Here is a 57671-nt window from a genome sequence, read left to right as displayed (position 1 = left end):
AGTCCGATCAGGTAGGCCTGCAACGGAATGACAAAGAGGTGAAACAGAAAATATGGCCACAACAGCTGCAAGTATGACGAGGCCTTGGAATATTCGTAAAAGATGTTCGTCAACGGTACGGCAAAATGGTGGAACACCATGACAACCGGGATTCCATAAAGGAATGTGAGTCCCATCACCTGCTGAAGCAGCTTTTGCAGCTTTGGATAATCACCATTTTCATGTGCCGCTGAAACGGTTGGAATCAAGACAATCAAAAGGGAGTGCGCAATAAATCCAGGAAAAAATCCGATTGTCAGGGCTACACCTGCCAACAGTCCGAACTCCTCGAGGGCAATCGTTTCACTGAGTCCCGCCTTTAGCAGCGCCACTTTTATCAAAAATGGCTGTATCGCACTGGTAACTGCATGAAATATCCTCATTCCTGTCGTAGGGATGGATACTTCCAGCAGGCTTTTGCGTACCGACCTGGCATCAAGGCTGGCACTCGGTTGCATCTTCAATTCACGGAACTGCAGTATGTACATGTACATTAGATAGACGCAGACAATCAACTCTGTGAACACCAGGGTGCCGATGGCAATGAGTATCGCAAGCTCCATCGAAAAATGGAAAAAATGATAGACGAGAACAAGCAACACCAGTTGAACCGCCTTTCTCAAAAAGTTTGAGATCGCGATTTTCCCCATATGATGTAGTCCCATAAAGTAGCCCCGCGCAATGGACGAAAACGAGATGATCGGAATCATGAATAGGATCATCCATCTGACCAACGGGTGATACTGGTCGAATACCGAAATGAAAGGAAGAATGACCGCTGCCAGGCAGATGACACTGATCATAAATCCGAATGTCAGCCTCATGGCATGCGATAGCATACTCTTATGGTATTTCTCCTCTTTTGCCGCTACAAATTTGGATATGGAAATCGGCAGCTCCAGGCTCGCAATGACCACCACCAGAAAAATGACAGGCAGTACGGACATATAGAGACCCATGCCCACTTCCCCAAGCTGTTTGGCCAATACCATATTCACGACAAACTCCAGGCTTTCCCCCAAGAAAGCGGCAATGGCAAGCAACAGCACAGCTTTGAAAAACTTATTCATGAACGTTCTCCTCTCTTCATGGAAAAAGGCTTATCCGATGTGACCCATTCTCCATCATATGAGACAAGTTCAAAAATATTGCTACCGGGTGTCAGAGGAATTGCAGAAAATCGATATCGCTATGCGGTTTTTCTTTTAATATGGACTCCCTTAGATGGTGTATCGTATATTCCTGCCACTCCTCTAACGCGTTCAGATTCCATTTCTCCATAAACAATGCATAGAGAAACAGCTCTCTTATTTTCAAAAAAATAGGAATCTGAAGAAGAATATCCTTGTCGACACTATGCTCTTTTTTATATCCAGCCATAAAAGCCCTCATGAAATCTTCTCCAAAGCTCACTGCATCCGGATTGGCGGACGTTCCCTGCCAATAGGCATGATAAAAGCTCACCGCGATGTCATACGCATACCAATGATAGGCGCAGTCATCATAGTCAAAAAGGATGATGTCCTCTCCATCGTAGAAAAAATTCCCTTGATGAAGATCGTTATGGATGAGGCCGTATGTCGTCTCCTTCTTTTCAAAGCCTTGCAGCTTTCTTAGAAGCCTCTTGTATACAGCGCTCATTTCTTTTGATTCCAGACTCTTCCCTAATCCTAGCAGATCGGGATTATCACTGGTCCATGCAGGACGATTTGCTAATTCCAGAGGCTCCTTTGAACTAAGTCGGTGCAGCTTGCCAATCAGCCTTCCCCATTTTTCAAATAAGGTTTCGTTCCAAACAGACATATTGTACACGTCTACCTGTTTCCCCTTGGCCTTTTGGAAGGCAATTATATGATTCTTTTGCGAACTCTCCACGTAGGATTGGTGCACATTTCTGATAGGAGCAGCTACCTTAACGTTATTTTCTTTTAAAAAAAGCAACCACTGCACCTCATCCTCTATTTGCTCCTTTGTTCTCCTGCCAGCATCCGAAACCCTCAATATGTAAGCAGCTTCTCCTTTTTCAAATTGGTAAACTAGATTCTGATACCCCCCGGATAGAAGGTTCAAATCTCCTTGTGCCTCGTACAATTCCATCCATTTATCCACTTTTCTCATTCCTGTTCCTACAAATGTTTTTAATCTCAGTTTAGAACATCCCAATGGTTATGTCTCCCTCTATTAAGGAATAGTATAGAAAGAGAGACGGAAGGAGTGGACTGCGAATGAAGCTTTGGCTTAATGTAATTGCTTTTCTTTTAGTCATCATTGTCAATTATCTATCAAATGCACTGCCTCTGAATGGCCAGACGACTGGCGAAATTTCCAATAGACTGAATGTGCTATTTACCCCGGCAGGCTATGTTTTTTCGATTTGGGGGCTCATCTATCTGCTTCTGGGAGTCTGGATTATCCGGCAGTTCCCGAAAGGCCGACGAAATCTGCCTATCTATCAGAACACCAGCAGCTTATTCGTGCTGAGCTGCATCCTCAATAGTGCCTGGGTAGTTCTGTGGCATTACGAATTTTTTGTTACAACGGTCGCTATCATGCTCAGTTTATTGCTTACACTGATGGCCCTTTATAAAAAAGTGCAGGTATCAGACCCCGGTTTATTTGACCGCCTGCCGTTTTCCATCTACCTTGGCTGGATCAGTGTCGCAACCATCGCCAATATCAGTTATGTACTGACCAATCTGGAGTGGGACGGCTTCGGCCTTTCCAATGTGACTTGGACTATCATCATGCTCGTTGTGGCTACCCTGCTTGCCATCTGGTTCAACATGGCCAATCGGGACCGTGTCTATCCGTTGGTGTTTGTCTGGGCCTTCATCGGGATCGGTGTGAAAAATATGGAAGCATACAGCAATGTATCCTATGTCGCGTACAGCTTGGCAGCGGTAATTTTTGTGATGACGTTGCTGTTTAAAGGAAAAAAATAAAGTATACTGTGTTAACTGTGTATCGGAGTGGCGCCTCCTGATTCCATTTTTTGTATAGTGGATAGAATAACGATCCTTTTGGATAGATTATTGATCAGTCTGGATAGAATATGGCAAGAAGTGGATAAATTGTTGGGGCTTTTCGCTAGAATATGCCACAAAGTGGATAGATTCGTTGCTCCAGCCTAAAGAAAGGGCTTTCTGATTACCTATTTTTGATAAAAGAAGGCGTTCTGCAAACAACCAGGATGTTTCCGATTGAAACTAAGGCACTTTTCCGCTGCGGAGAAGTGCTTTTAATGTGTGTTTCCCCAAAATTTAGCGTAATGCGGCCACCACTTACAAAAAAAGCCGAAGCAGCACTCACCTGTGCGCCTCAGCTTTTCCTTTTATCATAAATCTCCATCGCCCGTTTATAAATGCTATAGTCCATCCTGAATTTCTCTTCTATCCAGTATCGGAGCTCTTCTGCCGTTAATTCTTCCTCAATCATTTTCTTCTCATGAAACGTGATGAGCTTGTTTTCTTTGACTTGGTACGGCTTGTCATCTATGTATCCAAAAACCTTCAAATGTCTTAATGCAAAGCCATCCTGCCAATCATGGGATTGTAGGATATGTGGAATCAGTGCTTCAAATGTTACCGGACTCTTTCCGAGCGTTTTTGTCGGACCAGGTTCCCGTGACACGAGTATATTTTCTTCACGGACCTCATACCGGAATACCTCCCATTCATTTTCCGCTGTAAATGAATGGTGCAAGGGGAAAGCCCTAAATAGCGGTGCGCAATATCCGATGTCAACGTAATAAGGTTGATCCAGCATCACCTGCAAACATAAATGCCCCGGTTCCATATACAGATATTCCACCTGAAACCCAAGCGCATCCAATACATAATGGAACCCCCGTGCCAACGTCCAGCAGGTTCCACCTGTTCCTTGGTCCACCACTCTATCAAGATAGGAATCGATCGAAGGCAAATAGTATTTCTCCTTCTTTCCTTCCTCAAAGTCAATGAATTTCGTGAGGGTCTCCCATCTCACCTTCTTCTGATGCGCCTTCACAAGCTTATTAAGATAGACTAACGTTGGAGCTTCCACACCAATCTCTAAAAAGTCCAGAAACTTTGCTAGTTTTGTAACCTGATTCAACAGCCTCTCCTCCTTCTAATAGAATTCTCCACAACAAATTTAAATCCTTTTTTAAAATGGGATCATTTTGTCCAAGCAATTCCTCACATCCATCATTTAATAGGAGTAGTAGAAAACTAGAAAGGAGCTCGTGCATGTTAGCAGATCAGATTATCCGGACCGGCAAAAAATATTTAGGCATTCCTTATGTTTATGGAGCCCCCTCCAATCGTGAGGATATCTTTGATTGCAGCTCGTTTGTCCGTCATATATATGGATTACATGGGATTGAACTGCCACGGAATTCGCGCCAGCAGTATCAGTTCGGACAAACCATTCCTTTATCTAAGCTCCGAAAAGGAGATCTTCTTTTTTTCACCACTTCGAAGCGGAAAAAGAGAAAGGGTCTCGAACGGATCGGCCATGTTGCCATCTACCTAGGCAACGACACCATTCTGCATACTGCTCGGAACGAGACGAAGGTAACCATCACCAGTCTCTCTCCCTATTGGAAAAAAGTCATTATTGGTGCGAAAAGAATTCTAATTTAAAAAACGAACGCTGCCAATTATCTACAACGTTCGTTTTTGTCTCTTTTATTCTACTTCTTCTCTTTCTTCAGAGAGGATTTTCATCTGGTCATTTTCTAGCCCCAATACAAATTTCACCTTGTACTTTTTATAGGTTACACCTCTTTCAGAGCGTTGTTGTACGGTAATGATCGTGACGGCTTCCACCTTATCCCCGACCTTTTTGGTTAGCAGGTCCTCTGTTTCGATTGTGAGGAAATCCAGATATCCCTCCCTGAAATCTTCATAGGCGGTGTCGGATTGCCAGCCGCTTCCCAGTAATGAATAGGCTGTGACATAATCCCGGTAATTCAAGCTTTCATAGAAGTAGTTTACGAGATATGTCGCAACATCCTCATTCGTGGATTCCGTTCCGGTATTGTTTCCTGGAGTGTCTCCTCCAATTTTCGGCAAGGACTGCATCGGAGATTCCGACCAGCTCTCCAATAAGGAAATGACATTACTCAGCGGAATACTGAAGCCGATCACTCCCTTATCCATTGTTGCAGAATTGATTCCTACGACCTTCCCTGTTGTCGTATTAATAAGGGGGCCGCCACTGTTCCCCGGTGCAATGGGAGCCGAGATCTGAAAGACATCCTCATATTTGAAGGAATCTATATCAAAGCTGCGTCCCACGCCGCTGATGATCCCGGTTGTAACCGTATTTTGAAATCCAAGCGGACTTCCAAGGGCAATGACTTCATCCCCAAGTTCCGCTTTCTTCGTTTTCGCCAGTCTTAAAGGCTCCGTTCCTTCGAGTTCCGGAACCCGGACGACGGCTACATCCGTATCGACACTAACTCCGATTACTTGCCCCGTCAGCTCTTTGGAGTCTGCTGTAACGACCTTTACATCCTTCGCATTCGGTACGACATGGGCATTCGTGATGACATCCCCTTTATTGTTATAAAGAAACCCGGATCCAAAGGAACCGTCCGGCAGTTCGATTTTCACCACGAGCTTTTGGGACTCGAAGATAATTTCTTTCAACTCCTGTGGCACCTGCTCTTTTTCTTCAGGTTTCGTTTCAATATATAAGCTCGACTGCGCTGTCAGTTGCTTTGGAACTCCTTGTTTGATAAAAAAGTACCCATATGTTCCTGCTCCAAGGAGAACCAGGGTTACAATGACACTAACTATCCATCTTTTGTTCATCCCTGCACCTACTTTACTCTTCGACAAGCCATGTCATATTCTCTATCTCGACTGTTACATCTTCAAAAACACCATAATAGTAATCTTCGAATTTAGCTTTTTCCCCAGGAGGCAATTTGTACGGATAAACGGTGGTAAACCCGGTATCGAGTACCGTTTTATCCTTACTCAATATATTATAGTAGACGGTGATGGAGGAAACGGTTTTTGAGACAATGTTTTTCACTTCACCGGTAATCGTCATTCCACCCGTATCGTCTTCTACATATTTTAAACCTACCACTTCTAGTGCCGCGTTTCGATTCTTCAAATCCTCTTTTGCTGCAGCCTCCATCGCCTTTTCGATTCTTTCCTGTTCCGCCAGTTCAAACTCAGTCTGGGTCTGCTCAATTTTTTCTTTCAATGATAACAGTCGTTTATCATTGATGGCATATTGCAAGCCTTTGTCCGTTAAAGAAATGGCTTTTGTAAATTGTTTCTGCTCAAGCTCAGCTTCCGCATCGGTTGTTGTGAGTTGAACAATCCGATTCAAGATCTGTTCTTTCACCGCTTTGCCTTCCTCTGAAGGAATGGCGGAAAGCACGGCAAGCTTTCTTGCCAATTCATCCACCGTTTTCAATTGATCGAGTTCACTGTTAATTTTACCGACCTTAATCATCGTATCCTTTTCAGCAAGCTCTTTTCTGATCGGCTGGAACAACGGTCCGTTCAGTTTGGCAATCTTTTCGTTCAGACGGGAAAGTTCCTCTTCCGCCTCTTCAAACTTTTTATCTTTGATCAGTGTATTGGTATTTTCCATTTCCGCCTGCAGTTCCTCTGCGATCATGACGACCTCCAGGTTGTTTTGAAGTACATAGTACCGCGGCCTTAACTCTATTGCCGAGGACAACTTCGACTTTGCCTGTTCATACTTTCCTTCAAGCGCAAGCTCTTCTGCGGTATCCTTAAGTGCAATAACATCCGCATTCACATTCGTTTCATGAAAGTAGAACCAGCTTAAAGACCCGACGAGAAGCAAAAAAGCCGCTAAAGGAAGCAGAAAGGGGAAGATCATTCCGCCTTTTTTCCTGTTTCGATCTATTCCTCTACCTTCCAATATTTCATTGTCATTTTTATGTATATCTTCTTCTCTCAAATTTGCGCCGCAATTGGAGCAAAACTTCGCATCAGAAGAAACTTTTAATCCACAGTTGTGACAAAACATGTCGACTTAGCCTCCATAACTACTATTCTTTTACCATTTTACATTAGTTTCTTGTATAAATGTGAAATCTCCCTTTTAAACTGGCACTCTATCTAGTAGTAACTTTTTCCTTGATTGTGTTTTCTTTTCCTATCATACGGCATATTTCGGCAAATGTTAAATAATAGGGGATGGATTCAATCATTTTTTAATAGATTGCCTCATGAAAATGGAGTGTTTCCATTAAACCCCTGTTGGTTTCCGTTCCAGGGGTTCGCTTTCCGCGGGCGGTCTCGGGAGCCTCCTCGGTGCTAAAGCACCTGTGGGGTCTCCCTTGACACGCTACTGCCGCAGGAGTCTCACCCCTTGCACTTCAACCAACAGGGCGGTCTGTAAAATATAGTGACATCATTCAGCTCTCGGTCAGTTTCCATATGCTACTCAGGCAGATATATCAAGTGACGCCTTCAGAAACCTTTCCTTTTCTACAAATATATGAATATGAAGCTAGGGATTAGGAAATATTATGTCATCATTTCTCGGGAAATTGTGGTTTCACATGAAACATGTCGGATATTTCCATCTGGGTAAATGACAAAAAACTGCCTCAGATGAGACAGTTTTTTCTTTTCTTACTTTCTTTTCACTTTTGTTTTGCCGGCTGAGGGCTTCTTTTTGAATCCGCCTTTTTTTACGGGCTTCATGTCCTCTTCCCTAATCAGCTTGCCGCCGAACATGACTCTTTTATTAAGGGTCAGTCCGAGGTCTTTGGCAAATTGCTTCAGTTTTCGTTCTTCTCTTTCTGACACGATGGAAATGACTGTACCTTCAGCACCTTGTCTTCCTGTTCGACCGGATCGGTGCACATAGCTTTCCACTTCCTCTGGCAGGTCATAGTGGATGACATGGCTGAGTTCCTTGATGTCTAGTCCTCTAGCCGCTACGTCCGTTGCAAGCAGGACAGGGTATTCGTCCTTTCGGAAGTTCTTCAATGCAGTCTCCCTTTCTTGTTTGGTGGATTCGGAATGGAGGGAACCTACATTGAACTTTTTGAATAGCAGCTTCTCGGTCAGGACAGCAAGATTACCGATGTCGCGGACGAACCCAAGTGCCTTGATATTCTTTTCCTCACGCAGAATATTTGCCAGGACATTCGCTTTTTCCCGTTGGTCGACAATTACATATATGTGATCCACCTTTGAAGGGGCCATCTCATCTTTTGTAACCTTTAATACAAATGGATCTCGCATAAATTGCAGGGCTTGCTTTTCTGTTTCGTCCTTTAAGGTTGCGGAACATAACAGCAGCTGTCTTTCCTGCATAGTCGACTTGAGGATGTTCTGGATGGTTTTGGTGTGTTCGGGAATGAATAGCTGGTCCGCCTCATCCATCACGATGGTTGTCACTTCATGCATTTTAATTTTTTTCATCTGAATCAGCTCTTGCAGTCTGCCAGGCGTCCCGACAAGGATCTGAGGTTTCTTCTTCAGCTTTTCCACCTGTCGTTTGACGTTGGCACCACCGATAAAAGAAGCACCGATAATGTCGCTTCCTTCCGTCCATTTCTGGATCTGTTCAAAAATCTGCATGGCTAGCTCCTTTGAAGGTGCTACGATAACGGCCTGCGGGTGCTGCCTGCCAAGCTCTATTTTTTCGATGATAGGCAACAGGTACGCCAAGGTTTTCCCAGTACCTGTAGGAGATTCTATCAGTACATCCTTCCCCTCAAGGATTGCAGGGATGGCTTTATCTTGTATAGGAGTTGGATTGTTGAATTCACTTCTATTCCAGTTTTCCTGAATGAATGATTGTAATGTTGTTATTACGGTTGTAGACATATATTTCTCCTTTATCACCCTCACATGGGGTTTTCACAAGTTCTTCTTTTCTCATTCTACCCTACTTGAGAGAAAAAAAGGAATACATACATGAATTTCTTCTCTTTTGGAAAAATTATGTACATGTTTGTTTTTCAAGGAGGATTTACACTATGTCGGAACAAAATCAATTCGTAAAGTTACCAAAGGGTCCGGAGCCATACTGGAGAGAGTCCGCTTCCCTTCCTTCCTTTTCCCCATTAAAAGAAGATACTGAGGCGGATGTTTGTATTGTCGGGGCTGGTATTACCGGAATCACCACTGCTTATCAGCTTGTGCAGGACGGATATAACGTCGTTCTGCTTGATGCGGACCAGATTTTAAACGGTACGACTGGACATACAACGGCAAAAGTGACAGCTCAGCACGGATTAATTTACGATGAGCTGATCGGGCATATCGGACAGGAAAAGGCGAAGCTCTATTATGAAGCCAACAATGATGCCCTTCACTATATTAGAGACCTTGTAAACCAAAAGCATATGGAATGTGACTTCAGTGAACAGGATGCGATGATCTATGCCACTACCGAACAGGATAACAAGAATGTCCTGATGGAGATGGATGCCTATCATAAGCTTGGTATTTCTGCAGATTTGAATGAAAAGGTCCCTTTTGCCATACCAACAAAAAGCGTGCTAGTCATGAAGAATCAGGCGCAATTTCATCCCCTTCAATATTTGAAGTACCTGGTGGAAGCTATCGTTGAGAAAGGAGGAAGGATCTACGAACAGACGGTCGCGACAGATGTAGAGGAATCACCTGAACTGCGTGTGGTCACAAAGGGTGGTTCGAAAATCAAATGCAAGCATGTGATTGCCTGCTCCCACTTCCCTTTTTACGATGGGATGGGCTTTTTCTTTACAAGAATGTATGCCGAGCGTTCCTATGTTGTGGCAGCTAAAACGGATAAGGCATTACAGGGTGGCATGTATCTTAGCGCCGGACAGCCGACGAGGTCTTTGCGCTCCGTCACGATTAATGGCGAGAAGTATCTCCTGATTGGCGGCGATGGCCATAAAACGGGACAAGGCAAGGACACAATGAAGCACTATCAGGCGCTAAAGGATTTTGGAGAAGAGGTCTTTGGCATCCAGGATATTGCCTATCGCTGGTCCGCGCAAGATCTTTATACGCTAGATAAGGTTCCATATATCGGGCGGATCACATCCGGCAAATCGAATATATTCATTGCAACCGGATACCGCAAATGGGGGATGACCAACGGTACAGCAGCAGCACTACTACTGCAGGACCTTGTTAACGGAAAGAAAAATAAGTATGAGAATCTTTTCACCCCTTCCCGCTTTGTGGCTGATCCGTCCTTGAAGAAATTTTTCAGCACCAACATGGATGTGGCCAGTCACTTGGTGGAAGGCAAGCTTGACCGTCCGACGAAAACTCCGGATGAACTGGGCTTGGACGAGGGAGGTGTGGTTTCTCTTAATGGCCGCCGTGCCGGTGCCTATAAGGACGAAAAAGGCGAACTTCATTGCGTCGATACGACCTGTACCCACTTGGGCTGTGAAGTGGAGTGGAATCATGGCGACAGAAGCTGGGATTGCCCTTGTCATGGCTCGAGGTTCTCGATTCATGGTGATGTACTTGAAGGCCCTGCGGATAAACCGCTTGAGAAGCTGTAGGGACGAATAATGGTGCAATCCAGCTAAACGGACTGCACCATTTTTTTCTCTTTGATTCTTGTGAAATCACGAAACACAACCTTGACCTCGGTCCCTTTCCCCAATTCACTTGCATATGACACCTTCCCGTTCATCGTCTCTATAATACGCAGGGAGACCGTTGTACCAAGTCCGGTCCCTTTATCTTTTGTACTATAAAAAAGAGTTCCGATGCGTGCGAGCTCTTCCTTCGACATGCCTTTTCCATTGTCCTTGACGATGATTGTCGTTTCGTTATTGCTGACAAGCAGCTTGATAAACACTTTTCCATCCTGTTGGGTGGCCTCGATTGCATTTTTGATGATGTTGACGAGCACCTGCTTAAGCTGATTTTTATCGGTATCCATATAGATATTCTTTTCAAGATAGCAGTCAAGGGAGACACCGCTCTTGATGGCCAAGGGGTTCAACAGCATCATGACCTCTGTTAACAATTCTGCCAGGTTGACCTGCTCTATCTTTTTGAATTCCGGCTTGGCGAAGTTCAAATAGTCATTGATAATGGATTCCGCCCTTCCCAATTCGCTGAGGACAAGTGGGATATATGGGTACTTCTGATCCTCTTTTTGCATGATCTGAAGGAAGCCTTTCACTACTGTTAAGGGATTTCTTACTTCATGTGCAATGGAGGCTGCGAGCTCTCCAAGTGTATTCAATTTTTCAGCCCTCATTATTTCGCGTTTCATCAGCTCCCTCTCCAGTACCGCTTCATGAAGCATGGAAGCAAATCCAACCCCGATTACCTGAATCAGACCAAACGGCAGGATATACAAGAGCAGGCTTGCTCCACCACTAAATTCAGGCTGGGTAAAAAGGAAGGCCAGGAGAATGCTGAGCATCACAATGTCCGGCCATAGTCCGACAAACACCGATAGCGTGATCCGTTTCTTTTTCGTTCGAAGCTTATTAAATTTCCTCACCATCAAGAAAGGCACCAAGGCGGACAACAGGGCACTTATATAGCCAAAAAGAAGGGCATCTCCACCCATATAGGTCCTTGTCCCAAGGATGGCACCAAGGACAATAAGCCCAGCCTTGGGACCTCCGTACAAGACAGCCAGAACAAGCGGGATATATCGCAAATCCCAGAACAATCCATAATCATAGTATGCAAAGAGCAAGCAGAGACTTGCCGAAGCCCCCTGGAGCAGACCGATAAAATATGGAGAACCGCTAAACCTTTTATTCTCTGAGACGACATAATAGATTAACACCGGTGCTAATATGATCAATACATGTAAGAGTAGTTTTTCTGCAAGCATAAGGGATGGCTCCATTCCTAATCTTTTAAAGATAACTTACTAGCTTTTATTTTCGACAGGTTTTGTGAAATCCCTTGTTCATTCTTTAGCATTCGATAACTTTCTTTCTCTTTCACATCAAACAGACCATTTATTCTACTTTTCACGATATTCTCTCTCTATTTTGCAAGATTAATAGTAAAATTATCCTAAGAACCTATTTAAGGAGGAAGTCACCATGCATTGTATCGATTGCGGGGTTCCAAGTCCCATCGAAGAAAACGGCACATTGATTGTCAAGCGATCCGGGGGGGATGGGCAGTATCCATATACTACATATAAAGAATTGGCGGACCACCTATGGAAGCTCCAGAAAGAAGGGGCTTCCGACCAAACAAAAGTGAAAACCGCCACGATGAATGGCTTTATTTCTCTTCCTTCCTTTGAGTTGATGGTGCAAAACCATGAACTTGTTAATCTGATAGCCGGCAATTCCTTTTCCACTCATTTTCAGCCTATCATCGACCTGCAAGATAAGAATCGCATTTTTGCCTATGAATGTCTGCTCCGTCCTGTAGCAGCCGGGAAACCAATCTCCCCATTCAAGCTCTTTGAATTTGCCAGAGAGTCAAATCTGCATAACTATCTGGACCAGAAAGCAAGGGAGCTCTCGATCGTTTCAAGCAGCAAACTCGGTGTACCGCCAGAAGTGAAATTTTTTATTAACTTTCTCCCTTCTTCCATCTATAACCCGGAGTATTGTCTGCAGCATACCTTCCACATTGTGAACAAGCACAATATTTCTCCCGTCCAGCTTGTGTTTGAAGTGGTGGAATCGGAAAAAATCTCCGATATCGAACATCTTGCTTCCATTTTTACTACCTACAAAAAATCGGGAATGCAAGTCGCTTTGGATGATGTAGGTGCCGGATACTCCACTTTGGATGTCCTTCAGAAACTGCAACCTGATTTTGTGAAAGTGGATCGATCGTATGTGTCGTTCTGCGATACGAACCCGGAGAATCAGCTCTTTTTAAAGAACGTGCTCGAGATCTCCCAAAAGCTCGGCATTAAAGTCTTGGCAGAGGGAATCGAAAGGGCAGAAGAATTGGAGTTCTGCAGAAATATCGGTATCGACTATGCTCAAGGGTATTATATTGGAAAACCTAGTGCAGAGCCGGTAATCCCTCAATTGGAAACGGTGTAAGCAAAAAAAGCGGCAGACCCTGTTTAACATGGCCTGCCGCTTTTTTATTAGGAAACTTTTTCTTTCTTTTCCTCTTGGTAGTCCTCTGTCCAGAATTCAGCGTTTTTGATTCCCAGCTTATCTGGATTAAAGACCGGATCAAGTCCTTGCTTTTTCTGCTCATCATAATCCTTCAATACCCTTAAGGCCGGTTTTGCAAGGATCAGAATGGCCACCAGATTCAGCCAGACCATGATACCAAGACCAATATCACCTAAAGCCCAAGCGATCTTGGAATTATTTACCACACCATAGTACGTGGATGCCAAGAGAACTACCTTCAACAGGAACATCGGAATGGCATTGTTCCGTCCACGTACCAGATAGGCCACATTCGTTTCTGCGATATAATAGTATGCCATGATGGTTGTAAAGGCGAAGAACAGCAGGGCAATACCAACAAATCCTGCACCAAAACCAGGAATGGCCGATTCAATGGCCGCTTGTGTATAGGCAGGTCCCGCCTCTACATTTGCTCCAAGGTTGTTCGCGATAAAGCCGCCTTCAGGATTTTCAACATTGTACATACCTGTGAAAAGAATCATAAATGCCGTCGCGGAACATACAAGCAAGGTATCGATATAAACGGAAAACGCTTGTACCAGTCCTTGCTTCGCCGGATGGGAAACCTCTGCCGCTGCTGCAGCATGCGGGCCTGTCCCTTGACCAGCTTCATTGGAATAGATGCCTCGTTTTACACCCCAGGCAATCGCCATCCCGATAATCCCGCCAAACGCGGAATCAAATGCAAATGCACTTCGGAAGATCAAACCGAATACTGCAGGAAGCTCGGTAAAATTAACCGCAATGATATACAGAGAAACGAGAATATACGCAACAGCCATGAATGGTACTACATACTGTGCCACTGTTGCGATACGCTTTACCCCTCCAAAAATGATAAGTGCAATAACCAAAACTAATCCAATTCCAACATATGTTTTATTGACACCGAACGCATTGCTCAGTCCATCCCCGATAGCGAAGGCCTGGACACCAGGCATCAGAAGACTCATTGCCAGAATTGCTGACCCGGCAAAAAGGATTCCATACCATCTCCAACCGATTCCTTTTTCTATGTAATAAGCCGGACCGCCCCGGTACTCACCGTCTTGCTTCACTTTGTAGATCTGCGCCAATGTTGATTCGATAAAGGCACTGGAAGCTCCGATAAACGCGATCGTCCACATCCAGAACACCGCTCCAGGTCCACCCATCGCAATGGCCGTTGCCGTACCTGCAATATTACCCGTCCCAACACGTCCCGATAATGATATCGCCAACGCCTGGAAGGAAGATACGCCAGCGCTTGATTTCTCCCCGGAGAAGATATTCTTGATCATATCCTTGAAAAGTCTAACCTGTACTACCTTCGTTAGAATCGTAAATAAAAGTCCAACACCCAAACAGAACACAATCATCGGTGTACTCCAGAGAATCCCTGCTACTTCTCCAAATGCACCTTCAAGCCAAATCTTCCACTTTTCCAAGAAAACGTCCCCCTCACGATACATAATTTTTAGAATTTTCTTTCTATGTTTTTGGATTATAAAGCAAATTGTACTAATACACAATGCTCAAATCCTCCCAAACTTGTTACCTCTTCACCACCTGACCTAGTTATTTTCAATAAAATTTGAATAATCTATTATTTAATTCATAGTCCTTTTCCCTTAATTTTTGGGGAATAACCCTATTTTGAAAAAAATTATGTGCAGTTTTGGGTAATTTGTAGTGTTTTATTGCAATGGTGCTGAATATCGGGACTATTGTTCTTTTCGATTGGGCATAGTGGTGTAATATTACAGATATTAACGAATCAACTGTCTGGATCCCTGTCCACTTTCCTAGTAATCTATCCACTTTGGCGGTGAATCTATCCACTTCACTTAGTAATCTATCCACAAAGCTAAACAATCTATCCACAATTGCAACTTTTCTATCCACTCTACCGGTTAATCTATCCACTTTACAAAAAATTACATTAAACCGCAAAAAAAGCCCAGCACACCGCCCCAAAAACCGACGACACACTGGACTTTCCTTAACCGACTTCTTTTTTCAACTGACTCGTAAACAACTCATAGTAAAACCCTTGCTCCTCAAGCAACTCCTCGTGGGAGCCTTTTTCAATGATCTCTCCCTCTTTCAGAACGAGGATCTGATCCGCTTTTTGAATCGTGTTCAGCCTATGCGCAATGACAAAGCTTGTTCGCCCTTCCATCAATCGCTGCAGGGCTTCCTGGATTTTCATTTCCGTGATGGTGTCAATGCTGCTTGTCGCTTCATCGAGCACCAGGATTGTAGGATTGGCGAGGACCGCCCGCGCAATGGAAAGCAGCTGTTTCTGTCCTTGACTGATTCCGCTGCCATCCTGCTTCAATTTAAAATCGTACTGACCAGGAAGCTTTTTGATAAATGTTTGGGCATTAGCAAGCTTTGCCGCCTCTTCCACTTCCTCGTCGGTCGCTGTCAATTTCCCATAACGGATATTCTCACGGATTGTTCCCTCAAACAGAAACGAATCCTGCAGCACGAAAGCCATATGCTTACGGAGACTCGAGCGCTTTATCCTATTTATCGGATGGCCATCAAGCAGGATGCTGCCGCTATCCAGATCATAAAAGCGCGATATCAGATTGATGACCGTCGTTTTCCCTGCTCCGGTTGGTCCTACGAATGCGACCGTTTCCCCGACGGATGCATGGAAGCTGATATTTTTTATTGTTGTATCATCATCGTCATAGGAGAAGGAAGCGTCAATGAACTCAATTTCTCCCTTTACCGATTCCAGTTCGATCGCTTCTTTTTCATCTCTTGCCTCTTCTTCCTCATCGAGCACATCGAAAACACGCTCCGCCCCGGCAACCGCCGAAAGCAGGGTATTGAACTGGTTGGCAAGATCGTTCAATGGCCTTGTAAATTGACGGGAGTACTCGGCAAAAATGACGATGACACCGATGGTTATTCCCATGCCATTCAGCGCCATGATGCCCCCGACTCCGGCAATTACTGCAAAGCTCAGGTTGTTCAGCATATTCATCAATTTCGGGATGAAGCCTGAATAGGTCTGGGCCCAATAGGCACTCTTTTTCAGACGCTCGCTCTTCTCCAAAAATTCCATCATGACCTTATCCTCCTGGGAAAAGGTCTTTACAATGCGCTGACCGGAAATTGTCTCCTCGATATAGCCATTCAGTTCTCCAAGATTGCGTTGGGTCTGCTTAAATAGCGGCCCGGTCCGTGAAGTGATCCACCTCAGCCCGAAGAACATGACAGGCACAATCACCAGTGTGATCAAAGTCAGGATCGGACTAAGATAAAGCATCACTGAAACCGTTCCGACCAATGTCAGGATACTCGAAAAGATCTGTATTACCGAACTGTTCAAGGTGGAGCTGACATTCTCCATATCGTTGGTCACCCTGCTCATGAGCTCTCCATGCTGCCTTTTATCAAAATACGGAATCGGCAGCTTATGTAGATGCTGAAAAAGCTGAGTCCTCATTTTATAAACGGTATCCTGCGCGATCCCTACCATCCAGTAGTTCTGCAGCCACGTGGACAGCGAATAGAAGATATAGATGAACACAAGGCCAATCAGGACGTTGATAAGACCGGTGCTGTCTCTTTCCACAATATAATTGTCGATTGCCATTCCTACAATGAAAGGTCCCAATAACCCGAGGGCGGAGCTTGCAAGCACCATCAACAGCACCAAGGAGAGCAGCCCTTTCCGCTCACCAAGATACATCCAGACCCGCTTGATCGTCCCTTTCCAATCCTTCGCTTTTGGCTTTGGATTGGCCTTATTCTGAACGGCGGCACTACTACTTATACGCTTCGACATGCTCTGCCACCTCCGCTCCAAATTGTGATTGATATATGTTCTGATAGAGGGTCGAATGCGATAGAAGATGTTCATGACTGCCCTCTTCCAGAAGCATTCCATCCTCGAGCAGCAAGATTTTATCGGCTTCCATTGCGGTACTCACTTTTTGCGTGATGATGAAAGTGGTGCAATCGTACTTCCTCAAGGCTGTCAAAAGCTTTCCTTCTGTCTTCAGATCCAGTGCACTCGTACTATCGTCAAGCATGAGGATCTTCGGCTTTCTGATCAAAGCCCGCGCAATCGATAAGCGCTGCTTTTGTCCACCGGAAAGATTCACACCCTTTTGCCCCAGCACTGTTTCGTATTTATTGTGCAGACGGTCGATTGTTTCATGTATCTGTGCATCCTTGGCCGCCTGGATGATCTCCTCCATGGATGCATCCTCTTTGCCCCAAGCAAGGTTATCCCTGACAGAGCCTGAGAAAAGAAGTGCTTCCTGCGGGACATAGCCGATCTGTCTGCGAAGATTTTTCAAAGGCAGGTCGGTAATATCTTTTCCATCAACGGCAATGACTCCTTCGTTCACATCATATAATCGCGGCAACAGCTGGAACAGGGATGACTTCCCGGCACCGGTTGCTCCCATGATGGCAACGGTTGAGCCAGCTTCCGCATCAAACGAGATGTTCTCAAGCACTGGTGTATCCGTGTTCGGATAATGGAAATATACGGAACGGAAGCTTACTTCACCCTTCAGAACCGCACCCTTCTCTTCAATTCCCTGCTTGTCGACAAGATCCACTTCCTCCTCCAATACATCAGCAATCCGATGTGCTGAAGCTTTTGCACGGGCAAACGCCATGATGATAAAGGAAATGATCGATAGCGCTCCCGTGATTCTAGTAGCGTAGTTCACAATCGCTACCACTTCCCCCACCTGGACGCTTCCTGTATTAACACCTGCACTTCCAAACCAGAGAACTGCCAGGATGCTCAGATTCATGATCAATAGGAGAAGCGGCATCGTCATTTCCATCAAGCGAAGCGCGGAAACGGTCTGGTCCTTCAAGTCCTCACTCGCATGATCAAAGCGCTTGATTTCATGATTTTTGCGTAAGAATGCTTTGATTAAGCGAATTCCTCCAAGATTTTCACGCATTACATTGTTCACGCCGTCCAGCTTTTCCTGAACAGCCTTAAACATCGCACCGCCCCTTTTCATCAGCCACATCAAAAAGGCGAAAAGAATCGGCACCCCTACCACTAAAAATAGAGCTAGCTGAAAGTTGACGATCAGGGCCATGACCACCCCACCGATAATCAATAGAGGTGCACGCATCATGATACGCAAGCTCATAAATACGGTATTTTGAACCTGTGTCACGTCGTTGGTCATTCTTGTGATAAGAGATGACGTAGGGAAAAGGCTGAAATTTGCGAAAGAGAAGGATTGAATCTTCCCATACAACCCCTTCCTGATGTCATAACCGAAGTTTTGTGAAACATGTGCTGCAAAAAAGGAGTTGATGACCCCGGCCAGGAAAGCCAGGAAAGACATTCCGACCATGATGCCTCCCCACTTCATGACCACTCCCAGGTCCTCCTGCAAAATGCCGTCATCAATGATTTTTGCCATCAAGAGTGGATGCAACAGCTCCACGACAAGCTCTGTGAGCATCAGCAAGAGCGCTATCCCAACTGCCAGCTTATATGGCTTTAAAAAAGAAAAAACTTTCCCCATGTGTCTTGATCCCCCAAACTATTTGCTATGTTTAGTCTATGTTGAAAACTGTTTCCGCATTAATTATTGCTCTGCATCTTATGATTCTATGTTAATTCGAATCAAATACTTCGTTTAGCTAAACGAATATCTTGAATTATCGCCTTTTTCTACTATCATACCTTTTTTACTATGTTTTTTAAATAGTTTGAATTATTATTATGAAGTATAAAGGAATATTTTATATTTTATAGACTCTGTTAAACACCGCTGTTGATTTCCGCAAAAGGCTTCTTTCCGCGGGGCGTTGATGGAGCCTCCTCAGCTTCGCCTGTGGGTTCTCCATTAAACGCCAGCTCCCGCAGGACAAGGAAGGCTGCGCCAGCGATACATCGCACGCAGAAAATGCTTGCATTTTCAAGGAGTCTCCGCCTTTTGCTCCAATCAACAGCTAGATTCTTATTAAACAAACACTAGACAGTAACAGAGCCATTTTATAAAAACTAAGTTGAAAATCAAAGGAGGAAGCGGCTATGTATGATCCAAAACTTGCAGAATTAGTGAATGAATGGTTGCCTGAAGCAACAATTGACCATTTGCAAGATGCGCTCGAAGCCGGGGAGGTCACCTCGAAAGAACTGGTTCTTATGTATCTTCATCGAATCGGGCAACACGATAAAAAGGGGATCGCCCTGAATTCGATTCTTGAAATAAACCCTGATGCAGTCTTCATTGCCGAAGCACTTGACCTCGAAAGAATGCGAAAAGGTGCACGCGGACCTCTTCACGGCATCCCGGTTCTCGTAAAAGACAATATCGATACAGGCGACCATATGCACACAAGTGCCGGATCCCTCGCCTTGGCTGAGCATAACGCAGAAGAAGACTCCTTTGTTGTCAAGCAGCTTAGGGATGCCGGAGCCATCATCCTTGGGAAAACGAATATGACGGAATGGGCCAACTTCATGACGAAAAATATGCCCAGCGGCTATAGCTCCCGCGGCGGACAAGTAGTGAATCCTTATGGACCTGGCCAGTTTGATGTCGGCGGATCAAGCAGCGGTTCGGGTGCTGCCATTGCAGCGAACTTTGCCGCAGCGGCAATCGGGACGGAAACATCCGGCTCCATTCTTAGTCCCGCGAGCTCCAATTCCCTTGTTGGAATCAAGCCGACAGTCGGCCTGATCAGCCGCAGAGGGATTATTCCGATTACATACAGTCAGGATACGGCAGGACCTATGGCGCGGACCGTAACGGATGCTGCGATTCTTTTGAGTGCACTTACAGCAACCGATGACAAGGATCCCGCTACGCTTTCGAATCCATACCCCGGCCTATCGTATACCTCTTTTCTTTTAAAAGAAGGATTGCACGGCATGCGAATCGGGATTGCACGCGACCCATTCTTTACGTATCTGTCTGATGAAGAAGCACTTGTCATGGAAGAAGCGATTGCCTGCCTCAGGGAGAATGGAGCGGTGGTTGTAGATAAGGTCAACATTCCTTTTGCAAAAGAGAAATGGGACTACCACACCCTTTTCTATGAATTTAAACCGAGCCTGAACGCCTATCTGAGCAAGACCGGCTCCCATGTACCGGTCAAAAGCCTGAAGAACCTGATCGGGTTTAACAAAAAGGACTCCGGCAAGATGCTCAAATACGATCAGACCGTTCTCATAGATTCCGAGAATCTTAGCGGCACTTTAACGGAGGAAGAGTACCTGGTCAGCAGGGAGCGGGACCTGTATCGCACACGGGAGGGCGGCATTGATGCTGCTATGGACGGGTATGAATTGGATGCCATCCTGACTCCAAATAATTTTGGTGCAAGTCTTCCTGCCAAGGCGGGATACCCTTCCATTACCGTTCCTGGCGGGTACACGATGACAGGCAAACCGGTTGGTGTGACCTTCACCGCTAGAGCATTTGAAGAAAGCACCCTGATCCATATCGGCTATGCCTACGAGCAAGCGACACTACACAGAAAAGCACCTGTTTTACAAAATAAGGAGGTAAAAGCATGACCTTTATAACCTATTTAGAAGAACAGCGGGACAAGCATTTGGAGGAGCTTTTCGAGCTTCTTTCCATCCCTAGCATCAGCGCACTACCTGACCATAAGGAAGATACACACCGTGCAGCGGAATGGTTCGCAACTGCACTGCTCGATCTAGGCATGGACAATGTCGAGCTCTATCCGACAAAAGGGCATCCGATTGTCTATGGAGAATGGCTGAAGGCAGAGGGCAAACCTACTGTCCTCATCTATGGTCACTACGATGTCCAACCGGTGGATCCGCTTCACTTATGGGACACAGCACCTTTCGAGCCTGCCATACGTGATGAAAGCATCTATGCACGCGGAGCCAGTGATGACAAAGGACAAACTTTTATGCATTTGAAAGCACTCGAAGCTATCCTGAAAACGACCGGCACTCTTCCTTTCAATTTCAAGTTTTGTATCGAAGGCGAAGAGGAAGTAGGGAGTCCGAACCTGCCTGTTTTCATCGAGGAAAAAAAGGGCATGCTTGCAGCAGATGTCATTGTTGTTTCAGACACGGCGATGATGGAAGAGGACAAGCCTACCATCTGCTATGGCCTGCGTGGAATGTGCGGCTTTCAGCTGGATGTAAAAGGGCCGCGCCGAGACCTGCATTCCGGGCTATACGGCGGTGCCGTACAGAATCCGATCCATGCCGTAGTCGAGCTTCTGCAATCATTCCATGACAAGGATGGTGTCATTACGGTCGACGGTTTCTATGATAAGGTCGTACCGTTGACCGAGGATGAAAAGGCAGCCTTTGAGGCATTGAATGCATCAGAGGAAAGCGTCATGAATGAGGTCGGGGTAACCGAATTGTTCGGAGAGAAGGGCTACACCCACTTGGAAAGAACATGGGTCCGCCCGACACTTGAAGTGAACGGGATCTATGGCGGCTTCCAGGGTGAAGGCATCAAGACCGTTCTGCCATCCGAGGCACATGCAAAAATCACATGCCGACTTGTGCCGGACCAGGAACCGGACGAGATCCTCGAGCTTCTGCAAAAGCACGTCAAAGAAAACACGCCTCCAGGGGTAGAGGTGACAGTCAGCCTGTTCGACAAAGGCGCACCATTTGTCACGCCATTTGACCACCCTGCCATCCAGGCGGCAAGCCGTGCCTTTGAAAAGGTGTTTGAAGTACCGACCGCCTTCACCCGCGGTGGCGGCTCCCTGCCGATCGTCTCCAACCTGGATGAGATCCTGAAAGCGCCAATCGTGTTGATGGGCTTCGGCTTACCGTCCGATAACGTTCATGCACCGAACGAGAACTTCAAGCTGAAGAATTTTGACAAGGGTCTGCTGACGCTCTGCCATTATTGGAAGGAGCTAGAGGGAGTTCTCTAATTTTAGGCTATGTTAAACACCGCTGTTGATTTCCGCACTAGGCGCAGCGACCCAAGGGCGGTCCGGGAGCCTCCTCGGCTTCGCCTGTGGGGTCTCCCCTGTCCCTTCCTCCCGCAGAGAAAATCAACACTACTCAATAACAGAGCCTATTTTTAAAAAACTGTCCGAAAAGCCTTGTGACTGGCATTCGGACAGTTTTTTTTCTGGTGAATGTTAGATTGGTAGAAAAAATCGCCCAAAAATCCTCAATCATTCTATGCACTTGCATGCCAAGATGTATTTACGTTTTCAGCCGCATGGCAATTTTTTCACATTAAATCGACCTAACAAACACACTCTTTTCTCTAAATGTACGGAGGTCCATAATAGGCATTTCTCTTTCCACAAAGGCAAAAACATCCTTGATTACCTCTTCTAGAACACGCAAGCCCTCAATCGGGTGGAGCACCAAGACTTGCTCCATTTTCTCTGTGAATCCATCCGGCAATAAAGACATCCTCACCAAGCTCTGCTTCTGCCATTTATAGGCTGGATGATGGACATACATCCTGTTCAAACCGAACATTGCCCCCATAAGCTTTGATTGGGCACTTACCATCACCTGATAGAGCATAAGCCAATCCTCTCGATATAAGAGCGCTTCACGGTTCCCCCAACGGCTGCCAAAGTCGAGATTCTCCATGATCATCTTTTCTCTCAGTGCTTCTGGAAAGACACTAACTTTACCTTTCAAATCTAGGAGCAGTTCATGCCCAAATAAAGGCTTCCCATCCTGGAAGGAAGCCACAATACATTGCATATCCAAGCATGTATCATGATGATGCACCACTTGGTCAATAACCCTGATGATAGTTTCAGATAAAAAACTGCTGATCTCAAATTTCACGCCTTCATACCAGTAGGTTTCTGACCACTCTTCATCCTCATATTCATGGAAATCTATGATGTTTCCTTGCACCTTTTCAATTGGTGCCATTCTATCCCTGTCTTTCGGTGCCTCCCGCCAAAGGAGATGTAGCTCAATGTCCGAATAGGTATCCTCCCAATTACGCGAAACGGACCCAGCAATCATGATCGCTTCCACCATTGGATTTTCTGCATAAACCATTGCCATTTTTTCTGCTAAAGCTTTCAATTCCATACGATATCCCCATTTTCTATCATTAAATCCGCTTACCTCTTGCATCGACCTTCCAGGTGTCCACCACCTGTTCCCCTTCCACCACGGTATATTCATCGAACTGGTTCACAACCGTACAGGCATGGTTAGGAATGATCCGGACTTTATCGTTCAGCTTCAAGGCTGGCTTTTCTCCAAAAATGACCACCCCATGCTCCTCTGAAAGTCGGTCAATCGTCAAATCCGGGTACCCGAGAATATAGCCATAGCCTTTTACGGAATCCAAGCCATGAGCTCCTTTGTCGAGGCAGAGCGTTTTGCTTCCTGCATCAAGCACGATTCTATCTTCATATACACCAACAACCGATGCCAATACCGTCAGGGCACAGTCATTGTGGGCTGCCACTCCAAGTCCTACCTGAATGGCGTCAAAGAAAACCGCATTGCCTGGCCGCACTTCCGTAATCCCCTCCACTTTTCCAGAGATCTCGTAGGTCGGAGTCGATCCGACACTTCTAACTTTAATCGGTATTCCTGCCTTCTCACATACTTCTGCGCTCTCCACAACCGCACTGGCCTCCGCAAGCGCAATCTCCTCAATTTTTTCTTTGGAGGCTGCTCCATAGGAATGTCCAGCGTGGGTGAAAATACCACCGACCCTCAAATGTGATAAAAAGAGGACAGCTTGCGCAAGCTTCAGCGCCGCCTTGCCCGGCTCCACTCCGCATCGATTCAGGCCGCTGTTCACCTTGATCCACACTTCCAAGGAATGAGAGGTAGCTTCGAGTTCCTTTTGAAGCAGCCTGATCTGCTCGAGGCTGTCCACTGAAATTTTCAGATCCACTCCCCTGTTCAACAACCAGATGACCCCCTTGATTTTCTCAGGACTGGAAATCGGATAGGCAATGAGAATATCCTTGATTCCCGCACTTGCCATAACGATCGCTTCCTCGATTTTTGCGGTCGTTATCCCGACTGCACCACTTTCAAGCTGCAACTCGGCAATTTTTACCGACTTATGGGTTTTAATATGCGGACGTAGCTTTAGATCGTGATCCTTTGCAAATCCGCTCATCCTATTAATATTGGTTTTTAATTTTCCTAAGTCTAAAAGTAGGGACGGCGTGTCCACTTGATGGAAACTGTTCATGGATAAAATACTCCTTCCCAGGTGCTTTTTTTACAATATACCACACAATCCCATTTTCTTAGCCCCCTCCTTGCAAAAGGACAGAGCCCCCTGCATACATTATTGATAGAATTTCCGGCAAGGAGGACAAATGATGGCTATTAGCAGCGGACAGCAATATATCGACCGCATCAACCGTTTACAATCGAATGTTTGGCATAACGGCAAAAAGATTAAAGGGAATATCTCCGAGCATCCCGCCTTTTCCGGCGTGATGAAAAGCCAGGCCGCCTTGTATGATATGCAGCATGACAAAGATTTGAGAGATTTGATGACATATGAGTGTGAAATAACAGGGGAACTTATCGGCACTTCCTTTCTTCGTCCCATGAAAAAGGAGGACCTTGAAAAACGGAGAAAAATGATCCAGGTGTGGGCAAAAGCCTCATTTGGCATGATGGGGCGGTCGCCGGACTATAAGAACACAAACATCATGGCGCTTGCCGCCGCCTCTGATATTCTTGCAGAGCAGGGCCCGCAGTTCCCGCAGAACCTTCTGCAATTCTATGAGTCTGCAAGCAGGAAGGATCTTTCCTTTACCCATACCTTCATCGCTCCCCAGGTGAACCGGTCCTCCATGCACTTTGAGTCGGAAGATGATATCGTCGCTGCGAGAATCGCAGATAAGAACGAAGAGGGAATTGTGATAAAAGGGGCACGCCTTTTAGCGACACAAGGAGGGATAACCGATGAAATCATCGTGTCCTCATCCGGGTTGAAAATGTTTGAAGAGCCTTACGCCTATGCCTTCAGCATCCCAAGCAACACGGAGGGGCTTAAATTCATCTGCCGGGAATCCTTTGCCTATGACTCCTCCCCATTCAATCATCCCCTTGGCTCCCGTTTTGAGGAGATGGATTCGGTCATCGTCTTTGATAATGTGCTTGTCCCGTGGGAGCGCTTATTTGTGGTGGAAAATATCGAGGTCGCCAATAATCTGTATTCCAAAAGCAGCTTCAAGCCACTTGTCCTGCATCAGGTGGTTTCCCGCCAGGTCATGAAGGCGGAATTCGTGCTCGGTGTGGCGCAGCTGATCGTCAACACCATCGCCATCGGGGAATATCAGCATGTAAAAGAAAAAATTTGTGAGATCATCATCGCTTTGGAGAATCATAAGGCACTTCTTCTCGCATCCGAAATCGGGGCCAAACCGGATCAATGGGGAACGATGGTGCCTGATCTTGCACCGCTATCTGCCGCGACGCTGCAATTCCCGAAGGTCTATCCTAGACTCATGGAAATCCTCCAGCTCCTTGGTGCGAGCGGTCTGGTTACGATTCCGACTGAAGCAGACCTGAACTCTCCGCTCAGGGGAGACATAGACCAATACTTTCAAGCTGCCAATGCTGATGCAGAAACCCGCATCAAGCTGTTCCGTCTCGCCTGGGACGTCAGCATGAGTGCTTTCGGCTCCAGACAGACACTCTACGAACGCTTCTTCTTCGGCGATCCCAACCGCCTCACCCAAGGCCTCTTCTTCGAATACAACCGCCATCAGATTGTGGAAGATGTGAAGAAGGCGTTTGGTATTTAAGGAAGGGGCCTGACCCTCACCGCTTTAAAGCGGTGAGGGTCAGGCCCCATATACATACTATTCTAAATATTTTATAATGGGATTAGTATGTGATGAGATTGCGGGAGGGGAACAAGGATGGCTGAAGTTAATATTCCTTTGAACAGGAAGAGGGGTTGGGCGCGCAAGGTGGGGCGTGGAGCTGGGCTTTTGGTGGCGATTGTTGTGGCCTTGTGTTTGGTTTTCACCTTTAGTCCCATCAGTAAGAAAGAAGCGAAGCCTTATTTTAAGAATAATCGGCCGTTGGTCATTGCCCATCAGGGTGGCGAGCTGCTGGCACCTTCCAATACGATGGCAGCTTTCAGGCAGGCTGCTGACATGGGAGTCGATGTCATTGAAACGGATATACATATCACAAAGGACGGACATCTGGTTGCCATTCATGATCCGACTGTGGACCGTACCACTGACGCAGAGGGTGTTGTGGCAGACATGACGCTCGAGGAAATTCAGGCCTTGGATGCGGGCTATCACTTTCAGGATCTGGATGGTGAGAACAGCTTCCGCGGACAGGCAGTCTATATTCCCACTGTCGAGGAAATGTTCAAGGAATTTGGGGACATGCGCATTGAAATTGAAATAAAGGACAGCAATCCTCCTGACAACTATGATGAGATGGCCCAGAAGCTCTGGGAGTTGATTGAAGAATATGAGATGGAGGATAAGGTGCTCGTTGCCGCTTTTGATCAGGACATCATCAAGAAATTCGATTCCTATGCCAAGGGGCGTGTGGCGCTTGCGGGAGGAGAACAGGAGATCAAGAGATTCGTGATTTTCCATAAGCTTTTCATGCGAAACCTATACCTTCCAGAGGTGGACGCTTTTCAGATCCCTCAGGAGCAAAGCATATTCGACCTGACGAACCAGCGGCTGATTAACGACGCACAGCGAAGTGGACTGCAGGTTCACTACTGGACCATCGATGACAAGGAGACAATGCGCTACTTATTGGAACGGGGAGCGGACGGGCTGATCACCAACCGGCCTGATCTCATGATCGAGCTATTGGATGAAATGGGTTATTGAATAGGAAAATGCCCGACTCTCTTTGCTTTTGTCCCATTCATTTCATATCCCCCCGTTTTAGCGGGACTTCAAGCGGTTATGATATGATTACAAAGTAGTTCAATCAAACCTCAAAAGAATGGACGGGATTTTCCTAATGAATGGACAAAATAGAACAGATATAAAACCGGGACTATCTGTAAAGATCGTATTAAAGCAAGATCAGCGGTCAGGCAAATTGACTTCCGGAATTGTGAAGGATATCCTCACAAAATCAAGCTTCCATCCCCACGGCATCAAGGTTCGTCTTGAAGACGGACAAGTCGGGCGGGTAAAGGAAATAGAAAAGGCCTGAGCCCGCTGCTTTAGTACTTTATCGCAGCGGGGGTCAGGCCCCTTTTTAGGCCCCTTTTTGTTTTCTTCTTTTTTCTTCCCTCCACCACTACAAACCACATGGCGAAGAGGAGGAAGATGCTTGAGATCTGGAACAGGGTTGCTGTTTCGACGAATTGAGCGAGCACGCCGAAGATCAGGCCGCTGAGTCCGATTCCAAGATCGATGGATGAAAAGAACATTCCGTTTGCTACACCGCGGCGATTGTCGGGTGTCGTAGAAAGTGTCCAAGATTGCAAGGTAGGGATCAAGGAACCAAATCCAACACCAAACAGGGCACCCGCAATGCCAATCATTGCGTCGGTGTGGGCAAAGGAAAGCACCCACATGCCGATGAAGGAGAGCGTCATACAGAACAGCACAAGCCCTTTTGGACCATGTGAATCAAACCATTTACCAGCAAAAGGTCGAGAAACAGAGGCCATCACTGCATTGAACAGATAAAAAAGGAAGATATGCTCGATTCCCCTCTCCTCCCCGAAAATCACGATGAACGTCACAATCGCTCCATATCCGAAGGTCGCGACTAATGTGATCAACGATGGATACCAGCTTGATTTCTCCACCAAGGAGCCGATATAGGAAAACTTCAAGTCTTCACGCTTGGCTTCCTTTACCACATCAGGAGTTTGATAGTTTACGATTCCTAAAAGAACCAGCGCTATGACTCCCAGCACCCCGGAAAGGTAGATCAGGTTGGAGAATGTTGTCACCTGATACAGGAAGATTCCTAAGCTTGGTGCGATGATCATCCCAAGCGTAATCGACAGTCCGTAATAACCCATCCCTTCCCCAAGACGGGATTTCGGAATAACATCAACTGCTGCCGTGCCGTTGACTGTCGTCGACCAGCCCCACGCCAACCCATGTATAAAGCGGAAGCATAGGAAAATCACGACAACCTGGGACATGGGATAGATGATGGTAATCAATAAAAGTGCCACAGCACCGACGAGTACAAGTGGTTTTCTTGCTTTGAATTCCAGCAGATATCCGATGAACGGTCTGCTCAGAACCGCGCCGATCGAGAAAAGGGCGGTCACCAATCCAATTTCAAGTCCGGTAGCCCCCAAGGATTTTATATAAGGAGGCAGCGTCGGGATCAGCATCTGAAAGCTCATGAAAACGAACAGATTCCCGACCATCAGCATTATGAAGGATTTCGTCCACAACGGTTCCTTTACTTTTTTTTCTATCATTTTATACACCTTCCTAGACTAGTGAGAACATAAAAATGAAAAACGAAAAATGAACCTCCACCAGCGAAGATCCATTTTTATGCGCACGTTTCCTACATATATATTTCGTATCACTAAATATTAACACACCAGCCAGGAAAAAGAAATGACAAAATAGACCTAAACCCTTTGGAAGATATCTCCTTACTTCATAATTTTCCGCAGAAAATTGATGCTTTTTTCCGAGTAGGGAGGATAAATGAAGCTCAAATTCACCTTGGTGCTCTTCTTCATGACACTTTTCTTATGTGAGAAAGTTTCAAAGCTGTCTTTTCCATGGTAGGAGCCAATTCCGGACGGCCCCACTCCCCCAAATGGCAGATTCGGATTTGTAAGATGCGTCACCGTATCATTGATGCATCCTCCTCCGTACGAACAGCTCTGGATTACCCGGTCCTCTACTTCGCCATTTTCCGTGAAAAGGTATAGTGCCAATGGTTTCGGCTTCGCATTTATCTGCTCGATTGCCTGCTCTAGATCTCCATACTCCAGGATTGGTAAAATTGGACCGAATATCTCTTCCTGCATCACCTTATCATCCCAGCTTACTTCGTTCATCAGAGTAGGCTCCATGAACAGTTCTTTCCTTTGATGAGATCCGCCGGCAACCACCTTCCTCTCATCCAATAAGGAGACAAGACGGTCAAACTGGAGCTCATTCACAATGCGTCCAAAGTCTCTGCTCTCTTGCGGGTTTTCTCCATAAAATCCCTTCATGGTCATAACCAGTTTTTTTACGAGCTCCTCCTTCACTTCACGGTGGACGAGAATATAGTCAGGGGCGACACATGTTTGTCCAGCATTCATGAATTTCCCCCATACGATTCTTTTTGCTGCTACCTCCAGGTTTGCATCCTTGTCGACAATGCAAGGACTCTTTCCGCCAAGCTCCAGCGTGACGGGCACAAGATTCTCCGCTGCCGCCTTCATGACGATTTTCCCAACTTCGACGCTTCCCGTGAAAAAGATATAATCAAACGGTGCATGGATTAGCTCAGAGGTGACTTCCTTTCCACCCTTCATCACGCTGATATAGCCTTCTTCAAAATTCTCCTGAATGATTTTGGCCATTACCTTTGATACGTTCGGGGTGAATTCGGAAGGCTTGAGCAGGACACAGTTGCCTGCCGCCATTGCTCCGATCATCGGCTCCATCACAAGCTGGAACGGATAGTTGAATGGACCGACTATGAGTACGGTTCCATAAGGCTCCGGATAGATATAGCTTTTCGAACCCAAGTGAACGAGCGGCGTTTTCACCTTTCGCACCTTGGACCAATCTTTTACATGCTTCATAAAAAAACTGATGCTATCCAATACAAACCCGATCTCGGAAGCATAGGCCTCAAACGCGGATTTACCCAGGTCCTTCGTTAATGCCAGGTTCAATTCCTGCTCAAGCTCCACAATCGCCTTTTTCAGCTTACCCAGCTGCTGCAGTCGAAAATCCACGTCCTTGGTCCTGCCGGTCGCAAAGAAATTTCGATGCTGCTCCAATCTATGTAAAACGGTTGTCATATCAGCGAATCCTCCTCTTACAGTTTGTTCGTTTAAACAATTCAACAAACGGCATCCCCACATCTAATCAATACTTTCATTATATCCCCTTGCTAACAAATAAAGAAGTTGGGAAGCGCCGAACATGAAAAAAAGCTGCGAGTCGAACACTCCCCGCAGCTTACCGATTTTACACGTATTATCTATCCACTTTTACAGAAGCCATTATAGGATAATGATCGGAAGGGAAACCACCATCTATGCTGTCTCTGATAATGGTGGTCGAGGAAAGCTCTGCCCCTTTATCCGCAAAGATATAGTCAATTGGAGTGCCTACAGTTCCACCACGGAAGGCATGAAAGGTCAGGCTGTTTTGCAGCTCCTCGTCCGTAAATTCTGCATAGCAGCTTTGCATGGACGCTACCGTCTTCAATGCTTCACTCTCCGGTGCATCATTGAAATCCCCGGTCAAAAGAACAGGCAACGCGTTTTCGTGGTCCTTCTGCTTGATCACGTCCATGATCTGCTTCAGCCCTTCCTTTCTTGCCTTCTGCCCCATATGGTCGAGATGTGTGTTGAAGAATCTCAGAACCGGTGTGGCTTCACCTTGCGGGATCAGCTCCACCCAAGAACAGATTCTTGCACAATGCGCATCCCAGCCCATGCTCCCGATCACATCAGGCGTTTCCGAAAGCATGAAGGAACCCTTCCCGCCAATGGTGAATGTCGACTTTTTCACAAAAATCGCACTGAATTCCCCTACTTCAGTCGATGTCGTCCGGTTGACCGCATACGCCCCATAGTTTTCCTGCAGCATGTCCTCAAGCCAAGCCAGCATCGGGATATTCGCCTCCTGTGTCCCAATGCAATCTGGCTGGTACTTTTTAATCGTCTGTACAATCCAGTTCTTTCGATCCTCCCAGACAAAAGGATCTGTCTGAACATCGACCCGCAGGTTAAACGTCATGATTTTATAAGTTTTACTCACTTTTTCTCCTCCTGATCTTTTAGAGAGATGCGTTGCCTCTTTTCCTAACTTGACCTGGGGACATTCCCATTTTCTTTTTATACGCCTTGGAAAAATGGTGAATATTAGCAAAACCGCAATATGAGGCGATCTGCTCCAGTGTCAAATCCGTTTTCTCCAGAAGCTCCCGGGCATGATTGATTCTCATCTCCAGTAAATATTGATGCGGAGAGCTTCCGAATTGCTGCTTGAAAAGGGTGCTGAATCTTGATACGGAAAGGTTTGCCCTTTTGGCCATCTTATGGAGCGTCAAGCGTTCAGACAGATGATTGGAAAGATACGATGGAAACCAGCTCAGCTCTTTCGATGAGGCAGATTCCAGGTTTGACGCTGAATGATGCTCGTCCAAAATAATCAGCAAAAGCTCGATAGCAAGCTGCTGGGCTTTCAGCTGCTGTATCGGGTCCCGGTTCTGCCAGGCCTCCACCATCTGCAATAGGTAGTCCCGAAACCTGCCGGGGTTTTTCAGCTGCAGCCTCACCGGCACACGAATTCCATGCAAATCGTTCAATCTGGGCTGTAAAAGATGCAGATATCCATCGAGATCTAGCTGCCCAGGCTTGGTCGGAAAGCTTTTTGTCCGTTCCGGATGATAAAAGAAATCCAGATGGGCAAACGGCGTAATCGTGGACGTCACCCCTTCCAGCTCTACAAGGCTCCCCGGTTGGATTAGACAAAACTCCCCACTTTGAAACAAATACTCTTTTCCATCCACCTGAAAGCGGCATTGCCCCTCCTGTATGTAGATCAGCAAATAATCAAGCAGCCTTCTGTTTGGAGCGTGCCAAGGTTTTCGAACGGCGTAGTCGCTTTCCCTGATATAAGGGACAATCGGCCTTTCCTCTACAAGCTCGGATAAATGCTGTATGGACCCCACCCCCGACTCTCTTTCATTCTCCTATTATTTATTATTATAACTTAATTAACAGTAAGTTTTGACAACTTTCAAGGAAACTTTGACAAAGCCAAGCCTCTCATTTTGGATTTATAGTTAAGCTACCAAACTATAAAAAGAGGTGCAGGATAATGACAGTAAAAGAAAATATCGACTTGAGCACATTGCCATCCCTGGTGGAAAGCTATGACCTGACAAAGGAACAGATTGAAAGCTATCAGAAAAAAGGACACATCCTGTTGCGGAATGTGGCAAAACCAGATGAAATTGATATTTATGAACCTATCATCAGCCTCTGGGTCAAAGAATTGAATTATCACGATAAGCCTGTCGAGGAAAGGGATACATACGGAAAGGCATTCATCCAGATCGGACGCCTGTGGGAGCAGAGCGAGGCTATCGCACGATTTGTTCTGGCAAAGCGTTTTGCCAAGATTGCAGCGGAGTTGATGGGAGTGGATGGTGTCCGGATCTATCACGACCAGGCACTATACAAAGAGCCTCATGGTGGCCATACACCGTGGCATCAGGACCAGATCTACTGGCCGCTTGATACGGATAAGACCATCACCATGTGGATCCCACTCGTTCCGATCAGCGAGAAGGTCGGCTCTATGACTTTCGCCTCAGAATCACATAAAACGGGATATATCAGCAAGGTGGTCATATCCGATGAATCACACCGCACCCTGGATCAATACGTAAAAGGAAAAGGGTTGGAGACGGTCACCTACGGGGCGATGGCTGCAGGAGATGCGACGTTCCATGCAGGCTGGACGCTCCACAACGCACCCGGCAATCCGACAGATACCATGCGCAAAGTCATGACGGTCATCTACTACGCAGACGGGACACGTGTAGCCGAGCCTGACAGCAATGCCAGACGCGGGGACCTGCAAGCATGGCTGCCTGGGTTGGAAGCAGGCGACCTTGCACAAACTCAGATTAATCCATTGCTTTATAAAAAAGGGGAATAAGCGCCGAAAAGTGGAAAATTCACACTAAAAATGATCAGTGGTTTAAACCCACTGATCATTTTTTGAGTCTTATGCATTTATCAATAAATCTCATATTAAGAATTCCTATTTTAAGCCTAGACCAAGCTCAAATGCCTCCATTTGAGAATAATTTTCCATTATTTTGTTACGCTAGTTAGTAAGTAATTACATTAGGAGGCAGTTGTCTTGGATTTTGATTGGATTTGGAAAGCGGTACTTATTGTGATTGTTGGGTTTCTTATTTTGAGATTAGCTGGAAGAAAATCCATTTCTCAACTGACAGTTGCACAAACAGTCCTGATGATATCTATAGGGAATTTAATGATTCAGCCAGTAACAGAGAAAAACATCTGGGTAACCTTTTTAATCGCATTATTACTTGTATTGGTCTTAATAACAATAGAACGCTTACAGATAAAATTTGATAGGTTCGAAACCTTCATAAGTGGAAAAGGAATAGATGTTATAGAAAATGGAGAAATAATTGAAAAGAATTTAAAAAAGTTACGCATTACTGTTGACCAATTGGAAATGCGATTACGTCAAGATAGCATTTCTAGAATTAGTGATGTACACACAGCAACAATTGAGCCTAGTGGGCAATTAGGGTATGTACTAAAAGAATATGCCGAATATGCAACTAAAAAAGATATTCAGGTTATTTTGGATTATATTCATCAAAAATCACCTGCGGGTCAACTCCCTCCAAACATCGTGAAGAGACCAGAAAAACATTCAATCTTTTCAGAGGTAAAAAGGCATGAGCATGTTATACCTCCGCCAAAGCATTTAGAGTAACCTACCACTTTTCCAGAAGACCTTTTACACCTACCAGAAAGTTAATAGGTATTCAGATAAGTCTTTTCCAATAGCCTAAACCAAAATATGTCCGAGTAAATCAAATCATGAAACTGCCGTGTTATCAAAAAAAGGGTAACGAATTAATCTGATTCGTTACCCTTTTACTTTGAAAATGGCGCTTTTTTCAATCCTCATCCTTAATATCAATATCTTCCGGTACCGGCTCATTGCGAAGCTCTTCTACAAGCTCTTTATACTTTTCCATCTGCTTCAAATGGGTGGCAAACTGATCCTTATTGATCAAGTAATTCTTGCCATCGAATATGGCACGAATCTTCTTTTGCTGAATCAGGCTTTCCACATACGAGGTAGAGCAGGATAAATATTCAGCTGTCTCTTTTATGGATAAATACATAGCTATCATTCCTTTTTTTAACGTACATTAGTTGGAGGGCAGCGGCAGCGTGATAAGAAAAGTCGTCCCTGCCGCAGAGCTTTCCTGCACCTCTATTTTACCATGATGGTTCTCAATGATGCGTTGGACAATGGTCAGTCCCAGACCAGTTCCTGTATCTTTCGAGGTGACAAACGGATCAAAGATCGTTTGTTTCATCTTTTCGGATATGCCTGAACCCGTATCCTTCACAAATATCTGGTAGACATTTTCGAACTGCTTGGAATAAATGGTGATCACCCCTTCACCCTCCATTGCCTCTCTGCCATTGCGGATCAGATTGTAGAATACCTGCTTCATCTGTTTCGCGTCCACCATGAGTGGTACCCTTTCCAACTCTACATGCAAGGAAATCCCTTCTTGAACTGCTGGATTATATGGAATTTCATTTACGATATCCTCCAGGAATACACTTTTTAACACAGGTGCACCAGGCTTTGCTATCATCAGCATTTCCTCCACGATTGTGTTAATCCGATCAAATTCCTTAAGAAGTAGAGGGATTTGATACTTACTTTTATCTTTTTCAGTGAAGGATTGCTTCATCAAGGATACAAATCCGTGAATCACCGTGAGCGGATTCCTGATTTCATGTGCCGCCCCTGCAGCAAGCTCCCCGAGAACGGCAAGCTTTTCCGATTGATGGATCCGCTTCTCGAGTTCGGCAGTAGCTGTAATATCTATAAAATGAAAGATTCGTCCGATCAGTGCTCTCTCCTGGTCAAGCAGTTCGGATTGAGAGACTAGGAGATAATGGTCCCTGCCCTCTTTCACATAAGGAACTTTAATATTTTGGCAGATCTTTTTGGAAGCAAGAATCCTCCAAAACGAACCGTTAATAGAATCATCCCTTTCATTCCCACTGACTATCTCTTTCACCTTTTCTCCATCCATTTCCAATATTGAAGATGCAGCAGTATTCAGCGAAAAGTTGGTAGAGTCATTGTCCACCGTAATGATTCCAACCGGAAGGGAGTTGAGGATCTGTTCTTGATAGATTTTGTCTTTGCTCATTTTTTCGTAGAGAAAGAAATATTTTCTGAATGTTATAGAAACAAAGAGAATGATGATAGTAAAAATCATGATACCAAATACCGGTGCACGTTCTAGCAAGATGGACAAAACAAAAGCTACTGCTAATGTTATTAGATAATTGATAGCAGATTCTTTAAGTATTTCTTGGATTTGAACATAGAAGTTATGAGATGACTGCAGAGAAAAAAAACCGACTATCAATAGAACATTTATTAGAAAGTAGCAAAGCATGGAAGAAATGTAGGGCAAAACATGATCTGCATGCAAAACTCCATAGCTCCCTTCCATCAACTTAAAAACACGATCGGCTCCAATTATCATCAAAGTGAAGAGAGAAAAATTAAATACATGTTTCCACCAGGACATGCTTGGTCTTATGAATCCATCAAGCACACTGCTGACCAATAATAAACATAATGTATACTCCAAACCGAAAATAAAAAGGGTAGCCAAATAAATGGAGGAATCCATACTAAGAGAATTTCCTTTAAGAGGAAGTACCATGATATATCGATTCAAAAGTAGAATCGCAATCACCAATAATATGTAAAGTGGGATATTTAAATAGATATGTCGCAGAGAAAAATCAGCTTGAATGATAAATAGACTGCATCCCAATAGAGATATAGTGAAAAGGTATATGGTAGATTTATTTTTAAAGTTGGAAAAATAGCTCAACAGACATCACTCACAAATCATTCTCAGAAGAAGCAATCAACTTCCTAGGTATTCCCATTGTAATTCATATCCTGTCTCGAATCAATAAGTCTTCCAAAGCCATCCGGACAATAACTAACTACCTTTTTTCCTATTTTTCAGAAAAATCTGTTGTTTTCACGCCTAATCATGTTAAAATGTTTCATAATTCTAAAACATTCGACAACAGGAGGCGAACAGCTTGATTACTTTTTTTGGAGCTCTACTTTTATTGATTGCAGGATATGCCGTTTATTCCAAATTTGTAGAACGGGTTTTTGTAATAGATGACAACAATCAGACCCCCGCTTATACAAAGCGTGACAATTTCGATTTTGTCCCAATGAACTGGTGGCGGGGCAACCTGATTCAGCTATTAAATATTGCAGGCCTCGGGCCGATCTACGGCGCGGTTATGGGGGCGCTTTACGGCCCTGTCGCCTTCATCTGGATTGTCATCGGTACGATATTTGCAGGGGCTGTCCACGATTATTTCTCCGGCATGCTGTCCATGCGACACGGCGGTGCTCAATATCCTTCCATTGTGGGCCGTTATTTGGGGAATACAGTAAAATCCCTGATAACCGTTGTTTCCCTTGTGCTGAGCGTGCTTGTTGCAGCTGCATTCACGGCTGGACCGGCACAGTTGATTGCACAGCTGACACCACTCAGTTTTACAGTGGCATTATTGATTATTTTCGGTTATTTCCTACTGGCGACACTGTTGCCGATCAACCGCATCATCGGAAAAATTTATCCATTGCTTGGAGGTATTCTGCTATTCATGGCCGTGGCAATCGGTGTCTCACTTCTTTTTCAGGACAACCCGATCCCGAACCTGACTCTTGCCAATATGCATCCACAGGAGCTTCCGATCTGGCCATTGTTGATGGTTACTATCTCCTGCGGTGCAATTTCCGGCTTCCATTGTACACAAAGTCCGATTGTGGCGTGTACCATGAAAAAGGAATCCCATGGACGGAAAATCTTCTACGGTGCGATGGTCATTGAAGGCGTCATCGCCCTTGTTTGGGCGGCAGCGGGAATGACATTCTTCAACGGAACCGGCGGCTTGCAGGAAGCTCTTGCACAAGGCGGTCCATCCTATGTAGTCAACGAGATTTCCATTTCCCTGCTTGGAACACTTGGCGGGATCCTGGCCATTCTTGGTGTCATCATCCTTCCTATCACAACCGGCGATACAGCCTTAAGATCATCCCGTATGATTCTGACGGAAGGCTTATCCAAGTTTTTTAACATGGATGGAAAAGTGAAGGTGTTGTTCTTGACTTTGTCAGTTGCTGCTCCAGCCCTTTTCCTCGCTACGATCGACTACACCTTCCTCTGGCGCTATGTCGGCTGGACAAACCAGGTGGTGGCAACCGTGATGCTTTGGACAGCAACGATGTATCTGTTGAAAAACCAGAAGCTTCACTGGATCTGCGGAGTGCCAGCAATGTTCATGACCGGGGTCGTATGCACGTATATTTTCTACGCTCCTGAAGGATTGCATTTAAGTTACGGGCTTTCTGTAATGATCGGTTTCTCTCTTACAGCGGTAGTTCTTGGCTGGTATGTAAGACAGATATTGATTCACCGCCATGAAGACCATGCAAAAGCAACTAATAAGGCGGCTTAATGACTCTTTAACGTTGTCTATATCAAAAAAACCTTCCAAAATAGTGGAAGGTTTTTTTTCGTCTTTTTTTGTAAGTGATAAATTCATAGAGTGGAAGTTTGAAAAAATGATTAGACCTCCAGCCCTTTCTTCTCCCATTCTACAATCGAGTCAAAATGCTTCAGCGTTTTGTTTTCACGGTCAATCCATGTAACTCCATTCCAAGTCTGCGCAAGGAATATCTCCGCTTTGGCTATTTCGCGTGAATCCCCGGAAGCTGCACCCTCCAACGCAACAACACTTTCATAAATCTTCACCATCATATTGGCGATTTTTTTGGAATGGAAGGTTTGCAGATCACTGGTGCAGCTTGCTACATAATCGCAGAGCTCCACCAGGGTGGAAATCGCGGACTCCACAGGCTCGCACAGGTCTTCTGCGACATTCCCGATATTGGAAAGCCTTGAGCGCATTTCCTCCACGAAAAGCCGATGTACGTGATACTTTTTCATCAAACGCAATACCTCTAAGCCCAGGATATTAGCCGTTCCCTCCCATACTGTCAACACCTGTGCATCCCTAAGCAGCCTTGGAGTGACAAAGTCCTCGATGAATCCATTCCCACCATGCATCTCGATCGCCTCATGGGAATAATGGACCGCCTGCTCTGCTGTCTCCTTTTTCAACAGGGCAATGAGGAGCCTGTTCAATGCCACATCCTTCTCCGAAACGGTTCCGACCTCCCTCATGACCCGGTCAAACAAGGCAATCAGCTCGAACAGCGCGCTTGTTTCGACCTCCAATTTTACGGCCATCTGTACAAGTGACTCCCGAATCATCGGGAAATTGATCAAATGATCTCCAAAGGTATGGCGATTTCTTGCATACTCCCTCGCTTCCACATAAGCCCTTCTCATGATGCCTATTGAAGCTACTGCATTACATACTCTCGATAAATTCAACGCCTCCATCATATAGTAGATGCCTTTGGATGGTTCCCCGACCAAATACGCTTCTGCTCCTTCAAACACTACTTCAGCCGATGGAACGGCCCTAACGCCCAGTTTGTCCTTAAGCCTGCGGATCTGTATCCCATACGATGAACCATCATCCCGCTTCCAAGGAACGGCAAACAGGCTGAGCCCCTTCGACCCTGCCGGTGCCCCTTCGATCCTTGCAAGCACCATGGCTACCCCACACTGGCCGGCGTTGGAGGCAAAGTATTTTTCCCCTTGGAGAAGGTAATGGCCATCCTCCTGAAGGACAGCCTTTGTCTCGTTTGCCCCCACATCCGAACCACCCTGCCGTTCGGTAAGGAAGGTTGCTCCTTCATAAAGATCCACTTCTCCTGTTGAAATAACATGTGGCAGAAATCTCCCCTTTACATCGTCGTCCGCATAATGCTCGAGCAAGTAGGCGGTTGCCATCGTTAATGTCACCGGACAATAGAAACCGGGTTCCGATTGTGATAAAAGATAGCCCTGTGCATAGGAATACAGATAGTTCCCCTGCTTACCAAGCTCCGGAATTTCTTTATGGACATAGCCGACAATGCCCCTGTTGTAAGTTTCTTCGACTGTTTTCTTGTATCCCTCATTGACCCAGACCTCCGATATGTCCTTCCCCATCCGGTTATATTTGATGAGTTTTGGTTGTCCTTCCCGGTCAGTATGCACCGCTCTTTCGTCAATCTCATTGGCACAGCTCTCCCCGAACTCTGCCAGTTCCCCTTTCGCCCATTGATAAAAGGAAGGCTCCAGATATTTTTGAAGTACCGCCTGCAAATGCTTATCCTCCGTGAAAAAATTACGCTCTTTTCCCATCTCCCTCATCTCCCCTTGTCGATTTTTTCGTTAAAACTCTTCAGCAAACGCTGCATTTCCTCCTTCAGTTCGGTCAGTTCCCGGATGCGATTTTCCACTTCTTTTACTTTCTTCGTTCCATACTCAATCGTTTTCTCGAGTTGCTTTTCCCCTGTACGATCCTCGTCGAACAGCACCACCATCTCCTTGATCTCCTCAAGTTGAAAGCCGAACCGCTTTCCCCGGATGATCAGTCTGAGCCTGGCGTGCTCCCGTTTCGAAAACACACGTTGGTTTCCATCCGTTCTATCCGGGTTGATAAGTCCTAACTCTTCATAATAGCGGATGGTACGTGTCGACACCTGAAATTCCTTTGCAAGTTGGGTGATTGTGAACATTCTGCAAAACCTTCTTTGTTAGAATATTTAGATATATTTTTATATTACCATTTACGTTAACGGAAAGTTCAAGGGTTTTTTTTAATGTTTGCGAAATACATATTAACTGTGGTTTTTCGGGATAGTCTAAATGGGGTAAGGGTGATAAGTTAGTGGATTTTTTAGTAGAAAGGTCTTACTTGGGGGTTAATATCTTCACTACTTGGTTTTGTGGGGAGTGAAGGTATCATTACGTCGCTTTGATTCCCTCATTAAATGGTTTTGTGCAGAGTGAAGGCATCATTCTGGCGTTTTGATTCCCTCACTATCGGGTTTTGCGTGAAGTGAAGGCATCATTACTCCGCTTTGATTCCCTCTCTTCCTGGTTTTTCCCGGAGTGAAGGTATCATTCTGTTCCAACTACCACACTAACTATCTGGGCGCCCTCTCAGTAGACAAAAAACATAAAAACCTCAATCATAATCCCTGACGCAAAAAAAAATCTGGTACCGACCATTGTCGGACCAGACTCTCTTTTGCTCAATCGATTTCCTTTTTATTCTTCCCTTTTACAAAACGGTACGCCAGGTAGGCAATATATAAAGGAATCGCGATATAGATCAGATATGGATATTGCTGATAGGTACCTTGGTAGATGATAAACAGCAAGCACCCAAGGAACACGGTGACGATGGTGCCGTATTTCGGCAATGGCACTTCCTTGAAGCTTGGAATTTTTATGCGGCTGACCATCAAAAAGCATAGTGCCGTGAAAATGACAGTTGTTACAATTTGCGGGATATATTCACCGAAAAGGGTGAGCAGGGCCATTATTCCACCTGCTGCTGTGATTGGAACTCCCGTAAAATATTTTCCGGATGAATTCGGCGGACTTACATTGAATCGTGCCAGACGGTATGCTCCAAACAATGGAAATAATCCTGCGATGGCAAGTCCGAGTAATTCAAATTGATAGAAATATGTATAATACACCAAAAAGGATGGCGCCACTCCGAAGGTCACCACATCCGCAAGCGAATCCAATTCTTTTCCGAGATTACTGTCTGCTTTAAGCATACGGGCAAGCCTTCCATCCATACTATCGAGCATCATCCCGATCAATATTAAAATGGCAGCGTTGCTGTACTGGGCGTTCGCCGCAAAACCTATCGATAAAAATCCACAAAATAAATTCCCAAGCGTGAACATGTTGGGAATGCCTTTAATAAAGCGCGTGCGCATCTGCATGTAATCACTCCGTCAACATAAAATTTCCTATGTAAATAATTTATATAAAGACTTCTCTGTTTATAGTCACCTTCATCTAATTATATCATTCCGTCCTAATTAATGGATAAATTTTATTTATGAGTTAAAAATGTTGCTTCAAAAACCCTCCTATGTTTTAATAAAACGTAATGATTCTTATTTTCACAAAACAAACCTAAGGAGAGTTTTAATTATGGCCAAAAAATCCAAAGTAGCTAAAGAGAGAAAGCGCCAGCAGCTAGTCGAAAAATATGCAGATCTTCGCCGGGAGTTGATTGCCAAAGGAGACGTGGAAGGTTTACGAAAGCTGCCGCGTGATTCCTCCCCTACCCGCTTAAAAAATAGATGTGAAGTTACCGGCCGTCCTAGAGGATACTTGCGTAAATTCAAAATGTCTCGCATAGCATTTAGAGAGTATGCACATAAGGGACAGATACCTGGTGTGAAAAAAGCAAGCTGGTAATTTCGTGATGATACCCGAGAAGAGGTGACTTGAATTGCAAGAAAGCAAGTACAGCTTTTTGATGAAATTGGCACAGATGTCACTTTCCGAAGAAAAACGCAACTTCCATTCGTTTATTGAAGAAATTGAAATGGCATATATGGAACAGGCTGAAACCGCTGAACAATATTATAACCTGCTCACCCTACAACACCCCTATCTTCAAGCTGCAGCAAAGTTCAACATGACGGTGGAAGAAGCGAGACAGTATATGCTTGCCATCGAAGCAGAGATAAAAGTGGATGTGGAAAAAAGGGTAAAATCGGCTGTATGGTTTGAATACACACCGAGTCAACTTCCATTTCATCATCAAAATCATAGTAAAAATTTTCTAACATTCATCTAGATAAAAACGGCTCAGGACTCCCATCCCAGGCCGTTTTTTTCGTAAAATCAATCCTCTATAACCAGCATATCATTCTCGTCAAACTGCCAATCGGCCCCGTACGCCACTTCCCAATAATACCCGTCAGGATCTCGGAAATAACCGCCATAGCCACCCCAATCAGTCTTTTTCGGCGCTTTGGCAATTTCTGCCCCAACCTCTTTAACCCGGTGGAAAATCTCGTCCACTTCTTCTTCAGATTTGGCATTATAGGCGAGCGTGATGCCAGGGAATCCGACTGTTGAAAGTGCAGGTGGATTTTCCTCATTGATATCTTTGGCCAACAGTTCCAACGGGTAAAGCTCCAGCTTGGTGCCCTGGTTTTTGAAAAATACGATGACTGGCGCCTCCTCAGGTCCTCTTACAGAAGCTTCAAAGCCGATCTCGCGGTAAAATTTGAGAGATTTTGCAATATCCTTTACGCCAAGTGCGATTAGGTTGATTCTGTTCATCTATGCCATCCCCTTAATATTTTGTATATGATTGCATTCGACAGAAACAGTCGATTTCCTGTTACATACACAACGACTAGGCCTTCATCTTTTGCATCAGGGATCCTGAAACACTCAAGCATAAAAATACACCCCCTATAAACAACGCTCCCCCAGTCCAATAGGTGATTCCTGTCGAGATGGATTCGTACCCTCCATCGAAATAATTGGTTTTGGCACTGTTGATATTGGATATCATGATAGCCGCTGTGATGTGTTTTGGTACATATAGAAAAGCTGCTATCATGATGAAAAAGCAGCCGATTGCCGCTGTTGTTTTATTCACGTTTCTTCCCCTCTGCACTCCATTTTTCTCCATTATACCTATTCAGACAAATTCAGTCCCTATTTTAGAAATGTTACTTTGGGATTTTAGGCATAATAACATCTGGAAAAACTTAACTTGTTGCTTTCTTTACTAAAAAATGGCACGCTTAAGAGGTTGACTATTTTACTATACAGAATGGCGAAGGTGATAAACGATGATCGAGGTAAAAAAATCCCCAATTAGCGATGGGGAATTTAATAGAGGGGTTTTTGCAACCCAGGATATAAAAGCAGGCGTAATGTTCCACGCAGCACCAGTAATATCATACTTGAATGAGGAACATCAACATATCGAAAAGACGACTCTTGCGGATTACGCGTTTGAATACGGAGTGAACCATTCTGCCATCCTTCTTGGATACGGAATGTTGTTTAACCACTCGTATGAACCGAATGCCAGGTACGAAATCAACTTCGACGAGCACACTTTTGACTTCTACGCATATAAGGACATCAAAGCTGGCGAAGAGATTCTCATCAACTACAACGGCGACGTCGACCAAATGGACCCGCTCTGGTTCAACAAAGAAGATGGTGAAAACGAAGAATAAACAAAAACCACCAAGAGGGGCCTGACCCCAACTGGTGGTTTTTTACATTACATTATTAAACCAATTCTTTCATTTCCACTCTTCTTCCCTGATCATGGGAAAATCTTGCCGCGTGGTTAATGAGGGTAAGGTTGAATCCGTCCTGGTGTGTGATGCTAGGTGTCTCACCTGTACGAATTTCCTCCACCCACTGGTCCATCGGCATAACCAGTGGAGTAGGCAGGTCTTTCACTTCATGCCAGCCTTCTTCCATCAGATTGCTGAAAATACGGATCTTGTCATCTTCTATCAGAAGAGTCCCCGCAGTACCATACAACTGGATTTGAAATGGGCTTCCATTTGCAACAAATCCCGTTTCAAGAATACCCATGGCACCTGATACATATTCCACAATGGCAACCGCATTGTCATCCACCTCGTACCCAAGTGTATGTTGAAGCCTTGCGGTGACAGCTACAGCCTGACCTCCAAGTCGGTTCGTGAGATAAATCGGATGTGCACCCAAATCTATAAATGCCCCGCCACCGCATTCCTCCATGTTATAAAAATGCTTTGGCAGCCAGCCATGTGGACTATTTTCATATGGTACCGCCCCATTGTGCGCCACCCTGCATCGGATGGTCGTCAGCTTGCCAAGTAAGCCTTCATCCACCACTCGCTGCGCATAGAGATAATAGTCAGCCGTTAAACGCGGCAAGGAAACCATTAGCTTCACGCCATGCTTTTCCACCGCTTCCAATATAGCCTTTGCATCTTCAACGGTGATTGCCAGCACTTTTTCTGTAAAGATATGCTTTCCGCTTTCCGCTGCTCTGATAATAACATCCCGATGCATGGAAGTAGGGGTATCGACAATGACTGCGTCAATGTCAGGATTGTTAAAAATGGCCTCGATATCCTGAACAAACTCCACACCAAGCTCATTTGCCCATTCTCTGCCTCTCTCTTCCTTCTCATCCCAAACATGCGTGATTTCAACATGTTCATTTTTCTTTGCATGCTCTGCATATTCCGCTGCATGCACATGCCATTTACTTAGCAAGGCAACTCTGATCATCCGATTCATTCCCTTCTATGTATCTATCATCTTTACTATACCACGGTTGTCGGAATATGTTTTGTTCAATCATTTAAATAGTAAAAATAGGGGAACCAATTGACGTGTCAAACGTATAGAGTGGTAATGGAGGTACAAGAGATGGATCTATGGTTTTATATTACTGTGATTGTTGCGCTATCACTCATCTATTACGGCTATGATAAGAAGAAAAGCTATGAACTGCAGGAGAAAAAAGTAGAGCTGGAATATTTAAGATTGGAAATTGAAATGAAAAAAGTAGAGATGGGGATCCCCGTCGAAAAAGACGACACACAAAAACCTTGAGAAGACGTACTCTCAAGGTTTTGTCCTTCACTATCTATCAACCCTTCAGTTCCACCTTGATATCAAGGTCTTCCCCGACTTTTTCATTGTTTTCATTGGTAGGGGCTTTCATGACGAGGCGAACCCACTCGACATCTTCAGCCTTTGATTTTTCCAGCACATAAAAAACAGAAGCCTGCTTCTTTTCTTCGCCTGCAAAGTTCCCCTCTGGAAGCTCTCCCAATTTCGGGTTCGGAGCTGTGATTTCTTCTCCGGTACTTGTAATCAATGTAGCCTGGTATGCATCAAAATTAATAGGATCTTTAGAAGTATTCGTCACTTGGATATCTACTTGTATATATTCAAGTTTATCTTGTCCAACATGATCTGCAAATTCCGGAGAAAGCACGCCGCTGATTCCTGCAACCTGGTCAAAATCAAGGGTCAAAGACCCCGCTTCCACTGGTTCCACTTGATCGTTTCTAGTATGGAAGGTAAAGTCCCCACCCTCAGTTGAAATTGTTTCCCCAACAGGTGTAATCCAATCCGGATCTGTCTGCTTGCTTGGGCTCTTCGGGCTTTCCGTCTGCTGTGCAGGTTCCTTTTTTGTATCTGTCGCACTATTATCATTTGAACAAGCCATCATGGACGCTGCCAGAATCGCAGTCATCGACACCACTACTAATTTCTTCATATCTTTAGTTCCCCCTTGATCGTATGTGTCTCTATTCTACTATTGATTATACTTATTTTGTCGGTAAATTGGTAGTATTGTGACAATTTTCTTTTGGGAGGTATTTTTTAACAAAAAAAATGCAAAACCCGGCCATCTTTTCACCACGCAGCTATAACGAGCTTTACGGTTTCGTCCGTATTTTGGGATTTGCGCCCGCTATTTCGGATTTGCGCCCGAAAAATAAGATTTACGTCCGAATTTGAGAACTTTTCGCCCGAACGTACCTATTTTTCTCCCGAACCCCAAATTCCGACATTTTTTGCAACCCCTATTTAAAAAACCGCACCCCCTTCACAGGACTGCGGTTCTTACTTCTTTATATCAGCCTTCTAGCAACAAGTCTTCCGGATCCTCTAGCAATTGCTTCACTTTTACAAGGAACTGTACAGCATCCTTTCCGTCGACGATGCGGTGGTCATAGGAAAGGGCAATGTACATCATCGGTCTTACTTCCACTGTGTCCTTGTCGTCCACTACAACAGGGCGGCGTTGGATGGTGTGCATACCAAGGATACCAACCTGAGGTGTGTTCAGGATTGGAGTGGAATACAGGGAGCCAAAGATTCCTCCATTCGTGATGGTGAACGTTCCTCCTTGAAGGTCTTTCAGAGCCAATTGATTGTCACGCGCTTTTTTACCTAGCTCACCGATTTCTTTCTCGATGCCGGCAAAGCTAAGTTTGTCTGCATCGCGGACAACTGGAACAACAAGACCTTCCTCGGTGGAAACTGCCACACCGATATCATAGAACTTCTTCAATAGAATTTCGTCGCCCTGGATTTCCGCATTCAATAATGGGAAGGACTTCAGCGCTCCGATTACGGCTTTCGTGAAGAAGGACATGAAACCAAGCTTTACGCCATTCTTTTTGAAGAAAGCATCTTTTCGGCGGTTACGCACGTCCATAACGGCCGTCATATCCACTTCATTGAAGGTAGTGAGCATCGCAGCAGTGTGCTGTGCTTCCACTAGGCGCTTCGCAATCGTTTGGCGGCGGCGGGACATTTTCACGCGCTCGATACGGTCATCCTGCGCAACTTTCGGTGCTGCCGCTGGTTTAGAAGGAGCTGCAGGTGCAGGCTCGCTCTTTTTCTTTTCAACGGATACCTGATGCGCTTCAACATCCTCTACACGTACGCGACCCATCGGATCACGGTAGCTCACTTCGTTCAGGTCGATTCCAAGCTCACGCGCTTTTTTGCGGGCAGCAGGAGATGCGACAGCAGTGCGGGTTGCCACAGATTTCTTCTCTGTTTCCGGAGCTTTGGCAGCAGGTACTTCCTGCTTCGGCTCTTCTGCTTTCTCTTCTTTCGGTGCTTCTGGTGCAGCTGCAGGCTCTTCTGCCGGTGCAGATCCGCCTGTCTCGCCAGCTTCACCAAGTACTGCGATAACCTGACCAACCTCTACGTTGTCACCCGGCTCAAACAGAAATTCCTTGATGACGCCGGTGTGCTCACTTTTAATTTCAACGTTTACTTTGTCCGTTTCAAGCTCAGCGATCGTCTCGCCTTTTTCGATGGACTCTCCCACACTTTTCGTCCACTCTGCAATTGTTCCTTCTGTAATGGATTCCGCTAATTCAGGTACTTTAACTTCGATCATATGAATTCCCCTCCATGCCCTTTGCTAACATTTAATGCCGCTTGTACAATTCCAGCTTGCTCTTGTTTATGAATATGTGGCTCCCCGGTTGAAGGACTGGAACGTTTTGGACGTCCAATGTATTCAACAGCCAGGCCACGTGAAGCAATCTCATGCAATGGCGCCTTTACCACAGGCCATGCGCCCATGTTTTTCGGCTCTTCCTGTACCCATACGATTTCCTTCAGGTTTGGATACTCGGCGGAAAGCTCTTCCACTTCCTTTTTCGGGAATGGATACAGCTGCTCCACTCTTACAATATGAAGGTTTTCAACATCTTCTCCAGACAACTCCGTCAGTTTGCTTGCAAGGTCGATGGACACTTTTCCTGTACATAGTACAAGTCTAGTAACCTTGGACTTTTCCTGCCCGGTTTCTTCCTGCTCCACAAGAAGCTTGAATGAGCCTTCGCTCAATTCGGAGCTGTTGGAAACTGTCATGGAATTACGCAGCAAGCTCTTCGGTGTCATCACAATCAATGGACGTGCATCCTCCGTTTTCGTGAGAAGCGCCTGTCTTCTTAAAAGATGGAAATACTGTGCTGCACTCGTTACGTTTGCAACAATCCAGTTGTTCTCTGCAGCTGAATTCAGGAAGCGCTCCACTCGACCGCTCGAGTGCTCCGGTCCTTGACCTTCGTAGCCATGAGGCAGTAGCATCACAAGGCTTGATTTCTGGCCCCATTTCGCCCGTCCTGCAGCAATGAATTGGTCGATGATTACCTGCGCCACGTTCACGAAGTCGCCGAACTGCGCTTCCCAGATGACAAGGGATTCCGGTGATTGCACACTATATCCGTAATCGAAACCAAGTACCGCAGTTTCAGACAACGGGCTGTTGTAGATGGAGAACGAAGCTTTCGCCTCCGGGATATTATGCAGAGGCACATATCTTTCTGCCGTCTGATGATCATGCAATACAAGATGGCGGTGGGCAAATGTTCCACGCTCACTATCCTGACCCGTCAAACGGATCGGTGTGCCGTCTGCAAGGATGCTAGCAAAGGCAAGCGTTTCCCCAAGTGACCAATCCACTTTTCCTTCCTCGCTCAACAGACTCTCCCTCTTTTTGAGGATACGTCCCAATTTCGGATACACCTTAAAGTGGGAAGGCCATTTGGCAAGGTTTTCATTAATGGAACGAAGGAGGTCAACGGAAACTGCAGTCTCCATTTCCGGCACATGTTCAACGATCTTGACCGGCACATATTTGGTGACTTCTTCTTTATTTTCTTTTTCTTTTAATTGATCAAAAGTTTCCTGGAACTTTTTCATCATCTCGGACTTTTTGTTCGTCGTATCTTCTTCTGTTAAAATACCGCGGGAAACAAGTTCCTTCGCATACTTCTCGGCAATGGTCGGATGATTGTTGATTTTTTCATAAAGATACGGCTGGGTCACATTAGGGTCATCCATTTCGTTATGACCGAATCGGCGGTAACCGACAAGGTCGATCACAATATCCTTATTGAACTTTTTGCGGTACTGATAGGCAAAATACATCACAGCCAAGCAGCTTTCCGGATCATCCGCATTGACGTGGATAACAGGGATTTCATAGCCTTTTGCCAAATCACTTGCATATTTGGTCGAACGGGAATCCTGATAGTTCGTTGTGAAACCTAGCAGGTTGTTTGCAATAATATGGATTGCTCCGCCAGTAGCGTACCCTCTCAGCTTCATCAGGTTTAAGGTTTCCGCAACTACCCCTTCTCCAGGGAAAGCCGCATCTCCATGAATCAATACGCTGAAAGCAGATTGTTCATCCAGCTTCGGATAGCCCTTTTCACTGCGGTCTTCCTGCAAGGCGCGCGCAGACCCTTGAACAACAGGATCGACAAATTCCAGGTGACTCGGGTTGTGCGCAAGGTGGATGCTGATCACATTTTCTTTATCGCCTTTAATATTTCGGTCTGCTCCAAGATGATACTTTACATCTCCGGACCATCCGAAGTTGATTCCACGAGAACCCTCCGAAGGCACAAGCTCCTTGTTCGGAGAATGATGGAATTCAGAGAAAATCAACTCATACGGTTTTCCAAGCACATGAGCGAGCACGTTCAGACGGCCACGATGCGCCATTCCGATGCTGATATTTTTCGTACCTTCCTCACAGCCGGATTGTACGAGCTTGTCGAGCATCGGTACCAGCATATCCAAACCTTCAATAGAAAAGCGTTTCTGACCGACAAAAGTTTTGTGCAAAAACTTCTCGAATCCGTCCACATGCATCAAACGCTCGAACAATTCGATGCGCTCCTCTTTGGACATCGGTTGATGGATACGGGACTTCTCGATATAGCTGTTAAGCCAGTTCTGTTCCTCTTCATCGTGGATATGGCCAAATTCGTAGGCGATGGTACTTGTATAGATTCGTTTCAGATGTTCATACGCTTCCCAACCATTGGAAATCGCGTCAGGTGCATCCTCCCAGACTAGATCAGCTGGAATCTGTAAAAGGTCTTCCTTGCTCAATCCATAAGTTTCTACATCCAGAAACCCTGCAGGATGCTTCTCCTCAAATTGGATCGGGCTTATATTTGCAGCCAGATGGCCTAATGTACGAATATTCCTTAAAAGCTTTGTTGCAGCAATGACTTTTTTGATCGCCGATTGTGGAGCTTGACTTGGTGCATCTTTCTTTGCGGACGAAGACGTCTCCGTCTGCACACCATACTCCATTTCCGGCGGCGGACCCATTTCATCGAACAATTTTCTAATCGTATCGTCTACTGATTCCGGATCCTCCTGATACTTGTCATACTCTTCATAAATATAGCCCATATTCGGCCCGTAGAAGCGCTCCCAAATATGCGCACGGTCTTGATTACTCATCAGACATGCCTCCATTATTATTGCCTGTTACTGCTAGCTAATATATCAGAATAATAACTCTATACGTACTATATTACATCATAACTGTAACTTATTAAACCGTTTACATTCCAATACCCTAAAAAAAGTATGAATAACGGGAAAATAGGTAGAAATAACCACAAAGATTGTCGAATTGCGTCATCAAAAACATTGATTTCATGCGCTTTTCGACAATGAATCTATGTAGACCAGTAAAAAGCACTTTTCCTCGTTCTAGGAAAAGTGCCAGAATATTATTCTAGGTCGCCTTCATTAATAAATTGGAGTGGCGCAGTGTAGCTCCCGGTAGAATACCCACCGCCCCCATCCCCATATGTTTTTTCCAGGCGAATCTTTTCGTCCATCTCGTTAAATGCCTGCCAGGCAAAATAGGTTTGATGGGATTGATATTGCATAAACCATCCATGAAAGTCATTTACCTTATTAAAAGATTCAATGATTCCAGCCCATTCCTCTGGGATCGGGACGGCGCCGTATGATGTTTCATCAACTGGAACCCGATGCGCCATCTGGATTTTCGGCAAGTATATTTCAATCCTATCATTTGCATTCACATTGGTCACCTGGAAGTACCTATCCGATAATAGATAGAACTCAAAATATTCCACCTTGTCATCGGGATCGACATTCCAAGTGAAAAAGGTTTTCGCCCCATCCTTACTCGTCCAGGAAATCGGACCCGAGGAAGAGGTCACCGAAACATTTTCCCACTTGCCACCAAGCCACATCCAGATGCTCGAAGCATAGCGGTCACCTTCGAGGATGAATGGGACGAACATGCTCCTATCATCAAGAGGAACGATATCCTGGATTTCCTTCACCCTGGCAGATGAATTTGTGAGGTATAGCTCATCCTTGATTTCTTCTTCCGCAAGAAAAGCTTTCGGCGTTTGGAGGTAGACGTAAGTCACCAGGATGACCGCTCCCGCTAGAAGAAGCCCGACAAGAAGTACTACTTTTTTATTCATCTGTCCCGCCCCCTTCCATCTTCAGAAAGGATTGCTCAGATCGAAAATAGTACTGCCTTTGGTTGTCCGAAGTAATCAGCACCCCCTTGCCATCCCTCTCGACGAATATCTGGGTGGCCAGGCCGCTTCCAATCTGAGATTTTGTTCCAGCCAGGATGTATGGGAACCTCTCCACTTTCTCCTCTTCCAATACGATGGAATTATACAATCGTTGGGTATCAATCTTACTTTTCTGCATACCCTTCAAAGCTTGTTCAAAAGCTTCATGGTTTAGAACCGCCTTCTGAGCTGATGGATGGATGATGTGGAGGTTCGCATTTTCCGCCTCTCTGATGAATGTAGCCGCCTGATCCTTCGGGTAAATCATTCCATGAAAAAAGATACCGATGAGCGTTGTAGCCAGCAGGATATAGTTCGCTCCAAACCCAAGCCACGCATATTTCCGGTAGACCTCCCATTTCCCCTTCCTAAGAGCGTAGAGAATCCATACACCAAGCGGTAGAATAGCGATGGAAATCGGCGGTTGAAAAATTGTTATCGGAAAAGTAAATGCAAATAATCCGATGATAATAGCCAATATCCCTTTCCAAAACTTCGGCTGAACTTCCTTTTCCTGATTTTTGTAGATCCGGTAAAAAAGAAAGAATACAATTCCCCAGCCAAGGAGAAGGAATATCGTTTCCAATCCATTTAAATCAATGTTCAAGTTAAATTCCATTGTTGCTCCCCCTATTATGTATCTTTCTACATTTTACCAGATTAATGGTAGCTTATGTCCAAAAGATTGGGATTTTTAAGGGGTCTTGTTAGCAGCGTCGGGACGTGGCGAGGCTTCTTAGGGGGTTTTATCGAACAATGCGAATTGTGCATAAGTGCATGTTTTTTGAGCGTATTTCGAAAAATTTAACCGCAAATTCTATTTTTTGTGCATAACCGGGGGGGATTTGTGCACAAATCAAAATTTTTGTGCATAAACCCCTCCACCGCTCCCAAAATCCACATAAAAAAGCCGCCAATCCCAGATCAGCGGCCTTTCGTTTCTTATTCTTCGTTAGATTCCTCTGAATTCGTTTCTGTTCCATCGTTATTATTGTTCATTTCTTCGTTGCTGCAGCCAGTAGCAAGTCCTAATAACATAAGAGAAGATAATAAAGCGATTAATCCTTTTTTCATCTTTAGATTGCCTCCTTGGATTGCTTGCATGATTTGTACTACAGGACCATCATACAAAAAAATCGGACAAACAGAAGTTAATTTTCAAAAGATTAACACAACTTATACATAGGTTAACGCGAGGTTTACATTACTCATAAACCGGCAAAAGCCCTTATTTCTCGCCGTCCTCCAAAATCACCTCATCAATATGCCGCTTATTCATCTGATTGCGCAGCTTACGGTTTTCCTTGGATTCGAAGATGATATCATAGTCATAGCCTTCCTCGTAAAGCTCCTCAGCCTTGATGTAAAGGTTAAGCCGCTTGTGATTGAAGGTCTGCATCTCTCCTTTTACCTGCACCACTACATTTCCGCGTTCATCGGCCGGTTTATAGACAATCCCGAACTCGCCGATGGAAGGAATCTTCACGTTATCCCCCATCTTGAAGACGATCTCCTGGGCAGCTTTTTCCACAACAGCATGCTTTTGCTTGTGGATATATTTCTTGTTCATCGCAAGCTGCCTGTTCAGCTCCTGCAGCGGTTTGTCAGTGGATGCCGTGTAATCTCGCTTTTCTTTATAAGTGATTTCATGGGCGCGTTCGATCAGCTTTGGATGCATGCCGAGGCGAAGCGCGATGGCAAATGCCTGGCTGTCTCCTCCTTTTCCAACAATCAAGCGGTAGGTCGGCTTCAAGGTTTCCACATCAAACTCCATCGATCCGTTCATAAAACCTTCCTGGGCATTGGCAAATTCCTTGATTTCGCTGTAGTGGGTCGTGGCAAGCATGGTTGTCCCTTTGTTGAAGAGCTCCTCCAAAATAGAAGTCGCAAGTCCCATCCCTTCTGCCGGGTCTGTCCCTGATCCCAGTTCATCCAGCAGTACCAATGTCTGCGGAGTACTTTCCGCGAGAATGTCGATAATATTCTTGATTCGCGAGGAGAAGGTACTCAGCGATTGTTCGATGCTCTGTCCGTCCCCGATATCGACGAGGATTTTTTGGAAGATGGCGATTTCGCTGCCTGCTTCTGCAGGGATATGCATGCCACATTGCGCCATCATCGTAAGGAGCCCGACCGTTTTTATGGTCACCGTTTTTCCTCCCGTATTCGGTCCTGTGATGACAAGTGCGTCGAAATCCTCACCTATTGCCAGGTTCAATGGCACGGCACTTTTCCCCAATAAAGGATGGCGCGCCCCCTTCAATCGGATCAGGTGATGCTCGTTCATCTGAGGCGCTATCCCGTTGATCGCCATGCTGTACTTCGCCTTGGCAAAAATCAGGTCGTAGCTCACCATCATATCCATCGCAATTTTTATTTCGTGTTCATGCTCCTCCACTAATCCTGTCAGGGCAAAAAGGATTTTTTCTTCCTCGGCCTCTTCCTGGAACTTAAGCAGGTTGATGGAATCCTGGATGACGCTTACCTCCTCAGGCTCGATATAGACGGTGGATCCGGATGCGGAAACATCCAGCACCGCTCCCTTGATGTTGTTTTTGTATTCCTTTTTCACTGGGATGACGTATCTGCCATTCCGGATGCTGACGATGTTTTCCTGCATATATTTACTGTATTTTGCAGACTTGGCAAGCTGCTCCACCCGCTGCTTGATTCGCTCCTCCAAGGTGGATATCTGCTTACGGATTTTGAGTAGCTCCTTGCTCGCATAGTCATCGACCCTCCCGTTACGGATGCAGCGGATGATCTCTGCTGCAATATGCTCCAGCTCAGAAATCGAGTAGACATAGGAAGTGATGGTCGGTGCCACATACTCCTTATCCTTCATAAAACGTCTCAGCTTCTCGATACATTCCAGGAATTCGTAAAGCCCTATTAGCTGATCGGGACGGCACGGAACACCCTTATGAAGATTTTTCAAAATGTATTGGATGCCGTGAAGGCCGTGGATCGGCACGCTTGCGCTTATTTCCAGAATGCGTTTTCCTTCTGTCACTTCATGGAGCCATGCGTCTATCCGCTTCTTATGAGTGGATGGCTCAAGCGCAGATATGGCCTCTTTCCCTAGCTCCGAGATGCAAAAGGATGCTACCTCTTTTTTCAAATCAATAAATTGCAATGCTTGGATGGTTGTGTGATTCAATGTTTTTTCCTCCTAAGTTTTAATCTGCTTGATACAAGCTGATACGTGCGAGGAAAAGATGGAACAAAGTCTTCACCTGAATTTTTGCATATAAAAAAACGCAGAGAACAACACTCGTTCTTTGCGTTTTGAATGGTAGTTTGTGACGTAAATGGTGACAGGCAGAAAAATACCTATTCACACATCTCAACTATCATTTTATGGAGCAGGCGCAAACCCGTGTTCTTAACCTTTTCGCGAGAAAAAACATACTCAAACAGAGCTCGACCTTAAGCCGAACCAGCGTTTTTTCCACACGCACGTATCAAATTACGTTAGTTAAGAACGTACCCTTCCATAAAACAATCTCCTTTATAAGTAAGATACTTACATTATATCGGAATGATAGTTGAATGTCACTAGCAGGAAGCTGAATTATTTTCCTGCTCTTTTCAAAATGTATGGTTTCCCCGTTTTTAATGGTAACGAGGAGGGAAACGGAATAAAAAAGGAGGTTATGATTATTTCTACCATTCTTATAGGGCTGACGATTGTATTTCTGTTAGCCAACCTTTACTATTTTTTCACCAATAAAACGTATAAGAAAAGTTATGCCAATTCCGCACTTTTCTATAAACTCTTTTTCGTTTTACTCAGCATTACCATTGGTTTTGCCGTGCTTTACTATTTATTATCTTTTGATGAAGTTATCTTAAAAATACCGGACTCTACTGGTACTCAGGGAAAAGATTTTTTTACTTATCTTTATTTTAGTGGAGTCACGATTCTATCTGTTGGCTATGGGGATGTGGTTCCAGTTGGCAGTGCAAGGTTTTTCTCTCTTATACAGGCAAGTATCGGCTTGTTATTGCCAACCGCCTACTTTATGAAAGCGATGAACAGTTCCAATGAGGAAAATTGATCAATTCTAGAACAAGGAGGAGTGGACGGTTGCATACTATGCCTATCATCATTTTATTATTTATCGGTTATATTATTTTCACCATAGATAAAAAGAAGGAAGATTTCCCTGTCCCGCCAATATTGGTGCTACTCGGAATCGGTCTGTCGTTCATTCCTTATTTTTCTTCCATCGAAGTCACGAAGGATTTGATTTACCACATTCTTTTACCTGCTCTCCTCTTTATATCTGCATACCGCTTCCCTCCTTCCGCATTAAAGCGGAACGGCGGCATTATCGGTTTTTTGGCCACCATCGGGATCATATTGACGATACTTCTTTTAGGAGGTGCCATTTATGCAGCGGCAAGTCCTTTTGTTTCTTTATCCTTTTTCGCATGCCTTGTGATCGCATCCATGCTTACACCAACGGACCCTGTATCGGTTGTATCCATTTTGGAGCAGTCTACGGGAAACAAGTTGATGGCAGATATTGTGGAAGGAGAGTCCTTGATCAATGATGGAACGAGTATCGTCATCTTCACCGTCCTTTCTGGGATGTATCTTCAAAATACCCAGTTTTCGATCGGCAAGTTTTTAAGTGAGTTTTTCATGGTCTCCTTTGGAGGAATAATTCTCGGGTTAGCGGTTGGATGGTTATTCAGTAAAGCTATCCACATTACCCATCATAAAGAGTACCAAGTAATGCTGAGCATCATCCTTGCGTATGGAGTATTCAATGCAGCCGAGCTCATAGGTGTTTCCGGTGTGTTGGCGACGGTTTTTGCCGGTATCATGCTATCCTTCGAGTTTGAGAGGTCAATAAAGGAAGAGCATTTCAGAGAGTCGCTGGATGGTTTTTGGGGCGTAATCGAGATCTCGATTTTGTCCCTATTATTCTTACTGATCGGGATTGTAGCTGCCCACCACCTATCCTTTAATACTTTAGGACTCGCTTTTATCATTTTTCTTACTTCTTTGGCTGTAAGGGTTTTTATCATTACAGGAACTACTCAACTTTTTCCTGCATGGCGGAAAAAGATCACCTGGAAGGAATCGATTCTACTAAGCTGGTCAGGTCTGAAAGGCTCCATGTCAGTCTTTTTGATATTAAGTCTGCAGGCGAAGGAATCACAGCATACGGATTTAATTATCTCCCTCACATTCACAGCCGTTTTATTATCGCTTTTCGTCCAAAGCATTGGAATCCACCAGCTGTCCAAAAAGCTGAGGTAAGCAATTAATCGTATAAAAAATGCCTGACCATTAATATGGTCAGGCATTTTGCTTTTAACTTGCTGTCTTTTCCGGCTTTGCTTTTTCTTGTTTCTTCCAATCCGGATTAATTTGTTTTTTATATTCTTTTCCTAACTCTTTATATAATCCGTAACACATCACCAATACAATGAAGGTCAGCGGCAGAGCACTGACAATGATGGCCGTTTGCAACCCGGTCAATCCGCCTGAAGCAAGCAGAACAAGCGTGGATGCAGCCAAGATGATGCCCCATACCACTTTTACTCCATTAGGGGGATTCAATTTTCCGCCTGTAGTCAGCATTCCGAGGACAAAGGTTGCAGAGTCTGCAGAAGTGACGAAGAAGGTCGTAATAAGCGCAACTGTCAGAACGGAAAGAAGTGCACCGAACGGTAGCTGCTGAAAAACAAAGAAAAGGGCGGTTTCCAAGCTTTGGCTCGATACATCCAAGCCCTGAATGACCTCAAGGTATATTCCTGTCCCTCCAAAAACCGTGAACCATAGTGCACATACAAGGGACGGAACAAGAAGAACCGCGATGGTAAACTCCCTGATCGTGCGGCCCTTGGAGACACGGGCAATAAACATGCCGACAAATGGAGTCCAGGAAATCCACCATGCCCAGTAAAAGACCGTCCAGCCTTGCGTCCACGCTGCTTCATTTGCATCGAATGGCGATAATCTCAATCCCATCAATGCAACATTCTGGACATAACTCCCTAATGTAGAGGTGAACATATTCAATAAAAATAAAGTCGGCCCGAGGATAAGCATGACGAAAAATAATACAACAGCAAGAGACATATTAATATTGCTTAAATATTTGATTCCTTTGGATATTCCTGTAGTTGCTGAAACAATGAAAAGTGCTGTAATTACAGCCATGATGATAAACTGAACGGTAAAGTTATTGGGAATTCCAATTAAATACTCCAGGCCAGCATTAATTTGCTGGGATCCCAATCCTAAAGAAGCTGCAACACCAAATAACGTAGCAAAGACGGCAACCACGTCGACAGTTTTGCCTATCGGTCCTTTCACCTTTTCACCAAGCACAGGATGAAGCGTGGCACTCATTAAACCAGGGGCGTTTCTATTATACTTTTGATAGGCAAGCGCCAATGCCACAATAGCATAAATGGCCCAAGCATGAAGACCCCAGTGAAGCCATGTATACCGCATACCAAGTATCGCTGATTGTTCCGTACCGCCTTCACCTATAGGAGGTGCGGAGAAATGAGAAATCGGTTCCGATACCCCATAGAACAAAAGGCCTATCCCCATTCCAGCAGAAAAAAGCATGGCAAACCAAGTAGGACGGCTGAATTCCGGTTTGGTATCTTGTTTTCCGAGTTTAATTTTTCCATATTTACTGAAGATCATAAATGCGGCAAATAAGAGGAAGAACGTGGCAACCAACTGATAAAACCATCCAAATTTCTC

At 45.1% G+C, this 57671-nt stretch carries 50 protein-coding genes (2 of these 50 cut by a window edge); 18 read left to right on the top strand and 32 right to left on the bottom strand.

The window, feature by feature from the left end; all coding sequences use genetic code 11:
- Together ACQCT5_RS01680 and ACQCT5_RS01675 are read right to left on the bottom strand one after the other, a co-directional pair.
- Window positions 1–1109, bottom strand: the 5' portion of a protein-coding gene (locus ACQCT5_RS01680; protein WP_499638376.1) for a polysaccharide biosynthesis protein. 223 nt of this gene lie to the left of the window's left edge; only the first 1109 of its 1332 coding nucleotides appear in the window; it begins with the start codon at window positions 1107–1109; its stop codon lies off the left edge, out of view.
- A gap of 91 nt (window positions 1110–1200) precedes the next feature.
- Window positions 1201–2202 carry a phosphotransferase enzyme family protein gene (locus ACQCT5_RS01675; RefSeq protein WP_499638374.1) on the bottom strand — a complete coding sequence of 334 codons (1002 nt, stop codon included), beginning with the start codon at window positions 2200–2202 and terminating at the stop codon, window positions 1201–1203.
- 62 nt (window positions 2203–2264) lie between these two features.
- Here ACQCT5_RS01675 and ACQCT5_RS01670 point away from each other — a divergent pair, with 62 nt between their 5' ends.
- Window positions 2265–2981: a TspO-related membrane protein gene (locus tag ACQCT5_RS01670; RefSeq protein WP_499638372.1), complete on the top strand. Its 717-nt coding sequence runs from the start codon at window positions 2265–2267 to the stop codon at window positions 2979–2981.
- Between the two features lie 376 nt (window positions 2982–3357).
- Here ACQCT5_RS01670 and ACQCT5_RS01665 read toward each other — a convergent pair whose 3' ends face one another.
- On the bottom strand, window positions 3358–4131 hold the full coding sequence (locus ACQCT5_RS01665; RefSeq protein WP_499638370.1) for an arylamine N-acetyltransferase: 774 nt from the start codon (window positions 4129–4131) through the stop codon (window positions 3358–3360).
- 134 nt (window positions 4132–4265) lie between these two features.
- Between ACQCT5_RS01665 and ACQCT5_RS01660 the strand changes: the two genes are divergently transcribed.
- Window positions 4266–4661: a C40 family peptidase gene (locus ACQCT5_RS01660; RefSeq protein ID WP_499638368.1), complete on the top strand. Its 396-nt coding sequence runs from the start codon at window positions 4266–4268 to the stop codon at window positions 4659–4661.
- Between the two features lie 45 nt (window positions 4662–4706).
- Here the strand turns inward: ACQCT5_RS01660 and ACQCT5_RS01655 are convergent, their stop codons facing one another.
- The 3 genes from ACQCT5_RS01655 to ACQCT5_RS01645 form a co-directional block, all read right to left on the bottom strand.
- The gene (locus ACQCT5_RS01655; RefSeq protein WP_499638365.1) at window positions 4707–5837 is read right to left on the bottom strand and encodes a S1C family serine protease; all 1131 of its coding nucleotides are present in this window, start codon (window positions 5835–5837) and stop codon (window positions 4707–4709) included.
- 13 nt (window positions 5838–5850) lie between these two features.
- Entirely contained in the window at window positions 5851–7041 is a 1191-nt protein-coding gene (locus ACQCT5_RS01650) for a zinc-ribbon domain-containing protein (protein ID WP_499638361.1), read from the bottom strand.
- 611 nt (window positions 7042–7652) lie between these two features.
- The gene (locus tag ACQCT5_RS01645; RefSeq protein WP_499638358.1) at window positions 7653–8858 is read right to left on the bottom strand and encodes a DEAD/DEAH box helicase; all 1206 of its coding nucleotides are present in this window, start codon (window positions 8856–8858) and stop codon (window positions 7653–7655) included.
- 152 nt (window positions 8859–9010) lie between these two features.
- On the opposite strand from ACQCT5_RS01645, the gene ACQCT5_RS01640 reads away from it, so the two are divergent.
- Window positions 9011–10540 (top strand): FAD-dependent oxidoreductase, encoded by a 1530-nt coding sequence (locus ACQCT5_RS01640; protein ID WP_499638355.1) that lies wholly within the window; start codon window positions 9011–9013, stop codon window positions 10538–10540.
- 23 nt (window positions 10541–10563) lie between these two features.
- On the opposite strand, the gene ACQCT5_RS01635 is transcribed toward ACQCT5_RS01640, so the two are convergent.
- Window positions 10564–11841, bottom strand: coding sequence for an ATP-binding protein (locus ACQCT5_RS01635; RefSeq protein WP_499638353.1), 1278 nt, complete (start codon window positions 11839–11841; stop codon window positions 10564–10566).
- A 217-nt stretch (window positions 11842–12058) separates the two neighbouring features.
- Here ACQCT5_RS01635 and ACQCT5_RS01630 point away from each other — a divergent pair, with 217 nt between their 5' ends.
- The gene (locus ACQCT5_RS01630; RefSeq protein WP_499638350.1) at window positions 12059–13027 is read left to right on the top strand and encodes an EAL domain-containing protein; all 969 of its coding nucleotides are present in this window, start codon (window positions 12059–12061) and stop codon (window positions 13025–13027) included.
- A 47-nt stretch (window positions 13028–13074) separates the two neighbouring features.
- On the opposite strand, the gene ACQCT5_RS01625 is transcribed toward ACQCT5_RS01630, so the two are convergent.
- The 3 genes from ACQCT5_RS01625 to ACQCT5_RS01615 all read right to left on the bottom strand — a co-directional run bounded on the left by ACQCT5_RS01625 (window position 13075) and on the right by ACQCT5_RS01615 (window position 18639).
- Entirely contained in the window at window positions 13075–14556 is a 1482-nt protein-coding gene (locus ACQCT5_RS01625; RefSeq protein WP_499638347.1) for an alanine/glycine:cation symporter family protein, read from the bottom strand.
- A 554-nt stretch (window positions 14557–15110) separates the two neighbouring features.
- Window positions 15111–16916: an ABC transporter ATP-binding protein gene (locus tag ACQCT5_RS01620; RefSeq protein WP_499638344.1), complete on the bottom strand. Its 1806-nt coding sequence runs from the start codon at window positions 16914–16916 to the stop codon at window positions 15111–15113.
- The gene (locus ACQCT5_RS01615) at window positions 16897–18639 is read right to left on the bottom strand and encodes an ABC transporter ATP-binding protein (RefSeq protein ID WP_499638341.1); all 1743 of its coding nucleotides are present in this window, start codon (window positions 18637–18639) and stop codon (window positions 16897–16899) included. The genes ACQCT5_RS01620 and ACQCT5_RS01615 overlap by 20 nt, the downstream gene beginning before the upstream one ends.
- Before the next feature lie 512 nt (window positions 18640–19151).
- Between ACQCT5_RS01615 and ACQCT5_RS01610 the strand changes: the two genes are divergently transcribed.
- Together ACQCT5_RS01610 and ACQCT5_RS01605 are read left to right on the top strand one after the other, a co-directional pair.
- Entirely contained in the window at window positions 19152–20642 is a 1491-nt protein-coding gene (locus tag ACQCT5_RS01610; protein ID WP_499638338.1) for an amidase family protein, read from the top strand.
- Window positions 20639–22006, top strand: a complete 1368-nt coding sequence (locus tag ACQCT5_RS01605; protein ID WP_499638335.1) for a dipeptidase — start codon at window positions 20639–20641, stop codon at window positions 22004–22006. Before ACQCT5_RS01610 ends, ACQCT5_RS01605 begins: the two co-directional genes overlap by 4 nt.
- 313 nt (window positions 22007–22319) lie before the next feature.
- Here ACQCT5_RS01605 and ACQCT5_RS01600 read toward each other — a convergent pair whose 3' ends face one another.
- Window positions 22320–23147, bottom strand: coding sequence for a DUF4037 domain-containing protein (locus ACQCT5_RS01600; protein ID WP_499638332.1), 828 nt, complete (start codon window positions 23145–23147; stop codon window positions 22320–22322).
- Window positions 23148–23169: 22 nt separating this feature from the next.
- Window positions 23170–24276, bottom strand: a complete 1107-nt coding sequence (locus ACQCT5_RS01595) for a D-TA family PLP-dependent enzyme (protein ID WP_499638329.1) — start codon at window positions 24274–24276, stop codon at window positions 23170–23172.
- Window positions 24277–24406: 130 nt separating this feature from the next.
- Here ACQCT5_RS01595 and hpaB point away from each other — a divergent pair, with 130 nt between their 5' ends.
- The 3 genes from hpaB (at window position 24407) to ACQCT5_RS01580 (ending at window position 27248) form a co-directional block, all read left to right on the top strand.
- A complete protein-coding gene (gene hpaB / locus ACQCT5_RS01590) occupies window positions 24407–25849 on the top strand; it encodes a 4-hydroxyphenylacetate 3-monooxygenase, oxygenase component (protein ID WP_499638326.1) in 1443 nt (480 codons plus the stop codon).
- 117 nt (window positions 25850–25966) lie between these two features.
- The gene (locus ACQCT5_RS01585) at window positions 25967–26914 is read left to right on the top strand and encodes a glycerophosphodiester phosphodiesterase family protein (RefSeq protein ID WP_499638323.1); all 948 of its coding nucleotides are present in this window, start codon (window positions 25967–25969) and stop codon (window positions 26912–26914) included.
- 136 nt (window positions 26915–27050) lie between these two features.
- A complete protein-coding gene (locus ACQCT5_RS01580) occupies window positions 27051–27248 on the top strand; it encodes a YwbE family protein (protein ID WP_386638342.1) in 198 nt (65 codons plus the stop codon).
- Between the two features lie 10 nt (window positions 27249–27258).
- Here ACQCT5_RS01580 and ACQCT5_RS01575 read toward each other — a convergent pair whose 3' ends face one another.
- The 4 genes from ACQCT5_RS01575 to ACQCT5_RS01560 all read right to left on the bottom strand — a co-directional run bounded on the left by ACQCT5_RS01575 (window position 27259) and on the right by ACQCT5_RS01560 (window position 31925).
- Complete coding sequence (locus ACQCT5_RS01575; RefSeq protein ID WP_499638319.1) at window positions 27259–28485, bottom strand: MFS transporter; 1227 nt, start codon at window positions 28483–28485, stop codon at window positions 27259–27261.
- Window positions 28486–28668: 183 nt separating this feature from the next.
- Complete coding sequence (locus ACQCT5_RS01570; RefSeq protein WP_499638316.1) at window positions 28669–30042, bottom strand: aldehyde dehydrogenase; 1374 nt, start codon at window positions 30040–30042, stop codon at window positions 28669–28671.
- Window positions 30043–30220: 178 nt separating this feature from the next.
- A complete protein-coding gene (locus ACQCT5_RS01565; RefSeq protein ID WP_499638313.1) occupies window positions 30221–31009 on the bottom strand; it encodes an endonuclease/exonuclease/phosphatase family protein in 789 nt (262 codons plus the stop codon).
- A 19-nt stretch (window positions 31010–31028) separates the two neighbouring features.
- Window positions 31029–31925 carry a helix-turn-helix domain-containing protein gene (locus ACQCT5_RS01560; RefSeq protein ID WP_499638310.1) on the bottom strand — a complete coding sequence of 299 codons (897 nt, stop codon included), beginning with the start codon at window positions 31923–31925 and terminating at the stop codon, window positions 31029–31031.
- Between the two features lie 149 nt (window positions 31926–32074).
- Here ACQCT5_RS01560 and ACQCT5_RS01555 point away from each other — a divergent pair, with 149 nt between their 5' ends.
- Entirely contained in the window at window positions 32075–32920 is an 846-nt protein-coding gene (locus tag ACQCT5_RS01555) for a phytanoyl-CoA dioxygenase family protein (RefSeq protein WP_499638306.1), read from the top strand.
- A gap of 207 nt (window positions 32921–33127) precedes the next feature.
- A complete protein-coding gene (locus ACQCT5_RS01550) occupies window positions 33128–33739 on the top strand; it encodes a DUF421 domain-containing protein (RefSeq protein ID WP_499638303.1) in 612 nt (203 codons plus the stop codon).
- 187 nt (window positions 33740–33926) lie between these two features.
- Here the strand turns inward: ACQCT5_RS01550 and ACQCT5_RS01545 are convergent, their stop codons facing one another.
- Together ACQCT5_RS01545 and ACQCT5_RS01540 are read right to left on the bottom strand one after the other, a co-directional pair.
- Window positions 33927–34157 carry an excisionase family DNA-binding protein gene (locus tag ACQCT5_RS01545; protein WP_499638301.1) on the bottom strand — a complete coding sequence of 77 codons (231 nt, stop codon included), beginning with the start codon at window positions 34155–34157 and terminating at the stop codon, window positions 33927–33929.
- Between the two features lie 27 nt (window positions 34158–34184).
- Window positions 34185–35702, bottom strand: a complete 1518-nt coding sequence (locus tag ACQCT5_RS01540) for a two-component system sensor histidine kinase NtrB (RefSeq protein WP_499638298.1) — start codon at window positions 35700–35702, stop codon at window positions 34185–34187.
- A gap of 427 nt (window positions 35703–36129) precedes the next feature.
- On the opposite strand from ACQCT5_RS01540, the gene ACQCT5_RS01535 reads away from it, so the two are divergent.
- The gene (locus ACQCT5_RS01535) at window positions 36130–37566 is read left to right on the top strand and encodes a carbon starvation CstA family protein (RefSeq protein WP_499638296.1); all 1437 of its coding nucleotides are present in this window, start codon (window positions 36130–36132) and stop codon (window positions 37564–37566) included.
- A gap of 110 nt (window positions 37567–37676) precedes the next feature.
- Here ACQCT5_RS01535 and ACQCT5_RS01530 read toward each other — a convergent pair whose 3' ends face one another.
- From ACQCT5_RS01530 to pssA, 3 genes are all read right to left on the bottom strand, one after another.
- Window positions 37677–39368: an acyl-CoA dehydrogenase family protein gene (locus tag ACQCT5_RS01530; protein WP_499638293.1), complete on the bottom strand. Its 1692-nt coding sequence runs from the start codon at window positions 39366–39368 to the stop codon at window positions 37677–37679.
- Between the two features lie 5 nt (window positions 39369–39373).
- Window positions 39374–39745: a MerR family transcriptional regulator gene (locus ACQCT5_RS01525; protein ID WP_499638290.1), complete on the bottom strand. Its 372-nt coding sequence runs from the start codon at window positions 39743–39745 to the stop codon at window positions 39374–39376.
- A 519-nt stretch (window positions 39746–40264) separates the two neighbouring features.
- On the bottom strand, window positions 40265–40972 hold the full coding sequence (gene pssA / locus ACQCT5_RS01520; protein WP_499638287.1) for a CDP-diacylglycerol--serine O-phosphatidyltransferase: 708 nt from the start codon (window positions 40970–40972) through the stop codon (window positions 40265–40267).
- A 214-nt stretch (window positions 40973–41186) separates the two neighbouring features.
- On the opposite strand from pssA, the gene rpsN reads away from it, so the two are divergent.
- Entirely contained in the window at window positions 41187–41456 is a 270-nt protein-coding gene (gene rpsN, locus ACQCT5_RS01515) for a 30S ribosomal protein S14 (RefSeq protein WP_499638284.1), read from the top strand.
- 34 nt (window positions 41457–41490) lie between these two features.
- A complete protein-coding gene (locus ACQCT5_RS01510; protein ID WP_499638282.1) occupies window positions 41491–41841 on the top strand; it encodes a hypothetical protein in 351 nt (116 codons plus the stop codon).
- A gap of 47 nt (window positions 41842–41888) precedes the next feature.
- Here ACQCT5_RS01510 and ACQCT5_RS01505 read toward each other — a convergent pair whose 3' ends face one another.
- Window positions 41889–42332, bottom strand: coding sequence for a VOC family protein (locus ACQCT5_RS01505; RefSeq protein ID WP_499638279.1), 444 nt, complete (start codon window positions 42330–42332; stop codon window positions 41889–41891).
- A gap of 76 nt (window positions 42333–42408) precedes the next feature.
- Window positions 42409–42657, bottom strand: a complete 249-nt coding sequence (locus ACQCT5_RS01500) for a hypothetical protein (RefSeq protein ID WP_499638276.1) — start codon at window positions 42655–42657, stop codon at window positions 42409–42411.
- Between the two features lie 196 nt (window positions 42658–42853).
- Between ACQCT5_RS01500 and ACQCT5_RS01495 the strand changes: the two genes are divergently transcribed.
- Entirely contained in the window at window positions 42854–43249 is a 396-nt protein-coding gene (locus ACQCT5_RS01495) for an SET domain-containing protein (RefSeq protein WP_499638273.1), read from the top strand.
- Window positions 43250–43304: 55 nt separating this feature from the next.
- Here the strand turns inward: ACQCT5_RS01495 and ACQCT5_RS01490 are convergent, their stop codons facing one another.
- The gene (locus tag ACQCT5_RS01490) at window positions 43305–44306 is read right to left on the bottom strand and encodes a Gfo/Idh/MocA family protein (RefSeq protein ID WP_499638270.1); all 1002 of its coding nucleotides are present in this window, start codon (window positions 44304–44306) and stop codon (window positions 43305–43307) included.
- A gap of 141 nt (window positions 44307–44447) precedes the next feature.
- On the opposite strand from ACQCT5_RS01490, the gene ACQCT5_RS01485 reads away from it, so the two are divergent.
- Window positions 44448–44633, top strand: a complete 186-nt coding sequence (locus ACQCT5_RS01485) for a hypothetical protein (RefSeq protein ID WP_499638267.1) — start codon at window positions 44448–44450, stop codon at window positions 44631–44633.
- A 37-nt stretch (window positions 44634–44670) separates the two neighbouring features.
- On the opposite strand, the gene ACQCT5_RS01480 is transcribed toward ACQCT5_RS01485, so the two are convergent.
- From ACQCT5_RS01480 to ACQCT5_RS01450, 7 genes are all read right to left on the bottom strand, one after another.
- Entirely contained in the window at window positions 44671–45306 is a 636-nt protein-coding gene (locus ACQCT5_RS01480; protein ID WP_499638264.1) for a hypothetical protein, read from the bottom strand.
- 363 nt (window positions 45307–45669) lie between these two features.
- Window positions 45670–46950 carry a 2-oxoglutarate dehydrogenase complex dihydrolipoyllysine-residue succinyltransferase gene (odhB, locus tag ACQCT5_RS01475; RefSeq protein ID WP_499638261.1) on the bottom strand — a complete coding sequence of 427 codons (1281 nt, stop codon included), beginning with the start codon at window positions 46948–46950 and terminating at the stop codon, window positions 45670–45672.
- Window positions 46947–49823 (bottom strand): 2-oxoglutarate dehydrogenase E1 component, encoded by a 2877-nt coding sequence (locus ACQCT5_RS01470; RefSeq protein ID WP_499638259.1) that lies wholly within the window; start codon window positions 49821–49823, stop codon window positions 46947–46949. The genes odhB and ACQCT5_RS01470 overlap by 4 nt, the downstream gene beginning before the upstream one ends.
- Window positions 49824–50098: 275 nt before the next feature.
- A complete protein-coding gene (locus ACQCT5_RS01465) occupies window positions 50099–50833 on the bottom strand; it encodes a hypothetical protein (protein ID WP_499638256.1) in 735 nt (244 codons plus the stop codon).
- Window positions 50826–51551, bottom strand: coding sequence for a hypothetical protein (locus tag ACQCT5_RS01460; protein ID WP_499638253.1), 726 nt, complete (start codon window positions 51549–51551; stop codon window positions 50826–50828). Before ACQCT5_RS01460 ends, ACQCT5_RS01465 begins: the two co-directional genes overlap by 8 nt.
- Window positions 51552–51874: 323 nt before the next feature.
- Window positions 51875–52006, bottom strand: a complete 132-nt coding sequence (locus ACQCT5_RS01455) for a hypothetical protein (protein ID WP_499638250.1) — start codon at window positions 52004–52006, stop codon at window positions 51875–51877.
- Window positions 52007–52160: 154 nt separating this feature from the next.
- On the bottom strand, window positions 52161–54092 hold the full coding sequence (locus ACQCT5_RS01450; protein ID WP_499638246.1) for an endonuclease MutS2: 1932 nt from the start codon (window positions 54090–54092) through the stop codon (window positions 52161–52163).
- 496 nt (window positions 54093–54588) lie between these two features.
- Between ACQCT5_RS01450 and ACQCT5_RS01445 the strand changes: the two genes are divergently transcribed.
- Entirely contained in the window at window positions 54589–54993 is a 405-nt protein-coding gene (locus ACQCT5_RS01445) for an ion channel (protein WP_499638243.1), read from the top strand.
- Between the two features lie 29 nt (window positions 54994–55022).
- Window positions 55023–56207, top strand: coding sequence for a cation:proton antiporter (locus ACQCT5_RS01440; protein WP_499638240.1), 1185 nt, complete (start codon window positions 55023–55025; stop codon window positions 56205–56207).
- 54 nt (window positions 56208–56261) lie between these two features.
- Here ACQCT5_RS01440 and ACQCT5_RS01435 read toward each other — a convergent pair whose 3' ends face one another.
- A protein-coding gene (locus tag ACQCT5_RS01435) for a glycine betaine uptake BCCT transporter (protein WP_499638238.1) crosses the window boundary here: on the bottom strand, window positions 56262–57671 show its 3' portion. 123 nt of this gene lie beyond the right edge of the window; the window shows 1410 of its 1533 coding nt (coding positions 124–1533); its start codon lies off the right edge, out of view — the gene reads right to left on this strand; the stop codon is at window positions 56262–56264.

The organism is Sutcliffiella halmapala (assembly GCF_050107295.1).
Taxonomy (GTDB): Bacteria; Bacillota; Bacilli; order Bacillales; family Bacillaceae_I; genus Sutcliffiella_A; species Sutcliffiella_A halmapala_A.
Note: the sequence above shows the minus strand (reverse complement) of the source record. Positions and strands in the feature narration are given on the sequence as shown.

Excerpts from the sequence above, each read along its gene's own strand:
- ACQCT5_RS01670 (WP_499638372.1), top strand. The coding sequence starts at position 2,265 with ATGAAGCTTTGGCTTAATGTAATTGCTTTTCTTTTAGTCATCATTGTC.
- ACQCT5_RS01660 (WP_499638368.1), top strand. The coding sequence starts at position 4,266 with ATGTTAGCAGATCAGATTATCCGGACCGGCAAAAAATATTTAGGCATT.
- ACQCT5_RS01655 (WP_499638365.1), bottom strand. The coding sequence starts at position 5,837 with ATGAACAAAAGATGGATAGTTAGTGTCATTGTAACCCTGGTTCTCCTT.
- ACQCT5_RS01650 (WP_499638361.1), bottom strand. The coding sequence starts at position 7,041 with ATGTTTTGTCACAACTGTGGATTAAAAGTTTCTTCTGATGCGAAGTTT.
- ACQCT5_RS01645 (WP_499638358.1), bottom strand. The coding sequence starts at position 8,858 with ATGTCTACAACCGTAATAACAACATTACAATCATTCATTCAGGAAAAC.
- ACQCT5_RS01640 (WP_499638355.1), top strand. The coding sequence starts at position 9,011 with ATGTCGGAACAAAATCAATTCGTAAAGTTACCAAAGGGTCCGGAGCCA.
- ACQCT5_RS01635 (WP_499638353.1), bottom strand. The coding sequence starts at position 11,841 with ATGCTTGCAGAAAAACTACTCTTACATGTATTGATCATATTAGCACCG.
- ACQCT5_RS01630 (WP_499638350.1), top strand. The coding sequence starts at position 12,059 with ATGCATTGTATCGATTGCGGGGTTCCAAGTCCCATCGAAGAAAACGGC.
- ACQCT5_RS01620 (WP_499638344.1), bottom strand. The coding sequence starts at position 16,916 with ATGTCGAAGCGTATAAGTAGTAGTGCCGCCGTTCAGAATAAGGCCAAT.
- ACQCT5_RS01615 (WP_499638341.1), bottom strand. The coding sequence starts at position 18,639 with ATGGGGAAAGTTTTTTCTTTTTTAAAGCCATATAAGCTGGCAGTTGGG.
- ACQCT5_RS01610 (WP_499638338.1), top strand. The coding sequence starts at position 19,152 with ATGTATGATCCAAAACTTGCAGAATTAGTGAATGAATGGTTGCCTGAA.
- ACQCT5_RS01605 (WP_499638335.1), top strand. The coding sequence starts at position 20,639 with ATGACCTTTATAACCTATTTAGAAGAACAGCGGGACAAGCATTTGGAG.
- ACQCT5_RS01600 (WP_499638332.1), bottom strand. The coding sequence starts at position 23,147 with ATGGAATTGAAAGCTTTAGCAGAAAAAATGGCAATGGTTTATGCAGAA.
- ACQCT5_RS01595 (WP_499638329.1), bottom strand. The coding sequence starts at position 24,276 with ATGAACAGTTTCCATCAAGTGGACACGCCGTCCCTACTTTTAGACTTA.
- hpaB (WP_499638326.1), top strand. The coding sequence starts at position 24,407 with ATGATGGCTATTAGCAGCGGACAGCAATATATCGACCGCATCAACCGT.
- ACQCT5_RS01585 (WP_499638323.1), top strand. The coding sequence starts at position 25,967 with ATGGCTGAAGTTAATATTCCTTTGAACAGGAAGAGGGGTTGGGCGCGC.
- ACQCT5_RS01580 (WP_386638342.1), top strand. The coding sequence starts at position 27,051 with ATGAATGGACAAAATAGAACAGATATAAAACCGGGACTATCTGTAAAG.
- ACQCT5_RS01575 (WP_499638319.1), bottom strand. The coding sequence starts at position 28,485 with ATGATAGAAAAAAAAGTAAAGGAACCGTTGTGGACGAAATCCTTCATA.
- ACQCT5_RS01570 (WP_499638316.1), bottom strand. The coding sequence starts at position 30,042 with ATGACAACCGTTTTACATAGATTGGAGCAGCATCGAAATTTCTTTGCG.
- ACQCT5_RS01555 (WP_499638306.1), top strand. The coding sequence starts at position 32,075 with ATGACAGTAAAAGAAAATATCGACTTGAGCACATTGCCATCCCTGGTG.
- ACQCT5_RS01545 (WP_499638301.1), bottom strand. The coding sequence starts at position 34,157 with ATGTATTTATCCATAAAAGAGACAGCTGAATATTTATCCTGCTCTACC.
- ACQCT5_RS01540 (WP_499638298.1), bottom strand. The coding sequence starts at position 35,702 with ATGGATTCCTCCATTTATTTGGCTACCCTTTTTATTTTCGGTTTGGAG.
- ACQCT5_RS01530 (WP_499638293.1), bottom strand. The coding sequence starts at position 39,368 with ATGGGAAAAGAGCGTAATTTTTTCACGGAGGATAAGCATTTGCAGGCG.
- ACQCT5_RS01525 (WP_499638290.1), bottom strand. The coding sequence starts at position 39,745 with ATGTTCACAATCACCCAACTTGCAAAGGAATTTCAGGTGTCGACACGT.
- pssA (WP_499638287.1), bottom strand. The coding sequence starts at position 40,972 with ATGCAGATGCGCACGCGCTTTATTAAAGGCATTCCCAACATGTTCACG.
- rpsN (WP_499638284.1), top strand. The coding sequence starts at position 41,187 with ATGGCCAAAAAATCCAAAGTAGCTAAAGAGAGAAAGCGCCAGCAGCTA.
- ACQCT5_RS01505 (WP_499638279.1), bottom strand. The coding sequence starts at position 42,332 with ATGAACAGAATCAACCTAATCGCACTTGGCGTAAAGGATATTGCAAAA.
- ACQCT5_RS01495 (WP_499638273.1), top strand. The coding sequence starts at position 42,854 with ATGATCGAGGTAAAAAAATCCCCAATTAGCGATGGGGAATTTAATAGA.
- ACQCT5_RS01490 (WP_499638270.1), bottom strand. The coding sequence starts at position 44,306 with ATGATCAGAGTTGCCTTGCTAAGTAAATGGCATGTGCATGCAGCGGAA.
- ACQCT5_RS01485 (WP_499638267.1), top strand. The coding sequence starts at position 44,448 with ATGGATCTATGGTTTTATATTACTGTGATTGTTGCGCTATCACTCATC.
- ACQCT5_RS01480 (WP_499638264.1), bottom strand. The coding sequence starts at position 45,306 with ATGAAGAAATTAGTAGTGGTGTCGATGACTGCGATTCTGGCAGCGTCC.
- odhB (WP_499638261.1), bottom strand. The coding sequence starts at position 46,950 with ATGATCGAAGTTAAAGTACCTGAATTAGCGGAATCCATTACAGAAGGA.
- ACQCT5_RS01470 (WP_499638259.1), bottom strand. The coding sequence starts at position 49,823 with ATGAGTAATCAAGACCGTGCGCATATTTGGGAGCGCTTCTACGGGCCG.
- ACQCT5_RS01465 (WP_499638256.1), bottom strand. The coding sequence starts at position 50,833 with ATGAATAAAAAAGTAGTACTTCTTGTCGGGCTTCTTCTAGCGGGAGCG.
- ACQCT5_RS01460 (WP_499638253.1), bottom strand. The coding sequence starts at position 51,551 with ATGGAATTTAACTTGAACATTGATTTAAATGGATTGGAAACGATATTC.
- ACQCT5_RS01455 (WP_499638250.1), bottom strand. The coding sequence starts at position 52,006 with ATGAAAAAAGGATTAATCGCTTTATTATCTTCTCTTATGTTATTAGGA.
- ACQCT5_RS01445 (WP_499638243.1), top strand. The coding sequence starts at position 54,589 with ATGATTATTTCTACCATTCTTATAGGGCTGACGATTGTATTTCTGTTA.